Raw genomic sequence first — 57671 nt, forward strand, 5'->3', positions numbered from 1 at the left:
ACCCCCGCCCTCGGCACCATATGCGCCCGTAGCTCAATTGGATAGAGCGTTTGACTACGGATCAAGAGGTTAGGGGTTCGACTCCTCTCGGGCGCGCTTTTATTAACGGGAAGTGGCTCAGCTTGGTAGAGCACCTGGTTTGGGACCAGGGGGTCGCAGGTTCAAATCCTGTCTTCCCGATATTCCAAAAAACATGGGGCCTTAGCTCAGCTGGGAGAGCGCCTGCCTTGCACGCAGGAGGTCAGCGGTTCGATCCCGCTAGGCTCCACTTATATTAATATCATTTATGGCGGTGTAGCTCAGCTGGCTAGAGCGTACGGTTCATACCCGTGAGGTCGGGGGTTCGATCCCCTCCGCCGCTACCATAAAGGACCTTTAGCTCAGCTGGTTAGAGCAGACGGCTCATAACCGTCCGGTCGTAGGTTCGAGTCCTACAAGGTCCACCATTAGACGTATATATCTCGGAGGTATACCCAAGTTCGGCTGAAGGGATCGGTCTTGAAAACCGACAGGCGGCGAGAGTCGCGCGGGGGTTCGAATCCCTCTACCTCCTCCATTTTTTCTAAAGTGAATATTTTATCATCGCGGGGTGGAGCAGCACGGTAGCTCGTCGGGCTCATAACCCGAAGGTCGCAGGTTCAAATCCTGTCCCCGCAACCAAATGGTCCCGTGGTGTAGTGGTTAACATGCCTGCCTGTCACGCAGGAGATCGCCGGTTCGACCCCGGTCGGGACCGCCATTTTTTACATAAAGGCTCGGTAGCTCAGTCGGTAGAGCAGAGGACTGAAAATCCTCGTGTCGGCGGTTCGATTCCGTCCCGAGCCACCATTTTGAAATCACGAGCCGACTTAGCTCAATTGGTAGAGCAACTGACTTGTAATCAGTAGGTTGGGGGTTCAAGTCCTCTAGTCGGCACCACTTTCAAAATGAGCCATTAGCTCAGTTGGTAGAGCATCTGACTTTTAATCAGAGGGTCGAAGGTTCGAGTCCTTCATGGCTCACCATTTACAATTTAATGCGGGTGTAGTTTAGTGGTAAAACAAGAGCCTTCCAAGCTCTGGTCGAGAGTTCGATTCTCTTCACCCGCTTTTCAATTATGGGCCTATAGCTCAGCTGGTTAGAGCGCACGCCTGATAAGCGTGAGGTCGATGGTTCGAGTCCATTTAGGCCCACCATAATTGTTCCGCAGTAGCTCAGTGGTAGAGCTATCGGCTGTTAACCGATCGGTCGTAGGTTCGAGTCCTACCTGCGGAGCCATATTTATAGAGAAGTACCCAAGTGGCTCAAGGGGCTCCCCTGCTAAGGGAGTAGATCGCGAACGCGGTGCGAGGGTTCGAATCCCTTCTTCTCTGCCAGAACTGGCCCGTTGGTCAAGTGGTTAAGACACCGCCCTTTCACGGCGGTAACACGGGTTCGAATCCCGTACGGGTCATACTAAAAGAGATAGCATAATCTGCTATCTCTTTTTTGTTGTATAAAGGTGGACTTTGGATAGTCTGCTTTTTTATGCAATAGAAGAAATATGAAGTATGGGCTGTTGCAGTTGGGTATAGAGAGCCGTAAATACAATCATGTTGTTTATTTACCCCAGCTGTATGGCTGTAGCCTCCTACACTTGGAGAAACCGATGAAAATAAATAATATATAGAAGAAGCTGCTTCTTTCAACAGGTGTGATCTACTGGAGACAGCTTTTTTATGTTGTCAGTATTGTCGAGTTTTGTCGGTAAGTCGATATATTGCAAAAATCGCTGATATAATTTGAGTTACGATCGATAAATTTTAATAATCGCTGATATATTTGGAGTTACGGTCGATATATTCTAAAAATCGCCGATATAATTTCACTTACCGACGAAAAACACAAGAAAATCCCTTTCACAATCTAAAGAAAACGCCTCCATTGAAATGGATTCCACACCTATTCCAATAACTTTACACTCTATGTGAAAAAGTTCACAAATAGGTCATAATTTGTGAAGTAATTCACAATAATACGTGCTACAATATGAATGTAAAGAAGTTAAACAACATTAAATTAGTATTTTAATTAATTACTTAAACAATCATAAAAAAATATATGTGAACAATAGAGAGGGGAAATTACCATGAAAAAAGGTATCAATCGTGTAGTATTAGTAGGAACAGGAGCTGTAGGTTGTAGTTACGCTTACTCAATGATCAACCAAGGTGTAGCTGAAGAATTCGTATTAGTAGATGTTAATGAAGCAAAAGCAGAAGGGGAAGCAATGGACTTAAGCCATGCGGTACCATTCTCTCCATCACCAACAAAAGTTTGGAGCGGTAGCTATGCAGATTGTAAAGATGCAGATTTAGTTGTTATCACTGCTGGGTTACCACAAAAGCCAGGTGAAACTCGTTTAGACTTAGTTGAGAAAAATACAAAGATCTTTAAACAAATCGTTCGCGGCATTATGGATAGCGGATTCGATGGAATCTTCTTAATCGCAACTAATCCAGTTGATATTTTAACTTATGTAACTTGGAAAGAATCTGGTTTACCGAAAGAGCGCGTAATCGGTTCTGGTACTACTTTAGACTCTGCTCGTTTCCGTTACATGTTAGGTGACTACTTAGATGTAGATCCACGTAACGTTCATGCTTACATCGTTGGTGAACACGGTGACACTGAACTTCCAGTATGGAGCCACGCTACTATTGGTGTACAAAAATTAGAAACAATCTTAGCTAACAACGAACAGTACAAACAAGAAGACTTAGACAAAATCTTCGAAAACGTACGTGATGCAGCTTACCATATCATCGAGCGTAAAGGTGCAACTTACTACGGAATCGGTATGTCACTACTTCGTGTAACTAAAGCAATCTTAAACAACGAGAACAGCGTATTAACTGTATCTGCATACCTTGAAGGTCAATACGGCGAGAAAGATGCTTACGTAGGTGTTCCAGCTGTAATTAACCGCGAAGGTGTACGTGAAATCGTAGAACTTGAGCTAAATGAAGAGGAAAAAGTGAAGTTCGCACATTCTGTAAAAGTATTAAAAGAAACAATGGCGCCAGTACTATAATAATTGCTAAATAATTCAGAGGTGGGAAACTGCTTCTTACCTCTGAACTTATATAATTTAATATAAATTCCTTTTCCGGTTTCCCTTGTATATCCCCAATATACCCCTTTTGCTGGATAAGGGTCGTTTATAGAAAAGAGCACTCTATTTTACGTAGAGTGCTCTTTATTATTCCGCTATTTGCCGGGCAGTAAAAACCCACTGATTAAAGTTTCATTTTATTATTTTTTAGGTGTTAATCCTAATTTCTTTAAAATATCTGCCAGTGTACCGCTTTTGGATTTTTCTACAGGTGTTTGTGATTTAGATGCATCTGGACCTTTTTTCAAGAAGTTCCTTTCAACGAAGCGAATATCTTTTTCGTCGACAATACCATCTTTATTAAGGTTTCCGTCTTTTACAGTTACTCCTTTTTTACCATAGTTGCTAGCGATAATTTCAGCATCTTTAATATCGATTACTTTATCAGCATTTACATCGCCGGTAAGGTTTTCGTCAGGTCTTGCATAATAATATTGGCCAAGCAGCTTACCGTCTTTTTCAGTACCAAGTTTCGTTGTTAGGCGGCTTGTTAAATGTCCTGGCACCTCTACATATAAGTTATAGTCGCGTTTATTAACTGGAAGTCCATTTAGTTTGAAGTATCTGTATTTATCTAGTGAGCCTTCAAACTTATGATGGTAAGAATCAGTCGCATATACTTTTACGCCAAGCTTTGTATAATCGAACTTTTCATCTAAATATTCGCGTTCATTTAAGAACGCACCAGGTTTAATATTTCCTTCTACTAGTGAGTTTAAGGACATAACTGAGAATGTTTGATCTTGAAGTACACGCATTCTATTTGGTTCTGATTCACCTTGTTTCCAGTAAACAAAAATTGGTGACTCTAATTGAGCGTTTGCTTCATAAAATTCATCATTTTCTACTTTGAAAGTTACATCAATGAACGGGAAATCACCATCTAATCCAGCAAAGTTTTTGTCATCGATAGCGCCGCCAACTGTAACAGAACCTGCCTCTAATTTCGGTTCATTTACTTTTGCGGTTACTCCTTTTTCGGAAAGTAGCTTTTCAAAAGCAGGATTAAATTTCGCATTTCAATAATATTGTGACAAAAAATATTGAGAAACATTTTTTTATAACAGATTATTTTGTTTTGATTTTGAGTGGAAAATAGCATGAAAAATAGGATAAACATAATAAAATAAAGGTTGAGAAAAAATAATTGGTAAAAATATAGAAGAATAATAAAGCGTTTTCAATTAATATTCGTCAAAATTCGATATTTTACACGGAAATGTGAAGAAAAACTAACATTTTTAAGAAAAAAACGAATGTTTTTTATAAATTAACAAGGATATTGCAGTTTTTCGCAGAAATAGTTAAAGTATAAAAAATTCTGTCATCTAAGTGAGGTGAGCATATTGAGTGTAATAAATTGTGAAGAAGTGAAACGAGATGAGTTTCATACAGAAAAGTACTATGAAAGTTATAACATCTTTGGCGCACATGTTGTGACGGAAGATGAGATTCAAGGGGTACGATTTACAGTCTGGGCTCCTCATGCGAAAGCAATGAGTGTTGTTGGAGATTTTAATGAGTGGGATTATGAGCAACATAAGATGCTACAAGTGACAGAAGAAGGGATTTGGTCCTTATTTATACCGCACATTGAAGAAGGAGAAATATATAAATATGCGATTGAAACGTTGGCTGGTGACGTCATTTTAAAGGCAGATCCGTATGCTATATATGCAGAAGTAAGACCGAATACGGCATCTGTAGTTTTTGATATAAAAGGATATGAATGGAATGATAAAAACTGGAATCGTAAGAAAAAGAAAAAACCGATTTATAAAGAAGCGATGACAGTTTATGAATTACATTTTGGTTCTTGGAAAAAGAAAGAAGATGGAACACTATATTCTTACAGGGAAATGGCAGCAGAACTCATTCCGTATGTGGTGGAACATCAATTTACACATATTGAAATTATGCCGCTTGTTGAGCATCCATATGATCGTTCTTGGGGATATCAAGGAACGGGATATTATGCAGCGACGAGTAGATTTGGTACACCGCATGATTTAATGTATTTTGTCGACGAATGTCATAAATATGGAATCGGTGTCATTTTAGATTGGGTACCGGGGCATTTTTGTAAAGATGCTCACGGTTTATATTTGTTTGATGGCACACCGACCTATGAATATAAAGATAAAGATGTACAAGAAAATCTAGTATGGGGAACTGTCAATTTTGATTTAGGAAAGAGAGAGGTACGTAATTTCTTAATTTCAAATGCGTTATTTTGGATGAGATATTTCCATATTGATGGTTTCAGAGTAGATGCAGTTGCGAACATGTTGTACTGGAATAAAGAAGGACAAGAGCAAAGTAATGAGTACGCTGTGTCATTTTTACGGGAGTTAAATGAAGCGGTATTTGCAGAGGATGAAGATTTTCTTATGACGGCAGAGGATTCAACAGCTTGGCCACTTGTAACAGCACCAACGTATGAAGGTGGGCTTGGATTCAATTACAAATGGAATATGGGCTGGATGAATGACGTGCTGAAATATATGGAGTGTGCGCCAGAGTACAGAAAATATATTCATGAGAAAATGACGTTCTCTTTACTATATGCTTACTCTGAAAACTTCATATTACCCCTTTCTCATGATGAAGTCGTTCATGGGAAAAAGTCGTTATTAAATAAAATGCCAGGTGATTACTGGGATAAGTTTGCTCAGCTTCGTTTATTATATGGATATTTCTTTACTCATCCAGGAAAGAAATTACTTTTCATGGGAGGAGAATTCGGGCAGTTTGATGAGTGGAAAGACCTTGAAGATTTAGATTGGAATTTACATGATTTTGAAATGCATCGTTATATGCATGATTACTTTAAAGAGCTCATAGCATTGTATAAGCGCTCAAAACCACTTTGGCAGCTTGATCATTCGCCTGAAGGTTTTCAGTGGATTGATGCTAATAATAACGAGCAAAGTATTTTCTCGTTTATCCGCCAAGGGGATAAACAAGAAGATGCGTTAGTTATCGTATGTAATTTTACGAAAGCTACATATGAAAACTATAAAGTAGGTGTACCAGATTTCGAGTATTATAACGAGATTTTAAACAGTGATGCACAGCAATATGGAGGTTCGGGACAAGTGAATAAGAAACGTCTTAAGACGATTCTAGAACCGTACCATAATCAAGCAGCACATGTAGAGATTACAATTCCACCATTTGGCGTATCCATATTACGACCAGTGAAGACGAGAAAGGGGAGCAAAAAACAAGATGGCTCAAAAACAAAAGTGCGTAGCAATGTTACTAGCAGGGGGAAAAGGTAGTCGTTTAAGTGCATTAACAAAGAATTTAGCCAAGCCAGCTGTTCCATTTGGTGGTAAATATCGCATTATTGATTTTACGCTAAGTAACTGTGCGAATTCTGGTATTGAAACGGTTGGGATTTTAACGCAATATCAACCACTCGAACTTCATAATTATATCGGAATCGGAAATGCGTGGGATTTAGACCGAGTAAACGGTGGGGTCACAGTCTTACCTCCTTATGCGGAGTCTTCAGGGGTTAAGTGGTATACAGGTACGGCAAGTGCCATTTATCAAAACTTAAACTATTTAAGTCAGTATGAACCGGAGTATGTTCTCATTTTATCAGGCGACCATATTTATAAAATGGATTACAGTAAGATGCTAGATTACCATATTGAGAAAGAATCGGACGTATCCATTTCTGTTATTGAAGTACCTTGGGATGAAGCGAGTCGCTTTGGCATTATGAATACAAATGAAGAAATGGAGATTGTTGAGTTTGAAGAGAAACCGCAATTTCCAAGAAGTAATCTTGCATCAATGGGAATCTATATTTTTAATTGGTCAATTTTGAAAGAGTATTTAGAGATGGATGCAAGAAATCCTGAATCTAGTAACGATTTCGGAAAAGACGTACTTCCGCTTTTATTGGATGAAGGGAAGAAGCTAATGGCGTATCCGTTTGAAGGATATTGGAAAGATGTTGGAACGGTGAAGAGCTTATGGGAAGCGAATATGGATTTGCTTCGCGATGAAACATCACTGAATTTAAACGATCGTAATTGGCGTATTTACTCTGTCAATCCAAACGAACCGCCTCAATATATTGCTGAAAAGGCGAAAGTAGAAGAATCGCTTATTAACGAAGGGTGCGTCATTGAAGGGGACGTGAAGCATTCTGTGTTATTCCAAGGAGTGACGGTGGAAGAAGGAAGTATGGTGATTGATTCTGTCGTTATGCCAGGGGCTAAGATTGGTAAAAATGTTGTGATTGAAAGAGCGATTGTTGGATCAGAAATGGTTATCGAAGATGGAACAATCATTCGTCCAGAAAAGAATGTTGACGATGTAGTATTAATTGCTGAAGGGAAATAGAAAAGGGGGATGAAATGAATGGGAGAAAAAATGTTAGGAATTATTAATGCAACGGGAAGTTTTCCTTCCTTAAAGAAAGTAACAGGGCATCGTTCACTAGCGGCGTTACCGTTTGGGGGCCGTTATCGACTCATTGATTTCATGCTTTCAAATATGGTGAATTCTAGTATTCATAGTGTGGCAGTTTTTACAAGCCATAAAAATCGTTCGTTAATGGACCATGTTGGTTCAGGAAAACAGTGGGATTTAGATAGAAAACGAGACGGACTATTTTTATTCCCGCCAAACTGCCAATGTGACCAAGATGAATTTGGGTCTTTTGCACACTTTAGAAGACATATTGATTATTTTCTAAGAAGCAGAGAAGAGTACGTTGTTATTACGAATAGCCATCTCGTAACAGCATTAAATTTTCAAGCGGTGTTAGAGCGACATATACATACGGCAGCTGATATTACGGAAGTTTGCCATGAAGGGGTTTCGCTTCAAACATATGTGTTAAAGAAACAATTATTGTTAGACTTATTTGAGTCATATAAAGATGTGGAACAATACAGTTTATTTGATGTAGTGAGAGAAAAGCGCGGGAAATCATTACACATTGCTACATATGAACATACTGGATATGTAGCAATTATTGACTCGATTGAAAGTTACTATAAACATAGCTTAGAAATTTTGCAACCTGCTATTTGGAAGCAATTATTTAAGAAAGAAGCACCGATCTTTACGAAAGTAAAAGATGAGCCACCAACTCGTTATCTAAAGGGTGCAGTTGTGAAAAATACAATGATTGCAAACGGTAGTATTATTGAAGGGGAAGTCGAAAACAGTGTTGTTTCCCGTTCAGTTAAAATTGGAAAAGGTTCAATTATTCGTAACAGTATTATTATGCAAAAGAGCCAAATTGGAGATAACTGTATAATAGATGGTGTTATTATTGATAAAGACGTGAAAATTGGTGACGGTGTCGTATTAAAAGGAAACGCCGATGGGCCGTATGTTGTAGAAAAAGGAAGCGTACAAAACAGTACGATTAATAGTTATTCTTAAAAGAATCAGTGGGGGTCTTCCTCCACTGATTAAAGTTTTAATTCAAATGAAAACTCGAAGGGAGGAAGCTGCAAGGGAAGTAATAAAAACTTTTCGCGCAGTGGGACAACAAGTGAATATTTTATTTGCAGTATCAGAATGTGTACCGTTTGTGAAATCGGGAGGATTAGCTGATGTAGCGGGTGCGCTCCCAAAAGAGCTGAAAAAATTAGGAGTGGACGTTCGTATTATACTTCCAAATTATAGCCTCATTCCGCAAAAGTTAAGAGATGGATGTACGTTACATAAAGTAATTAACGTCCCGCTTGGGTGGAGAAATCAATATTGTGGAATTTTAAAAGGTGAGCAAGACGGAATTACGTATTACTTAATAGATAATGAATATTATTTTAAGAGAGATTCTCTGTATGGTCATTATGATGACGGAGAGCGTTTTTCTTATTTCTCAAAAGCGGTGTTAGAGTGTATTTCGCACCTTGATTTTGAAGTAGATGTTCTTCATAGCCACGATTGGCATACGGCTATGGTTAATTTCTTACTTCGTGAAAAGTATCAAGATAACCCGTTATATGAGCGTATTAAAACGGTATATACAATTCACAACTTGCAGTTCCAAGGAGTATTTCCTCCTGAAGTGATGTACGACTTGTTAGAGCTTGGTGATGAATATTTTCATAGTGAGCAGCTAGAGTTTTATGGAAACGTAAACTTTATGAAAGGCGGTATTATCGCTTCGGATCAAATTACAGCAGTTAGCCCGACATATAAAGAAGAAATTCAATATGAGTTTTTCGGTGAGAAGTTAGATGGATTACTGCGAAAATATAATGATAAGCTAAGCGGCATCGTAAATGGTATTGATACGAGCGTATATAATCCAGAAACGGATTCGTATATTACTGCTCAGTACGATGCAGATTCATTATATGAAAAGAGTGAAAATAAACGCGCCTTGCAGCGTTATTTTGGTTTGCCAGAAAAAGAGGATACACCAATTATTTCAATGGTAACGAGATTAACGAAGCAAAAGGGGCTTGATTTAGTACGTACTGTATTCCGTGAAATAATGGAGGAAGATGTACAATGTATTATTTTAGGATCAGGTGATTTGGAATATGAGCAATTCTTTGAGTGGATGGCATACGAGTATCCTGAGAAGGTAAAAGTGTACATCGGATTTAATGAAGAATTAGCTCACCAAGTATATGCGGGAAGTGATTTATTTTTAATGCCATCACTGTTTGAACCGTGTGGACTTGGACAACTTATCGCATTAGCTTACGGTACGATTCCAATTGTAAGAGAAACAGGCGGATTAAACGATACGGTACAATCTTATGATGAAGAAACTGGAGAAGGAAATGGTTTCAGTTTCACGAACTTTAATGCACATGACATGTTGCACACAGTTCTTCGTGCAATTGAATTTTATTACGATAAACCGGTATGGGAGCAGCTTGTAAAGCAAGCGATGACGGAAGATTATAGCTGGGAGAAGTCAGCTCTTGCTTATAAGAAATTGTATAAAAGTCTCATGGAATAACATGTAGGTGGTGAAGGAATGTTTACTCATGTTGAAAGTTTTAAATCAGCTTTTCTAGAAAAGTTAGAGACGATGTATGGTAAAAGTTTCAAAGACTCTACAACACGTGATCAATACAATACGCTTGGGTACATGGTGCGTGAATATATGAATAGTCAATGGATTGCAACGAACGAGAGTTATCGATCCGGAGAGCAAAAGCAAATGTATTACTTGTCTATTGAGTTTTTGCTTGGACGTTTGCTTGGAAGTAACATCTTGAATTTAGGTATTCGAGATGTATGCGAGCAGGGGTTATCTGAACTAGGGATTTCGTTACAAGAGTTAGAAGAAGTGGAAGCAGATGCAGGCCTTGGTAATGGTGGGCTTGGACGCTTAGCAGCCTGTTTTCTCGATTCACTTGCATCTTTAAACTTGCCAGGACACGGCTGTGGAATTCGTTATAAACATGGTTTGTTTGATCAGAAAATTGTTGATGGTTATCAAGTTGAATTTCCAGAACAGTGGCTTCTTCATGAAAACGTATGGGAAGTAAGAAGGCATGATCAAGCTGTAGAAGTAAGTTATTTCGGCAGTGTTGAACCGCTAGAAATTGACGGGCGTTTAGAGTTTAGGCATACAAATGCAGAAGTCATTATGGCCGTGCCATATGATGTGCCGGTAGTTGGCTATGAGACGAGTACTGTAAATACACTTAGACTTTGGAATGCTGAACCAGTTCCTTTCCCGCAAAACTGCAAAGATATTTTGAAATATAAGCGTGAAACAGAGGCTGTATCGGAGTTTTTATATCCAGATGATACGCATGATGAGGGGAAAATACTTCGTTTGAAACAACAGTATTTCCTTGTATCAGCAAGTTTGCAAAATATCGTTCGTATGCATAGAGAAAGATATGGTGATCTTCGTCAATTACATGAGAAAATTGCGATTCATATTAATGATACACATCCAGTTTTGGCGATTCCAGAATTGATGCGTATTTTATTAGATGAAGAAAAACTAGCATGGGAAGAAGCTTGGCACATAACGACGCAAACGATTTCTTATACAAATCATACGACGTTATCAGAAGCGCTTGAGAAGTGGCCAATTCACATTTTTAAACCGTTATTACCGAGAATTTATATGATTATTGAAGAGATTAATGAACGTTTCTGTCATGAGCTTTGGGAACGTTATTCGTATGAATGGCATCGTATTGAAGATATGGCGATTATTGCACATGATCTTGTGAAAATGGCTCATTTGGCAATTGTCGGTAGCCATAGCGTAAACGGTGTAGCAAAAATTCATACGGAAATTTTAAAGCAACGTGAAATGCGATTGTTTTATGAGTTTTATCCAGATAAGTTTAATAATAAAACGAATGGGATCGCTCATAGACGCTGGTTAATGAAGGCGAATCCACAGCTGACAAACCTTATTTCAGAGGCGATTGGAACAGAGTGGAAGAAAGAACCGATTAAGCTTCAAGAGCTACAATTAGTTCAATACGATGCGAGTTTCCAAGAGAAATTTGCAGAGGTAAAACAAGAGCGTAAAGAAATTTTAGCGGCGCGCATTCATAATAAAATGGGGATTACAATTGATCCTAATTCTATTTTTGATGTGCAAGTAAAAAGACTGCATGCTTACAAACGACAATTACTAAACGTTCTTCATATTTTATATTTGTATAACCGTCTGAAAGAGGATGCTAGTTTTACATTTTATCCGCGTACTTTTATTTTTGGAGCGAAAGCATCACCTGGCTATTATTACGCGAAAAAAATTATTAAATTAATAAATGAACTCGCAAGAAAAGTGAATAATGATCCGTACGTAAGCCAATATATGAAAGTTATCTTTCTAGAAAACTATCGAGTTTCTGTAGCGGAAGATATATTCCCAGCGGCCGATGTAAGTGAACAAATTTCAACTGCGAGTAAAGAAGCATCGGGAACAGGGAATATGAAATTTATGATGAATGGTGCGATTACACTCGGAACGCTAGACGGAGCGAATATTGAAATAAAAGACAGGGTCGGTGATGATAACTGTTTCATTTTCGGTTTAACAGCCGAAGAGGTTCTTCATTACTATCAAAATGGTGGATATCGTGCAAGTGATTATTATCACCACAATGGGCACATTAAAAAGGTAGTAGATCAGTTAACGAATGGTTTCTTTGCACAGTCGGGAGCCGAATTTGAAGCAATTTACGATTCTCTCGTTATTCAAAATGATGAATATTTTGTTCTGCGAGATTTTGGTCCATATGCTGAAAGACAAGAAGCTGTCGGTAGGGCTTATGAGAACCGAACGAAGTGGCTAGAAATGTCGATTTTAAATATTGCACAGTCTGGTCATTTTGCGAGCGATCGAACGATTTTGCAGTACAGTAATGAAATTTGGGGTATTGGTAATGCTGTTAAACAGTTTTAAAGAGGTTGCTATATTGGGAGATATATTATCAATTTACCAACAGAAATGGATATTAATAAATAAAACGAGCTTAATAAAATTAAGCTCGTTTTATTTATTTTGCTTAAGAAAGAAATGGAACAGTGGTATATATGATACCTGCCCCATCATACTCTCCTGTCGCAAAGTATGAAAATGTAAAGAAACCTGTAACCGTAAAAATTACAATAAGGAAAAATGCGAAGATAAATTTTAACATGTAAGGTCCCCTCATCCAAAAATAACTTCATAGATTATTATAGTATACGAATATTTTATTTCCAATTGTTTACTGGTTAAAAATGAGAAGTCAGACATGTTTTGTATGTTGTAATGGAATGATTATTTGTAATGGATTTTGTGTTTTTTGTAAATGTCATGTTGTGATGGACGTGTGCATACTCCCAGTCATGATCATTAAAATTTATGTTTCGGGGAGGGAGGAGTGGGACGACATCGAATAAGTTGACGAAACGAAAGCTACTAGCTACTTGTAGTTTATAATAATTTCGAAAAGCGATATCTCCTACTTTTGGAGAAGCGAATGTATAAAGTCCATACTGTGCGAAGGCAGTATTTATACGTGCATCTAATATGTGTAATGTGGCAAGCGCGCCACCTAGACTATGCCCAGTAGCTAGCAGTTTTTTATGTGCTGGCAATGATACGAGCATATCCATAATAGAATCACGACAAGACTCATAAATAGAGAGAAAACCGTTATGGACATTTCCGCCATTTAAAGCATAAGGATAAGGTTTTTGATTGACGAGAGAATCAATAATCCAATCTGGATCTGTTTGAGTGCCTCTGAAGGCAACGATAATTGTATCCTCAGATTCTAATATAAATCCGAACCATTCTGTTGTTTGAATGGCCTTTCCTTGAAACCCTTGTACATATTGAAAACCATCTGGTATTTCGAAAATACCATTTTGTTTATATTGTTCATACGTTAACTCACAACAAGAAGCTAACAGTATGGCAGTTTCTTTATCAAAGGATAAAGGAGTACGCATTAAGGTAGCCCTCCTTAAGAAAAGGTATAGTTTAATATATGCGGTGAGGAACTTGATTCATTCTTTTGGAGGTGGGGAATAGCTTGTATCGCTTACCTAAATCAGTGGAGGAAATTATAATGTAAAAATAAAACAGTGCCTGATAAGGACACTGTTTACTCTTTTTCATCTCAAGGAATCGACTTTTTTAGTTATTCTTAATGAACTGACGCATGCGTTAGTTGCATAAGTAAGAGGTTTGAAAAAATAGCCTGTATATATTTGAATGATGAATAACTTACCTATTTTCTTGTGTTTGTTTGCGTTACATACAGAAAAAATTCGGAAAATAAAACATATTATTTATCTGTTTGTTTTTGCTTCTTTTTCAAATACTCCGTACGCAATTTTTCAAGTTGCTGCTTTTTATCAAATTTGGCAGGCTTCTGTTTTTCATGGAACTTTGCCACAGCTACCTGACTTTTGGAATCCAATTGATATTTTCCCACTTTGTTCACCTACTTTTCTTGTCTCTAAAGAGAATCTACTCAACAAATATAATATACCTTATTTTCCTTAAGTAAACCTTATTACTTTATTTTAACTGCTTTTTCTCGTTTGTAGACGTAAATTAAAACACCCTTTCACTTTATTACTGCAAGCAAGGGTGTTTTAATTTTATTATTTTATTAGTTGATGGCCGTGCCCACATAAGGGCACAGTTTACTCTTTCCCATCTAATAAACGACCAAGGCCACCTAATACACTACCTTCGCCAGTACTTTGCGCTGCTGGGCTTGTAAGGCGTGCTGCTAATCGGCTAAGTGTTAAGGACTGAATCCAAACTGTTCCAGGTCCTTCTAACGTTGCGAAGAATAAACCTTCGCCGCCAAATAGAGCTGTTTTTACTTTTCCAACGAACTCGACATCATAGTTAATGTCTTTTGTCATAGCAACAAGACAACCTGTATCAATGCGAAGTTTCTCACCAGGTTTTAATTCACGTTTATATACAGTTCCACCTGCGTGCATGAAAGCAAGACCGTCACCTTCAAGTTTCTGCATGATGAAACCTTCACCACCGAAGAAACCAGTTCCTATTTTTTTCGTAAATTCAATTCCGATAGAAACACCTTTTGCGGCACAAAGAAAGGCATCTTTTTGACAAACTACTTTTCCTTGATATTCTGTTAAATCTACAGGAATAATTTTACCAGGATAAGGAGCAGCAAATGAGACGTGGCGTTTGCCGTGACCTGTATTTGTAAATACAGTCATAAACATACTTTCGCCTGTAACGAGACGCTTACCAGCGCCCATTAATTTTCCGAATAAACCTCCAGATGGGCCAGAACCATCACCGAAGATTGTTTCCATTTCTATGTAATCTTCCATCATCATCATTGCGCCAGCTTCTGCGATCACGCTTTCTTCTGGATCTAACTCAATTTCAACAAACTGCATATCATCGCCATATAACTTATACTCAATTTCATGTGCTCTCATTTTTTTCACCTCGTATGTAATAGATACTTATATTGTACAGAATTTAATAGGATTAGAATACTTTAGTTTTGTTAATTTTCAAATAAAGTGGAACAAACCAAAACTGATTATCAGCTCCCGCCAATCAAGCTGTCCGCAAATACCGGGCTAAAATATGAATATGGAAATTCAACATTATATTAAAATTATAAAAAAATGGTGGAATGAAAGTGTTCTCATTTGACGTTTTGGATATAGCGTGATATAGTGAAATCACTATTGAGCTACATAATGTGGTACGGAAATAAAGCACGTTGAATTAAAGGCTGTAAGCTTGTTATACATTCATGTCCTTTATATCCACCTTTTCATGTGGATTCATAGTTTCATTTTTATTTAGGAGGTACATGACATGCAAACAGGTAAAGTTAAATGGTTCAACAGCGAAAAAGGTTTCGGTTTCATCGAAGTTGAAGGTGGAGACGATGTATTCGTTCACTTCTCAGCTATCCAAGGTGACGGATTCAAAACTTTAGAAGAAGGTCAAGAAGTTTCTTTCGAAATCGTTGAAGGTAACCGTGGACCACAAGCTGCTAACGTTACAAAAAACTAATTAGCTAGCGATAAAAAGCATTCCGATTTTCGGAATGCTTTTTTTATTCTTTGGAACTCGACTCATTTGAAGATAATTCGCCCTTAAAGGTACGCTCTTCAAAGTCATCAAGCATTTGTTCATATTCTTCATGTTCTTCTGTAGCGAAAACTTGCGGATTTTTTCCATACATATCTGTACCAATAAAGTTTTCGAAATCTTCTACGTAGCCTACGTTTTCTTCACTATTTACGTACATGCCATTATAGTTTTTCGAATCTCGTCTTTCTAAATCAGACGGTGTTTCAGACGTTCCATAATTGGCAACATCTTGCCACGCATCTTCTGCATCGTACTCAACAGAGCGATCCTCATCGTGTTTATGGAAAGAGGGAGACAATACTTCTTCTTCAACTGGTCGTGTATTCATATTTAGCTTATTTGTCGCGTGCTGGATGCATGTTGTAGCAGTCGGCATTGCTTCTAATCTTTCAAATGGAATTTCTTCGCCAGACACTTCGCAAATGCCGTACGTACCCGCTTCTATTTTTTGCAAGGCATGTTTCGTATCCTCTAGCTGTTTATGCCAAAGTTCAATAAGCCCGAAGTCTTTTTCACGTTCATATAGCTCTGTTGCCATATCAGCTGGATGGTTATCATAGCTAGATAATTCTCCAACAGACTCACGTTCAGATGCACGATCTTCATTTTCGTGTGTTTGTATCGTTTGCTCTAGTTCGTGTTTTTGTTTTTCTAAAACGGATTTAAATTGATTTATTTGTTGTGGAGTTAACATAGTCGTCCACCTTCCTACAATTCAGTTTCTTTACATAGTATGAGCGTTGCGAGTAGGAATTATGAGATGAATTTCAGATATGAAAAAGGAGCCGCATAAGCAGCTCCTTTTATAGAAAGTATCCAAGTAATAATCCGATTCCCATGAGGAGACCGAAGATCGTATTTGTTTTTGCTGTTGCAATCATCGCAGGTACCATTTCCATTGGAATGCTTTTGCCGATAAAGCCTTTCGTCGCTTTAAATGCTTTCGGTGCACTTAAAAATACGATAAGCATCCATGGTGATACGATGCCCACGATAATTAAAGCAATTGTCCAAATGTAGGAAACGATGAACATAGAAGCAAGTACACCAACCGCTCGCTCACGTCCAACGAGAATTGCTAACGTTTTACGACCGTTTTCTTTATCGCCATCTAAGTCACGAATATTATTAGCTAGTAAAATGGCACCAATTAAAATGGAGCTTGGAATAGATAGTAAAATGACTTCTGATGTTACAGTTCCAGTTTGAATAAAGAATGAAATTCCAATAATGATAACACCCATAAATAATCCGGCTGTTAACTCTCCAAATGGTGTATAGGCAATGGGAAGTGGGCCACCCGTGTAAAGGTAAGCAACGGCCATACAAACAAGACCGATTGCAGCAAGCCACCAGCTAGAATTCATACAAATATAAACACCTAATAGTATTGCGATGCCGAAAAATCCAAATGCTAAGTTAAGCACTGTTTTTGGCTGAATGCCATCGCGAACGATAGCGCCGCCGATACCAACTGAACCTTCGTGATCGAGTCCTCTTTTATAATCAAAGTATTCATTAAACATGTTTGTTGCTGCCTGAATGAGAAGACAAGCAAGAAGCATTATAAGGAAAAGAGGGAGATGGATTTGATTTATACCTCCGACCTGCATTGCATAGGCTGTTCCGATGAAAACAGGAACGAAAGCTGCTGTTAATGTATGGGGACGTAGTAAACTCCACCAAATGCGCCAGCCTGTTTGCTTGCTTGGTTTTGGCGCCGTAGGAGAGGAATTCGTTTCGACGTTCATTTCCATGTTGAATCCTCCTTTGGTCACATATTGTACACAACTAAGTGTAGAAAAAGCATCATTTAGTGTCAACGTTTATTTTCTAGGAAGAGAAGGTGAATTTCTCAGAAATGCTAAACGTTGACAGGCCTTTCGTTTGAGGTGTATCTTAAAATCAAGCGTAATTATGACTATTTTTCGCCCATAGGGGGGAGACAATTGTGATTCAAACGAAACAAAAAGGCTTGCAAGAAGTTCTTAGTGCAGCCATTAAGCATGCAACTGATGAAAAAATATTGGTTAGTTTTGTAAAACAAATAGACTGGATGGATCCGCTTCTGTTTTATGCAGCAGGAAAAAGGATTGCATTGGAAAATAGATGTTATTTTGCAGATCCAGCTCAGCATGTAATATTTGCTGGAATTGGCTCTGTTTTCACTATAGCAAATTCTTCTCACAAACGCTTTCAAGCGGCTCGTGACGAGTGGGATAAAGTAAAAGAGAAAGCATTTGTACAAAGAGAAAAATATGAATTTGGAACAGGTCCTCTTTTATTTGGTGGATTTTCATTTGACCAAGAAAAAGAGAAAACGGACTTATGGAAAGAATTCGATGATACGACATTTTCACTACCAGCATTTTTATTAACTGTAAAAAATGAAAAAGCATGGTTAACGATGAATACATTCGTTTCAGCAACAGATTGTGCAAAAACTCTTTATAACGAAATTGTTTCTTTAGAAGAGAAAATTTTTGGGGAGAGTAAATGTGCATTAGAAGGATCGAAATTAACAGTTACTTCTAAAGTGGAAGTGGATCCGAAAGGCTGGATGAAAGCCATTGAGAAAGTGCAAGATGAGATGAAGCAGGGTAACGTGCAGAAGGTTGTATTAGCGAGGGAGCTAAAAGTAGAAATGGATCATCATATTGATTCTGCTCTTGTTTTAGAAGCACTTCGCATTGGGCAACCGGATTGTTACGTATTTTCTTTTGATTATAAAGGAGCATGCTTCTTAGGAGCGACGCCAGAGAGGTTAATTCGCAAAGAAGATGAGAAGTTTACTTCGATGTGTCTTGCTGGTTCAACTGGTCATGGTCAATCTATAGAAGAAAGTAAGCGAAATAGTAATGCGCTTCTTCATGATGAAAAGAATTTAGCTGAACACGGTTATGTTGTGAACATGATCAGGTCGGTATTAAATGAGCACTGCGAATACGTTAATATTCCGGAGAGTCCAGGTCTATTAACAACGAAAAACTTAATTCATTTATATACGCCTGTAGAGGCAAAAGGCACTGCGAGTCTTTTAACGATGGTAGAAGAATTACATCCAACACCAGCTCTTGGCGGGACACCTCGTTTGGAAGCGATGAAACTGATTCGTGATGTTGAATTGTTAGACAGAGGATTATATGGTGCACCGATTGGCTGGATAGATGATGAAGGAAATGGTGAATTTGCGGTTGCACTTCGCTGCGGATTATTAAATGGCGAGAAAGCATCCTTATTTGCCGGTTGCGGGATTGTAATTGATTCAGTACCGCAACTTGAATATGAAGAGACAAGTTTGAAGTTTAGACCGATGCTTGGTGCTTTGGAGGAATTAATGAAATGAACAATCATATAGAAGCATTATCATATTATTTAGGCGCGTTCGTGGATGAACTGACGCGTCTAAATGTATGTGATGTTGTCATTAGTCCAGGCTCACGGTCAACGCCGATTGCTCTACTAATGGAACAACACGAAGGAATGAACACATATTTACATGTAGATGAAAGATCTGCAGGATTTTTTGCGCTCGGTATCGCAAAAGCGAAAAAACGTCCGGTTGCATTATTATGTACGTCAGGAACGGCAGCAGCGAACTACTATCCAGCTGTATGTGAAGCTTTCCATTCACGAGTGCCGCTTATCGTCTTAACAGCAGATAGACCGCATGAATTAAGAGATGTCGGTGCACCACAAGCGATGAATCAATTTAATTTATACGGTACGTTTGTGAAGCAATTTACAGAGATGGCACTTCCAGAAGCGAGTGAAGCGATGTACCACTACGCTCGCATGACAACGCAGCGCATGATAGCAAGTGCTTGTTTAGCGCCGCAAGGACCTGTTCATCTTAATTTTCCAGTTCGTGAACCGCTTATCCCGGACTTTTCATTAGAAAGTTTATGGGATAAAGGACGCGGGGAATATACAGGAGTAGTTCAGCAAGGGAACGTGGTGATGCCGAGTGAATATGTAGATTCTCTTGTAGGGCGCCTTTCACATATGGAAAAGGGGCTTATTATTTGTGGAGATGATAGTCATTCAGAAATCGCAACGTTTGCAACGCAACTAGCTGAAAAAACGGGATACCCAATATTAGCAGACCCACTTTCGAATATTCGTAGCGGACACCACGATAAAACGATGGTAATCGACTGTTATGATACATTTTTACGAAATGAATTGTTAAAAGAGACGTGGAAGCCGGACGTTTTAATTCGTTTTGGTGGTATGCCTGTTTCGAAAGCATTAACGCAGTTCATTAAAAAACAAACGAAAGCTGTTCATATCGTTGTTGACGAATCTGGACAATGGAGAGATCCAGCTCTTGTTGCGACAGAAGTTGTACAGGCAAGTGATATTGCATTTTGCAGTACATTAATAGAAAAAATGCCAGTTATGAAAAAGAATGATTGGTCCCAAATGTGGCAACATATAAACGAAAAAACGAAGGAAACGCTTCGTGAAATGGAAACATATGAAACTGCATTTGAAGGAAAAGTCATTACAGATATTGTACGCGTATTACCAGAAGGAGCAACGTTATTTGCGAGTAATAGTATGCCAATTCGTGATACAGATTCATTCTTCTTCACATCAGATAAAAATATTCAAGTGATGGCAAACCGCGGTGTAAATGGGATTGATGGCATCATTTCGACAGCTTTAGGAGCGAGCATGATTTGCGATCCGCTCGTATTAGTCATCGGTGACTTATCATTCTATCACGATTTAAATGGACTATTAGCTGCAAAATTACATGAATTAAATATAACGATTGTCGTTGTAAATAATGATGGTGGGGGTATTTTCTCATTCTTACCACAATATGAGAAAAAGGAACACTTCGAATCGTTATTTGGAACGCCGATTGGGCTTGACTATGAGCATGTTGTTAAAATGTACGGTGGTTCATTTAGCCGGGTAAATGGTTGGGAGCAATTCCGAGAAGAGGTACAAAAAGGAACGACGACAAAAGGTTTACACGTTGTAGAAATTTGTACGAACCGTGATGAAAACTTAACATTGCACCGGAAATTATGGGCAAAAACACAGGACGTAATTACTACATCATTGCAAGGTGAATCAAAATGAAAGTAACGCTGCAAGGTGTATCGTATGAATATGAAGTAGTCGGAAGCGGGGAACCACTTCTACTTCTTCATGGTTTTACGGGAAGCATGGAAACGTGGCGTTCTTTTATCTCTTCATGGAGTGGGCAGTTTCAAGTTATTGTAGTGGATCTTGTTGGACACGGAAAGACCGAGAGTCCTGAAGATGTTGCGCATTATGACATTCGAAATGTGGCATTGCAAATGAAAGAACTATTAGATTACCTTCATATTGAAAAAGCACATATACTTGGCTATTCAATGGGCGGTAGACTGGCGATTACGATGGCGTGTCTATATCCAGAATATGTACGTTCTCTTTTATTAGAAAATTGTACAGCTGGACTCAAAAGTGAAGATGAGCGAAAAGAACGCTGTGAAAAAGATGAGCGACTTGCCGATAAAATTGAGCGAGAAGGCATAGAAAGTTTTGTATCGATGTGGGAAAATATTCCGCTGTTTGAAACGCAAAAACGTTTAGCAAAAAACGTACAAGAAGCGGTGCGAAAAGAACGACTTGCTAACAACCCAAAAGGGCTCGCAAATAGCTTGCGCGGCATGGGAACAGGGGCTCAGCCTTCATGGTGGAATGAGCTAAAAAACTTAAAAATACCTGTTCTTTTAATGAACGGGGAGCATGATGAAAAGTTCTTTTGCATATTAAAAAACATCGAAAAATGCGTCTCTGACGCGAAATTTGTCAAAATTGATGGTGCTGGCCATGCAATTCATGTGGAACAACCGGAAAAGTTTGATACAATAGTAAAGGGATTTCTAAAAACTATGCAGTGATGCTTTTTCATCTAAGAAGGAAGCTACACTTATAGAGGAGATCAGAAATATACAAGGAGGTAGTTGTAATGGCTATTGAATGGGTAAAAGAAGGCAATTACGAAGATATTATTTATTCAACATACAATGGTATCGCAAAGATTTCGATTAATCGCCCTGAAGTACATAACGCATTCCGTCCTAAAACGGTAATGGAGTTAATCGACGCTTTTGCACAAGCTCGTGATGATGCAAATGTTGGCGTTATCATTTTAACAGGTGAAGGTGGACGTGCATTCTGTTCTGGCGGCGACCAAAAAGTTCGTGGTCATGGTGGATATGTAGGTGACGACCAAATCCCACGTCTAAACGTATTAGACTTACAACGTCTAATTCGCGCAATTCCTAAACCAGTTATCGCAATGGTAGCAGGTTATGCAATCGGTGGTGGACACGTACTTCATATCGTATGTGACTTAACAATCGCTGCAGACAATGCTGTATTCGGACAAACAGGTCCTAAAGTAGGAAGCTTTGACGGTGGATACGGAGCTGGTTACTTAGCTCGTATGGTAGGCCACAAGAAAGCTCGCGAAATTTGGTACCTATGCCGTCAATACAGTGCTGGGGAAGCACTTGATATGGGCTTAGTAAATACAGTAGTACCATTAGAACAACTTGAAGCAGAAACAGTACAATGGGCACAAGAGATCTTAGCAAACAGCCCAATGGCACTTCGTTTCCTAAAAGCTGCATTCAACGCAGACACAGACGGTCTAGCTGGTATTCAACAACTAGCTGGAGATGCAACGTTATTGTACTACACAACTGACGAAGCAAAAGAAGGTCGCGACGCGTTCAAAGAAAAACGCAGTCCGGACTTCGGTCAATTCCCTCGTTTCCCTTGATCAAATCAAAAGCGTAGCCGACTGCTTAGCCCCGCTGGCTAAGGTTCTTTCGCACAGAAAGTGTTTTTTACTTTCTTGTGCGGAAGGTTCTTAGACGGAAGGGGCTAGGAGGCGCAGCTAGATGAAACCAAAAGCGGAAGCGGCTCGCTTAGAATATGAGGGGGATGGAGCTTCTGACGTAGAGGCGTTTTTTGCCTCGTAGGAAGAAGTGAAGCCACCGAACATTCTAGCTGCTGTAGCTGGATGAAACCAAAAGCGGAAGCGGCTCGTTTAGAACAAGAGGGTGTTGGAACTCCTGACGTAGAGGCGCTTTTTGCCTCGTAGGAAGGCGTGAAACGACCGACTGTTCTAGCCGCTGTAGCTGGATGTGACAAAGCGGAAACAAAACAACTAAGAGACTTGATGTCATATCAAGTCTCTTTCTTTCATGAAAGGAGAATGTATGATGGAGACGATGCCAAATTGGTTAAAGCAACGTGCATTTTTAACACCAGATCGCACTGCAATTGAAATAGAGGAAGAGAAAGTTACTTTTATGCAGCTGCATGAAAAAGTAGTATCTGTTTGTGAACACCTTACGCATGTAGGAGTGAAGCGTGGGCAAAAGGTGGCTGTTCTGATGAAAAATGGTATGGAGATGATTACAGTTATTCACGCTCTATCTTACGTAGGGGCAGTAGCTGTACTTTTAAATACGCGTCTTTCAAGAGAAGAGCTACTTTGGCAAATGGATGATGCTGAAGTTGTTTGTTTAGTGACGGATCAAGATTTTGAGGGTAAAGATGTTCCTGTATATTCATTCGCTGAAGTAATGAATGGACCGAAGGTGGAAGCCTCTATACAAGAAGAATTTTCTTTAGAAGAAGCGATGACAATTATTTATACGTCGGGGACGACTGGGAAACCGAAAGGTGTTATTTTAACGTACGGCAATCACTGGGCAAGTGCAGTTGGCTCTTCGCTTAACTTAGGGCTTCGTGATGACGATTGTTGGTTAGCTTGTATGCCGATGTTCCATGTTGGCGGGTTATCTCTTTTAATGAAAAATATTATGTACGGCATGCGCATTTTACTCGTTCCGAAATATGATGCTGACTTTATTCATAAAGCACTTCAGACGAGAGGTGTTACGATTATTTCTGTCGTTTCTAAAATGTTAACAGATCTATTAGAAAGACTTGGAGAAGAGACATATCCATCTTCTTTACGATGCATGTTACTGGGCGGAGGACCAGCGCCGAAACCGTTACTCGAAACATGTGTAGATAAAGGAATTCCTGTGTATCAAACGTACGGTATGACAGAAACGTCTTCGCAAATTTGTACGTTGTCCGCGGATTACATGTTAACGAAAGTAGGATCAGCTGGGAAACCACTATTTCAGTGCCAACTACGTATTGAAAAAGATGGCGTAGTAGTGCCGCCGTTAGTAGAAGGCGAGATCGTAGTAAAAGGACCAAATGTAACAGGCGGCTACTTTAACCGGGAAGATGCGACGCGCGAAACAATTCAAAACGGATGGCTTCATACTGGTGACCTCGGTTATTTAGACGAAGAAGGATTTTTATACGTATTAGATCGCCGCAGTGATTTAATTATTTCTGGCGGGGAAAATATATATCCGGCTCAAATTGAAGAAGTGTTACTTTCTCATCCGATGGTAGCGGAAGCTGGTGTTGTCGGTATGACTGACGATAAATGGGGACAAGTACCCGCTGCTTTTGTTGTAAAAAATGGAGAAGTAACAGAAGAAGAAATTCTTCATTTTTGTGAGGAGAAATTAGCGAAATATAAAGTGCCGAAAAAAGCGTGTTTCTTAGAGGAATTGCCACGAAACGCTTCGAAAAAATTGTTAAGACGAGAGTTAAGACAATTAGTGGAGGAGATATAGGTGGAAATAAAAAAAGCGACGCTTCATATAACGGAAATGCCACTCGTCATCCCGTTTGCTGCAAGCTACGGGACGTATGAAAAGCGTGAAAGTATCGTCATTGAATTAGAAGATACGGACGGATACATTGGATTTGGCGAAGTCGTTGCGTTCTCTGAACCGTGGTACACGGAAGAAACAGTGAAGACTGCGCTACATGTACTTCAAGATTTTTTATTACTGGATTTATTAAAGGCGGAGATTTCTCATCCGAATGAAGTACCTGGTTTGTTCCAACATATAAAGAGAAACAGAATGGCAAAGGCGGGAATTGAAGGGGCTGTTTGGGATTTATATGCGAAGCGACAAAAGAAGTCATTAGCGACATTGCTAGGCGGGACTAGACCTGAAATTGAGGTCGGTGTTGTAATTGGTATCAATACAATTCCGGTTATGTTAAAACAAATCGAAAAGTATGCAGAAGAAGGATACGAGCGTTTTAAAGTGAAAATAAAGCCAGAGCATGATTACGAATTATTGAAAGAGATTCGTAAAGAGTTCCCGCACATCCCGTTAATGGCTGATGCAAATTCAGCCTATACATTAGCGGATACGGAGAAATTGAAACGATTAGATGAATTTCAATTGATGATGATTGAACAACCGCTAGCGGATTACGATTTTCTTGATCATGCACAGTTGCAAAAGAAAATTGAAACGCCCATTTGTTTAGACGAAAGCATCCATAGTTTAGAAGACGCGCGCGTTGCGATTACGCTGGGAAGTTGCCGCATTGTAAATATTAAACCAGGGCGAGTGGGCGGATTAACGGAGTCGATTCAAATTCATAATTATTGTATGGAGCATAATATCCCTGTTTGGTGCGGTGGTATGGTAGAGATGGGGATTTCACGAGCGCAAAATGTTGCGCTTGCTTCGTTGCCGAACTTTACGATTCCTGGCGATATATCTGCTTCTAGTAGGCACTGGGAGAGGGATATTATTTCGCCGGAAGTGATGCTTGAGGGCGGAAAGGTGATTGTACCGCAAAGTGTTGAAGCTGAGTATGAAGTAGACCGCGGAAGGTTGGCGGAAATTACGAAGCAGCGAATTGTTTTGGAGCGGTAGGTTGAGTCTTTCAAATAGCGGGCGAATTTCGTCGGTAATTGTCGGTAAGTCGATATAATTGAAAAATCGCTGATATAATTCGAGTTACGGTTGATATAATTGGAAAATCGCCGATATAATTCAAGTTGTGGTCGATATAATTGAAAAATCGCCGATATAAATTTCATTTACTAAGGTTACTCCCGCGAGTAACCTTTTCGTATTGTACAAATTGGATAGACTAGTTTACAATCGAGCGTATAAAGGGGGAGTAATATGAAGCGCATTTCAATTTTAATAGCGGATGATGAGGCAGAAATTGCCGATTTAATTGAGATACATTTAGAAAAAGAAGGTTACCACGTCGTGAAAGCAGCTGATGGAGAAGAGGCAATTCATGTTATTGAAACGCAGCCAATCGACTTAGTGGTTTTAGATATTATGATGCCGAAAATGGATGGTTATGAAGTGACGCGCCAAATTCGTGCGAAGCACCATATGCCAATCATTTTTTTAAGTGCGAAAACATCTGATTTTGATAAGGTGACAGGTTTAGTATTAGGTGCAGATGATTATATGACGAAACCTTTTACACCGATTGAATTAGTCGCACGTGTAAATGCACAATTACGCCGATTTCTTACGTTAAATCAGCCGAAAGTAGCAGAGAATAAATCTGCTTTAGAGGTAGGCGGAGTCATTATTGATCCTGAGCGAAGAACAGTAAATGTGTACGGAGAACAAGTTGAATTAACACCGAAAGAGTTTGATATTTTATATTTATTAGCGAGCCATCCGAAGAAAGTGTACAATGTAGAAAATATTTTTCAGCAAGTATGGGCAGATGATTATTTTGAGGGCGGAAATACAGTTATGGTACATATTCGCACATTGCGGAAAAAGCTTGGGGAAGATAAAAGAAAGAATAAGTTAATAAAAACAGTGTGGGGAGTAGGGTATACTTTCAATGGGTAAAAAGATGAGAAGTTTTCGCTCGAAGATGGTTATGCTATTTGCGTTAAGTATGATATTTGCTGGTGGCGTAACGTATATCATTTATGAAGGATTACGAATTTATTATAAATTAGTCGTTCGTTTTGAGGACCCATTAGCCCAAGTTCGGTCAATGGTAAGACAAATTGGGGATGTTAATTTCTTTTTAATTATTTTCATCCCTCTATCCATTATGTTTTTCTTCTTCCTTACTAGGCCTTATGTAAAATATTTTGATGAGATTTCAAGTGGGATTCATCATTTGGCGAACGGGGATTTTACAAATGAAGTGCGCGTGTCATCAAACGATGAGTTTGGAGATATCGCACGTGAAATAAATGTTGCGAGTGAAAAGTTAAAAGAAGCGGTGGAAAGAGGAGACTTTGCTGAAAGTAGTAAAGATCAGCTCGTTGTAAACTTAGCTCATGATTTAAGAACTCCATTAACATCCGTGTTAGGGTATTTAGATTTAATTCTTAAAGATGAGAATTTAACAAAAGAACAAATTAAACATTTCTCCACAATTGCATATACGAAATCGCAAAGGCTCGAAAGTTTAATTGATGAGTTATTTGAAATTACACGTATGAATTATGGCATGCTAAAGCTGGATAAAAAGCCGATTGATATAAGTGAACTACTTATACAGTTAGATGAGGAATTGTATCCTTTATTAGAGAAACATCATTTACAAGCTAGGTTGAATATTGATCCTCATCTGCCAATTAACGGTGATGGAAAATTGTTAGCTAGAGTATTTGAAAACTTGTTAACAAATGCCGTTCGATACGGATATGATGGGCAATTTGTTGATCTGAATGGGTATATCGATAATGGAGAAGTTGTCGTACAAGTTATGAATTATGGAGACAGCATTCCAGAAGAAGATTTACCGTATCTTTTTGATATGTTTTATACAGGTGATAAATCGAGAACTGAGAACCGTGGCGGGACAGGCCTTGGACTGTTTATTGCGAAAAATATTGTTGAGCAGCATAACGGTACCATTTCTGCTGAAAGTAATGTAGTTAGAACAATGTTTGAAGTGCGATTGCCAAAAGACGAGAACTTAACAATTTAATAAAAATTTAAACTTTACCCCACTTTTTATTTTAATAGTTTTTTCTATTCTATACGTAAGTTACGTTAAGGAGGAACTAGAAATGAAAAAGTGGGTATTTATTTCTTTTTTTATTAGCATGCACAGTATGTGTAGGCTTTTATATATCACCGTTATTTCAAAAGGAAATCGATGTTAAAATTGTCGGAAAAGATGAGCTAGTAAAGGCGGCAAATACCGAGAGGAAAGAGATTACGAAGGAACAAATTTATAAGGGTGATTTATTATTAGTTAATAGGGATTATCCAGTAAAAAAAGATAGTATTAGGTCTGATATTATAAATGTAAATCATAATAGTGAATTAGTAAGAGGCTACGTAATATTTGATAGAAATCTTCGTTTATCAAAGTATGTTGTAAAAAAGTTTTTGAACGTTGTCGATGCGGCTGGAAAAGATGGCGTACAGCATTTCTTAATGAGTAGTGGGTATCGAGATTTTAAAGAACAAAGTAAATTATATAAAGAAATGGGATCTGATTACGCGCTTCCAGCAGGATATAGTGAACATAATTTAGGATTATCACTAGACGTTGGATCAACGCAAAAGAAGATGGAGAAAGCGCCTGAAGGAAAATGGATCGAAGAGAACGTATGGAAGCATGGCTTTGTATTACGTTATCCGAAAAATAAAAGTAACATTACTGGAATTCAATATGAGCCATGGCATATCCGTTATGTTGGCCTACCTCATAGCGCAATTATGCAAAAAAAGAATTTCACACTAGAGGAATATTTAGAGTTTTTAAAAGAGGAAAAAGAGGTTTCAACTGAAGTAGAAGGTAAGAAATATACTGTTTCTTATTATAAAGTTTCTGAGAATACGAAAGTGAACGTTCCAGCAAACAAGCAGTATGAAATTTCCGGGAACAATATGGATGGGGTTATTGTGACGGTTCAGGAATAGAGAAGAAGGCTGTGCCATTTGGGACAGCCTTTTCTTATATAAGAAAGGAATTGACGTTTCTTGTCGGTAAATCGATATTCCTTGTCGAATCGTTGATATATTATAAGTTATGATAGATATAATTGAAAAATCGTTGATATAATTTCCTATACTATTACCATTTTGGAGGAGCATCTTTTTATTCACTTTCAAACATTATAACGTTATATTTACTTCTCTCTTTTTTTGTGTTACGCTAAACGTGTGAAAGACATATAAAATGAAATTTTAATGTAAGCGTATTCTTATGGCTTCTTATAGAAAAGGGTGGAAGTACAATGACAGAACGATTCGTACTACGTAATGTGAAACGTGTGAACGGGGAAGAGATTGACATTGTAATTGAAAATAACAAAATCGCACAGGTGACGAAAGCTGGTGCTGGCGAGGGTGGAAAGGTTCTTGATTACTCTGGTACTTACGTATCGAGTGGCTGGATTGATTTGCACGTTCACGCTTTTCCAGAGTTTGATCCGTATGGCGATGAGGTAGATGAAATTGGCGTTAAGCAAGGGGTAACGACAATTGTTGATGCGGGTAGTTGCGGTGCTGATCGTATTGCAGATTTAGTAAAAAGTAGAGAGCAGGCAAAGACAAATTTATTTGCCTTTTTAAATATTTCTCGCATCGGTTTGAAACGAATTGATGAATTATCCAATATGGAATGGATAGACAAAGAGAAAGCGATAGAAGCAGTAGAAAAGTATAAAGATGTAATCGTTGGGTTAAAGGCGAGAATGAGTAAAAGTGTCGTTTGTGATAGCGGAATTGAACCGCTTCATGTTGCACGCTCTTTATCTCGTGAAACATCATTACCAATTATGGTACATATCGGTTCAGCGCCTCCTCGCATTGAGGAAGTTGTACCTCTTTTAGAAAAAGATGATGTCATTACACATTACTTAAACGGGAAAGAAAATAATTTATTTGATGAAGAAGGCAAACCGTTACCTGTGTTACTAGATGCAGTGAAGCGCGGTGTGCATTTAGATGTTGGGCATGGTAATGCCAGTTTTTCTTTTAAAGTAGCAGAGGCTGCGAAGCGTCACGATATCATCTTTAATACGATTAGTACAGATATTTACCGGAAGAATCGTGTGCATGGTCCGGTGTATAGTATGGCCCATGTTCTTTCGAAATTCCTTTACTTAGGTTATCCGCTAGAAGAAGTAATTGACGCGGTTACGAAAAATGCAGCAGAGTGGCTGAAAAAACCAGAGCTTGGCCGCATTCAAGAAGGCGATATTGCAAACTTAACTTTATTTACGGTGAAAGATGAGAAGGTTACGTTAATTGATTCAGAAGGGAATCAGCGCGTTGCTGAAAGAAGAATTGATACGAAAGGGGTTGTAATTAATGGGTCATTCATTGAATGCTAAGTACGGATTAAAAAGAGTGATTAATGCGAGCGGTAGAATGAGTATTTTAGGTGTATCTGCTCCTACAGATACAGTAATGGATGCGATGAAACATGGTGGACAAAATTATGTGGAAATTGCTGATTTAGTAGATAAAGCAGGAGACCATATTGCGAGAATTCTAGATTCAGAGGCAGCGGTCGTTGTGAATTCAGCATCGAGCGGAATTGCGCTTTCTATCGCTGGTATCGTTACAGAAGGAAATCGCCGTAAAAGTGAAAGACTTCATCAAGAAGTAATCGCGAAAAACGAAGTGATTATGTTAAAAGGTCATAACGTTCAATACGGTGCTCCTGTTGAAACGATGATTTACTTAGGTGGAGGAAAACTCGTTGAAGTTGGCTACGCAAATGAAGGGAAAGCAGAACATATTGAAGATGCGATTGACGAAAATACAGCAGCAATTCTTTATGTGAAATCACATCATGCAGTGCAAAAAAATATGATTTCTGTTGAAGAAGCATGGGAAGTAGCGCAGCGAAATAACGTACCACTTATCGTTGATGCGGCAGCTGAAGAAGACATTCAAAAATATGTGAAGTATTCAGACCTTGCCATTTATAGTGGTTCAAAGGCAATTGAAGGACCTACTTCTGGTATTGTTGCCGGTAAACGAAAATATATCGAATGGCTGAAAGTGCAATTACATTGCATCGGAAGAAGTATGAAAGTCGGGAAAGAGACAACTTTTGGCTTACTTCAAGCGCTTGATGAGTACGGAGTAAAAGAAGATAAGAGCGAGCAAGAAAAAGAATTGCTACAAGTACTTATGCCGCTAAAAGAATTAAATGGTGTAAATGTAACGATCGTTCAAGATGAGGCTGGAAGAGCAATCTTTAGAGCTCGTATTCATATTAACGAGAAAGAGTTAAACAAATCAGCAAGAGATGTTGTGACTGCATTACGCGAAGGGGAAATCGCCATTTATACACGTGATTACGGAGTAAGACAAGGATTCTTTGATATTGATCCACGTCCACTTCAAGGTGATGACATACATGTGATTGAAGAAAAATTGAGAGAAATTGTAGGGGGAAACTAAAATGACAAACATTCAAAAACGTTTTTATAAAGGACGCGTAGCATTAAATGTATTAGCAAACAATATCCAAAATGCGAAAGATATTTTTGAAGCAGCAGAAGGTTATGTAGTAGTGGGAGTGTTATCAAAAGACTATCCAACAGTAGAAGAAGCTGTTACAGCTATGAAAGCATACGGAAAAGAAATTGATGACGCTGTATCAATCGGACTAGGCGCAGGAGATAATCGCCAAGCAGCAGTTGTGGCTGAAATTGCGAAGCATTATCCTGGTAGCCATATTAACCAAGTGTTCCCTTCAGTTGGAGCAACGCGTGCAAATCTCGGCGAAAAAGATAGCTGGATTAATAGTTTAGTATCACCAACAGGAAAAGTAGGTTACGTAAATATTTCTACTGGCCCAATTAGTGCGGCTGGAGAAGAAAAAGCAATCGTTCCAATTAAAACAGCGATCGCACTTGTACGTGATATGGGCGGAAATTCATTGAAATACTTCCCGATGAAAGGGCTAGCTCACCAAGAAGAATATCGCGCAGTTGCGAAAGCTTGTGCAGAAGAAGGATTCGCATTAGAGCCAACAGGTGGAATTGATAAAGAAAACTTTGAAACAATTGTACGTATTGCGCTTGAGGCAAATGTAGAGCAAGTTATCCCGCACGTATACTCTTCTATTATTGATAAAGAAACTGGTAATACGAAAGTAGAAGATGTTCGTGAATTATTAGCAGTCGTGAAAAAGCTAGTTGATCAATATGCGTAAGAAAATTGCAGCGTTCGGCGAAGTAATGATGCGCCTGCAAGTACCTGGATATGAATTGTTGTCGCAAGCTAACACGTTAAATTACTCATTTTCAGGTACAGGTGTGAACGTTGTAGCGGCACTTTCTCACTTAGGGCATGAAGGGCTTCTTATTTCAACTTTACCGGAAAATTCGGTTGGAGATGCAGCTGTATCTTACATTCAAAAGTTAGGGATTCAAACTTCTCTTGTTTCAAGAGGCGGTAAATATGTAGGTATGTATTTTTTAGAAAATGGATTCGGTGCACGTGCAAGCCGCGTTACATATTCGAATCGATTAGAAAGTAGCTTCAATACGGCATGTGAAGAAATGTATCAATTTGAAGAAATCGCAAAGGAAATTGATATCGTTCATTTTTGCGGAATTACACTTGCGATGAATGATACGGTGCGTCATCATATGAAATCTTTAGCGAGAGCAGTTAAAGAAAACGGAGGAACCGTCGTTTTTGATTGTAATTATCGTCCCTCACTTTGGGGAGAAGACGGATATGAACAGGCAAAACCGCATTATGAAGAAATGCTAGGACTTGCTAATATCGTTATGATGAATGAAAAAGATGCGATGTTCGTTCTTGGGATGAAAACAGAAGAGACGGAGCGTGAGGCGCAGCTGCTGGATCTTATTCCAAAGGTAGCTGAAACGTATCATATCGCTACAATCGCTGGTACTCATCGCTCCATCAACAGTGATAATACACATTCGCTTCGCGGGTTTATATGTAAAAATGATTCGTTCACTTTTGCAAAAACACTTACGTTTTCTGTATATGATAGAATAGGTGCTGGAGATGCTTATACGAGCGGAATTATTCATGGCGAGATAAAAGAGTTTGCACCAGAGAAAGCTGTTTCATTTGCGTCAGCAGCTGGAATGCTAGCACATACAATCGTCGGTGATACGCCAATGTCATCAGAGAAAGATATACTTCGGGCGATGACGGCATCAGTAGGTGATGTAGAAAGGTAGTGGGTGTAACAGTGAACGTAACGAGGAAAAAAGGACCATTATATTTACAAATAAAAAATATTATTCGTGATCGAATATTGCATGGCGTATATGCGATTCATACGAATATTCCTTCAGAACCGCAATTAGAAGAAGAGTTCAAAGTTAGTAAGATTACAGTGCGTAATGCCATTAAAGAACTCGCTCAAGAAGGATACTTGGAAAAGAAAAGTGGTAAAGGAACGAAAGTGATTCGTAATACTTCTGCGACAAAACTGTCAAAGGGTAAGAAATTTACAGAAGTATTAGTGGAAGAAGGATATAAAGTACAGAAGAAATTGCTAAAAGCAGAAGTCGTGCATAATGAAGAAGGAACAGTGCCATTTCGATTATTCGGGAAAGAGAGTTTCCGTATCGAACGTTTATATACGTTAAATGATGCACCGTACATTCATTATACGCACTATTTCTCAGCAGGAATGGCAAGTACAGATTTATCGGACTTTGATTTACAATCGCTTTATGATTTAGTTGAAGACCGAGGTATACATTTAGAAAACTTCAGAGATGAATTCGCGGTTGGGCTTGCACCTAATTTCGTTGCAGAAGCGCTAGGTGAAAAAGAGGGAACAGCGTTATTAAAACGTATGCGCTATTCTTATGATGAAGTTGGCGAAGTAATTGAATATAGCGAAGGCTACTACAATACAGAAATGCAGCATTATGTAGTGAATTATGACGTATAAAAAAGAGGGGATGTTCCCTCTTTTTTTATAAAGTAAAACTTTAATTAGTGGAGGAGGGCATCACCCACTAATTATTAGCCCACACCAATCGGGATAAAAGTAAGGAGAATGAGAGATGGATATATACTTATTAATCGTCACGTTACTTGCGATCACAATTGTTATTTTAGGGGTATCATGGTGGAAATGGCATGCATTTATTAGTTTAACAGTTGCGAGTTTGTTTTTAGCTATTATGTCTGGACTGAACTTAACGAAAATAGTGGCTGCCTATGAAACTGGTGTTGGTAGTGTACTAGGTCATTTAGTTGGTATTTTGGCACTTGGAACTATACTCGGGAAAATGATGTCTGATTCAGGAGCAGGCATGCAAGTTGCAGATTTCTTTATTCGATTTTTCGGCGTAAAAAAATTACCTTGGGCTATGTTATTTGCAGGTTTTGTTATAGGGATTCCCGTCTTTTTTGAAGTAGGGATTGTTATTTTATTACCACTTGTAATTTCAATTCGAAAAACAACGAAGCAAAACATATTATTAATTGCTTTACCTGTTATTGCGGGATTATCTATCGTACATGGGCTAGTACCTCCGCATCCAGGTGCCATGACTGCAATCGGTATTTATAACGCGAACTTAGGAAAGGTACTTTTATATTCATTAATTATCGCGTTACCGACGGCTATTATAGCAGGCCCAATATTTGCAAAGTGGGTACATAAGAGGGTTATACCTGAAAATGAACCGGAGCTTGTTCGAGTTACGACAGTATCAACTGATTTGCCAAGTCGTAAAGTTTCATTCTTTATTATTTTATTACCAGTTGTATTGATGATTTTATCAGTAGTTGCACCATATATTTCATTACCGAAAAAATTGACTGAATTTTTCGTATTTACAGGAAGTCCAGTAATCGCCTTACTTATTTCATGTTTCGCAGCATTTTATTTACTTGGTATCAAACAAGGTATTAATAAAAAGATGATTAAAAAATTAACAGATGAAAGTTTATTGCCTGTCGGTTCTATTATTTTAATAATTGGTGCAGGCGGTGGATTTAAACAAATATTAATTGAAAGCGGCGTTGGAACAGCTATTGCACAAATGGCAGAACATATTTCGTTATCACCAATCGTATTAGCTTTCATGGTAGCTGGTTTAATTCGAATTGCAACAGGTTCAGCTACAGTAGCATTAACGACAGCAGCAGGGATTGTTTCACCAGTTATTCAGCACATGTCTGGTGTGAATTTAGAGCTTCTCGTTATTGCAACCGGTGCAGGTTCATTAATGTTTTCTCACGTAAATGATGCAGGGTTCTGGCTTGTAAAAGAGTATTTAGGTTTGACGGTGAAGGAAACATTTAAAACGTGGACGGTGCTGGAAACATTGTTATCATTTATTGCATTTGGTTTTGCTCTTTTGTTGAATATGTTTCTTTAAAGGATACCTGAATAGGTATCTTTTTTTTTGATTAAGCCCAATTCCTAAAACAAGCCCGTTTTTAGGTAAGCCAAGCTTCCTATTCGCCCTGAAAACATAATATAAATGGAATCCCCTCATTTAGAGCAAGGTGAACTTGTTATGAATGATACTAAAGGAGGAATAGGGTAATGAGCGAAAAGTGTGAACACAGACATGATGATTGTAACCGCAGACATGGTTGCGGAGGCGGTTTTGCGCTTCTAATCGTATTGTTTATTTTATTAATTATCATCGGTGCTAGCTGCTTCGGCGGAGGCGGCGGTTGTGGCTATGGTGGTTACGGCGGTTACGCAGGCGGCTACGGTGGATATTGCTGCTAATTATTAAAAACTATTGAAAATAGCCTTGTGCATATTGCACAAGGCTATTTTATTCATATTTTTATATGCTGTGATAATTTATTAATGTACAGAGAACGGATTAAGAAGAAGAAAATGATCTCGATAACCCCGAAAAAGGTGAGTACGATACATGTCTCTTTTAGTAAGGAGAAAGAAAACATGCTTTGTAAAAACTTAACCGCAAATAATGTGTGAACACCAGCAACGATGTAAGGAACGAAAAATAAAATTCCTAATTGAATCGTTGCAGAGCGAAACATTTCTGATTCAGTTAAGCCAAGCTTTGTAATCGTAATATACTTTTGTCTTTCAGTTGTTAAGTCATTATACATACGGAAGTATAAAACACTAGCCGCACCGATAAAGAAAATAAAGCCGAGAAATGCCCAAATAAAGAATTGAGCAACTGCATTTCCTTTACCGTAAATGAGTTCATCCGTAGCCGTGTGTATGAAGAAAGGAACTTGAGCGTTCTCTTCTGTATGCTTTTCGTAGAACTCACGCGCATCGCCACTAATAACACGTAACATATTTTTGGTTGGAACTATTGCATTTTCCCAGTTTTCTACGAAGTAGTTATAGATTACAGTTGTTTCAATATGAGGAATCATATTATCAAATACATAATCTTGTACGACAGCTAAATGTGGGAATGCAAAGGATGGTTCGATTCCCTTATTAATAAACCCTTTAATATGAAATTCTTTTTTATTAGACCCGAGTGTAATCGTATTTTGCTTTGCAAATGGATTAGATACGAGATCGAGAAGTTCTGGTGAGTGCCGAGAAATAATATAAACTTCTGTAGAATCGATTGTTATTTCCGGTCTTTTCAATTGTTTAGCAATTGCGTTATAATCACTCATCTTCATAAGCATAATATCTTCTTTGGAAGCTGTATCTTTTAATACTGTAAACTTATATTTTTTGTAAAGAAAATTATTAGTTGTAAGCTCCGTTTCAATTGTAGAAATATGCTTTTGTTCAAGGGAATTGTCACCTTCTGATGTATACGTGAAGGGAACGGGATATCGCTCTAGTACTGATGCCTTCGTATTGTTATTAGCAGCAAATAACCCGATAATAATCGTAAATGCAAGTGCAGATAGCATAGAAACAATAAAGAGTACATTAATATTACTGCGTGTACGAGAAACTAAATCTGAAATCCATAACATATTTATTTGTTTCAAATAAAACTTTCTGCGCTTCTTTAAAATATAGATGAAAAGAAGGAATGTTTGTGAAAAGAATAAATATGTCCCGACTATTACGAGCGGTAAAATAGATAACATAATAAAAAAGACAGATCCATTTTGCACATTTTTTTCCGTTACGTAGCCTCGCGGATAACCAGCGATATAATAGCATAGCCCTAAACAAATTAAAGCGAATAAAGAGATGAGTATAGATGGTCTTTTTTCAGCTGGCATTTTCTTATTCCCCTTAATGAGGTGGGCTGTTTTTCGAGTACGAATAAACATTGGTGTAAACGTAGAAACGATTAAAAATAAAATGATAAACGTTACGGTTGTAACGATAATCGCTTCTGTTGGCCAATATAAATAGAGACCTTTCGCACTTGTTAATTTCGAAGTGACTAATAAGAAAAAGTTAGAAAATACAAGTCCACCTTGAATGCCGATAAAGATAGACAATATCCCGATTATCATATTTTCAGTAAATAACAATCTTTTTAATTGTCTCTGTGAGATACCAAGAATAGTGAGTATCCCGAATTGCTGCTTCCGAACATTTAAAAATGTTCCAATTGAATATAAGAGAAAGAAGAACGAGAACATAACGATCACAAGCTGTGCTGTACTAGCTAAGTTCATTAGAGGATCACGTTCTTGAAAGCTTTGTATACTCTGTAAGCGCGGATGATACGCGTATACAGTAAATGAAAAGAAAACCATGATAGAAAAAGCACTACTTACAAAGTAGGCGAAATATGCTTTCGAATTACGCGAGACATTTTTAAATGCGAATTGCCAAAATGTCATCCACGTCTTCCTCCTAATAACGCTAGAACATCTAATATTTCTTGATAAAATTTCTCGCGATATAATCCGCGGTGCAGTTCATTGTAAAGCTCGCCATCTTTAATGAAAATAACACGGTTACAATAACTTGCTGCAAACGGATCGTGCGTAACCATTAAAATCGTTGCATCTTCTTCTTTATTTAATTTCGTAAATAACTCCATTACGTCAATTGCCGCTTTTGAATCTAAGTTTCCTGTCGGTTCATCGGCTAGTAGAAGTGAAGGATGATGAATAACAGCACGTGCTACTGCGGTACGCTGTGCTTGTCCCCCAGAAACTTCAAAAATACGCTTGTCCAAAATATGATCAATTCCAAGCTTTTTTGAAATGTTATCAAGCTTTTCATCCATTTCTTTTAATGGAACATTATCTAATGTTAAAGGTAATACGATATTTTCACCGATTGTCAGTGTATCTAGTAAGTTAAAGTTTTGGAAAACAAATCCTAACTCTTGTCTTCGGAAAATAGCTAACTTCTCTCTACGAAATGTGTGCGGTTTTTTTCCGTTAATCACGACATCACCAGAAGTCGGAGAATCGATTGTAGAGATAACGTTTAAAAATGTAGATTTTCCGCTACCAGATGGTCCCATAATGGCAACGAATTCCCCTTTATCCACGTGTAAATTTATATTTTTTAAAGCAGTATGAGGGACTTTCCCCTCATATACTTTTGAGACGTTTTTTATGTGTAATACTTCTTCCATAGTAATCACCTTTCTACTTTTTAAAACTTAATGTGTTGTGATAATTTTTGCATATAAAAGGAACGAATTAAAAGGAAAAATAAAATTTCAACTGTTCCAAAAATCAACAGTACGACTGTAATTTCAGCGAAGAACGAGAGATGTAATATTTCTTGTAGCATCTTTGTCGCAAACATCGTATGGATTGATGCCATAATGTAAGGTACGAAGAAAAGAATCGCAAGCTGAATTGTCGCTGAACGTTTCATTTCAGTCTCAGTTAAGCCGATTTTCGTAATCGTTATATATTTTTCTTGCTCATTTGTTAAATCTGTATACATCCGGAAGTAAAGAACACTGCCAGCACCGATAAAGAAAATAACTCCTAGGAAAGTACCAATTAAGAAGAACGAAGCGACATTTAGTTTTGTCTTATATAGAGAATCGCTCGCTTCACTTGCATGGAAAGGTGGATGCTCTGCTTGAATTGCTACATTATCGTTATGGATTTTTGTTATAAACGATGAACCGATATTATGTGCTTTTTCCCAATCTGTAACTTTGAAGTTATATACACTCATTTGTTTGGAAACTGTGGATAAGGCTTCTACATTTTCATCAGATAGTATGAGTAATTGGTATATTAAGCTGTTTGGGAATGGGCTATAACTTTTATATTCTTTCACTTGTAGTTGTAAATTGTTTTGAGTAAGTGTAAGAGTATTTTTGTTGTCTTTATTATGAAGCGTTCCAATAACCTGATCATCTAAGTCTTTCATAAGAATATAAGATTCATTCTTATTTACCGTGAGTTTTTCCCAATTTAAAGCCTTAGCAAGTACATTATAGTCACTTTGTTTAATGGCATAATAGAGCTGCGTGTTATCTTCAGCCGAAGATACTTCATATATATCCGTTTTAAATTTTGTATAAGTAAAGTGCTCTTCATTAAATTTCTGCTCTAACCAGTTTAAATGTTCATCAGCTAACGTATTTTCAGTATGTGATAAATAAGTAAACGGGAAAGGGTTTTGTCTAATCGCATCAAACTTTGTAAATTTCCCGAATCCATATAAGAATGTAATCATTGTAAAAGCGAGCGTCGATAGCATCGCTACAATAAAGAGCATGTTAATGTTTGTCCGAATACGTGATGCTAGATCGGAAATCCAAAGCATATTAATTCGTTTCATATAAAACTTTCTTCGTGTTTTTAAAATACGAATAAGTAAAAAACTAATTTGTGAAAAGAAAAAGTATGTTCCAGCTGCAATAAGCGATGGGATGACAAATATACTAGAGACGGCATATAAAAGTCCAATTATGTCACCTAGCGACATAAAATACAGCGGATTTGCGGCTAACGCATATCCACATATTAAACAGATCGCACCAAATAGAGAGATGAGCACGGATGCTTTTCTTTCTTTTTGTTGTTTTCCTTCTTTTAAAAGACGTACGGCTTTTCTCGTGCGAATGAGCATCGGTGTAAAAGATGATACGAGAATGAAGAGCCCGAGAAAGATGATGATAGTTAAAACGATAGCACTTGTAGGCGGATATAAATATAAACCAGGTACGTGTGTAATTTTGGCGGTAACTAACAAAAAGAACTGTGAAAAGACAAGTCCAAGTTGAATGCCAAAAAATATAGAAAGAGCACCAATTAACATATTTTCTATAAATATGAGTCGCTTTAATTGTTTTTGAGATATGCCAAGTACTGTTAAAATCCCGAACTGTTTTTTTCGTACTTTTAAAAACGTCCCGATTGAATACAGTAAAAAGAAAAATGAAAAGAACACAATGACAACTTCTGAAATTGTCATTAATATGTTCAGAGAAAAATTCACGTCTGTCATATGCAATTTAGGATGAAATAAATAAACTGCAAATGAGAAAAAGATTGCGATGGAGAACGCACTGCTTACAAAATAGGCGAAATAAGCTCTGGCGTTCCGCGTCACGTTTTTAAATGCAAACTGCCAAAATGTCATTCACCTGAACCTCCTGATAGGGTGAAGATGAGAAGAGCATAAGAAATACTCTTTTCATCAAGTTTGTTTTAAATATTTTGTCCACTCGTGTAATGTGATAATTTTTGCATATAAAGTGAACGAATGAATAAGAAAAATACGATTTCAACGAATCCAAAAATAATAAGAACGGCTGAAACTTCTTTGAACAGAGATAAACCAATTACATCTTGTAGCATTTTTGTTGCGAACATTGTATGAATGGATGCCATAATGTACGGAATGAAAAATAAAATACTAAGTTGAATGGTTGCAGATCGTTTCATCTCTGTATCTGTTACACCGATTTTAGAAATCGTTATATATTTCTCTTGTTCGTTCGTCAAATCCGTATACATTCTAAAGTAAAGAACGCTACCAGCTCCAATGAAGAAAATAACTCCTAAAAATGTCCCAATTAGGAAAAATGCAGCACTGCCTGATGTTATTTTGTATAACGATCCTGCTGATTCAAAGGAACGAATAAGAGGTCCTTCATACTGGGATTTATTTCGATCTTTTTGCACTTTTTCTATAAAATTATCAGCAATTTCATATGTCTGTTCCCAGTTTTGAATTTTGTAATTGTATGCTGATATATGTTTTACGGTGTTAGGTAAGTTATTTACGATAATATCAGGCAACACTATCGTTTGATATGAAAAGTCAGATGGGATTGCGTTTACATGCTCATAGCCTTTTACTCGTAATTTCGTATTTGTACTAGAGAGTGTAATGTAATCTCTTTTGTAGCTTTGCTCAAATTCGTTGAATATGGTGATATAAGATGTCCCTGTTAGCACATATGCTTCGTTATCATCCATAAATAGTTGTTTCATTCGTAAAGAATCTGCAAGTTTGTTATAGTCACTTTGCTTAATTGCGTATACGTCATTATAAATAGCTATATCTTTATCTTCTTTTAGTGGTGTTTCATATATATCAGCTTCTATTTTTTGATAAGGGAAATGCTCTTTTTGTAATTGTTGCTCAAGCCAATTTAAATGCTCTGTAACAAAAGGGTTCGCATCATAAGAAAAATAAGAAATTGGAAAAGGAGAAGTTCTATTAACTTCTAGCTTAATAAATTTCCCGAATCCATATAGAAACGTAATCATTGTGAAAGCAATTGTAGATAGCATTGCTACAATAAAAAGCATATTAATATTCGTTCGAATACGGCTCGCTAAATCCGAAATCCAAAGCATATTAATCCGTTTCATATAAAACTTCCTTCTTTTCTTTAAAATATAAATCAGTAAGAAACTAATTTGTGAAAAGAAGAAATATGTTCCGATTGTAACAAGCATTGGGATAACGAAAATACTTGAAACCATATATATAACACCGATTTGCGGGCTTACTGATACGAAATATTTAGGATTTCCAGCTAACGCATAACCACCAAATAAACAAATCGCACCAAATAATGAAACAAGTATGGATGGTTTTCTTTCTTTTTGTTTTCCACCATTTGTTTTTAAAAGGTGTACCGCTTTTTTGGTACGAATAAGCATTGGTGTGAATGCAGATACAATGATAAAAAGACTAAGGAAAACAATGGTTGTTAAAATAAACGCGTTAGTAGGACCGTATAAATATATTCCTGGAACATGCGTAAGTTTGGATGTTACTAATAAGAAAAATTGAGAAAAAACAACTCCAAACTGCATGCCGAAAAAGATAGATAAAATCCCGATTAACATATTCTCCATAAAAACAAGACGATGTAATTGTTTTCTCGATATTCCTAAAATGGTCAAAACACCAAATTGTTTTTTTCTAACTTTTAAAAAAGTACCAATGGAATATAGTAAAAAGAAGAAAGAGAAAAATACAATTACTACTTCTGAAAATATCATTAATCCTGAAATTTCAGAAGTCATGTCAAAGTTTTGTAATTTCGGATGGAATAAGTAAACAGCAAACGAAAAGAACACAGCAATGGAAAAGGAGCTACTTACAAAGTAAGCAAAATAAGCTCTTGAGTTGCGCGTGACGTTTTTAAATGCAAATTGCCAAAATGTCATAGATTATACCTCCGGCTAGAAGATATAGAAGTAGTTGTATTGCAAAAAATGTATGAGAGTGAGTTCTCATACATTTTGCTTGCATATGTTACGATCATGCTTCGGTCACCTTCTCCGTATGTTCTGCTTGATTATTTGCAGCGTTGTGGAAGATGATTTTAATCGTCGTTCCTTTACCAACTTCAGAATCTAGTTTGACAGAGTGACCTAAATAATCACAAATTTTACTTACAATATAAAGTCCCATACCAGTAGATTCTCCGAATGCGCGACCGTTTTTCCCAGTGTAAAATGGTTCAAATACTCTTCGAATATCTTCTTGCGGAATACCAACACCTTCATCGCGAACTTCTAAAATAATATCTTTTCCGTTTCGGTAAGCAGATAAGAAAACTTTCTTTCCGCGCTCACCAGAGTAACGAACAGCATTTGTCATTAACTGATAGATGATAAATTTTAGCCATTTTGCATCAGAAGCAACCTTTAAATCAGAATGAACTTCTAAAACAGGAAAGACACCATTACGAATGAATAGTTCTTTTAATCCGTTAATATTTTTTGTTACCGTATCTTTTAATGAAATCGTCTCAACATGGAAATCTTCATGGAAGTTATTTAACCTAGCCATGTATAAAGCCATATCAAGCCCTTGGTTTAGACGCTCTAATTCTTTTTTAAACTTTGGAATTAAATGCTCGTCTTCCATTTCTAGCACCATAAGCTGCATAACAGAAACAGGTGTCTTCATTTGATGTACCCAGTGGTTAATGAATAATTGATGTTCTTGTTGTTTTACTTCATACGATTGTAGTTCTTTTTGGAAGAGGCGGTACTGCGTACGCACGAGTTCATTGACACCGTGAGGCATCGGAGCAGTTGCTCTTTCAATAAACGCATCTTCCATTTTTTCTGGTTGCTCGCTTAATCTATGGTACATTCTACGATTGCGAACGTAACGGTAAGCGAGGAAACAAATAAATAAATATAAACTTAAAACGACGAAATAAAATTTATTGTTTTGAAATCCATCTACTGCATCATAAAGAACGAAAATGATACCGAAGTTTAAAACGTACAGTAGGAAAAATGCAAAATGATCACGTAAAAATAGCTTCATGCTTATTCACTCCAAGTTGCGTTAAAGCGATATCCAAGTCCACGTACTGTTTCAATAGAGTTCTCAATACCAAGCTCATTAAACTTTTTACGAAGACGCGTAATGTTTACGTTTAATGTATTTTCTTCAACGAAGCTTTCGTCATCCCAAAGCGCAGCTAATAAATCTTCACGGCTTGCTGTACGAGGGAATTTAGATAATAACATTTCAGCTAAAATAGCTTCTTTTTTCGTTAAAAGAACTTGTTCAGATCCGAAGTGAATTTCAGGACGTTCTGGGAATAGTTTTAAACCTTCTACTTCAACGATACGTTCAGAAATATTTGGTGCATAATCACCGTAAATACGGCGTAATTGTCCTTTAATTTTCGCCATTACAACGTCGTAGTGGAATGGTTTTGTAATGTAATCATCCGCACCGCTTTCAATTGCCATAATTTGTTCCATCTCACCAGCACGCGCTGAAATGAAAATAATTGGACAAGTAGATTCATGACGAATTTGACGGCACCAGTAGAAACCATCGAATTTCGGTAAGTTTACATCAAGTAAAACAAGATGTGGTTTCACAGCGTTAAACGATTCCATAATATCATCGAAATTCTCTGCAACAACAGCTTCATAACCGTACTTCTGAATGTGAGATTGCAGTAATGATGAAATATTTGGATCGTCTTCAACGATTAAAATTTTATACATATGTATATTCCTCCTCAGAAAAACAATTGTAGCTATAGTGTATCATGTGTTTCAAGTCTTTTCATTATGTTGAAAGATAAGCTAGTAAACAGTATAGGTTAAAAGTGAGAAAAGTAAAAAGGGCACTGGATACAATTGACAAATAACAGTAATCGGTTTAACATTTAGATAAATATCTAAATGTCTAATTATCGAAAGGAAGAAAGACATTGAATCAAGCATTCAAAGCATTAGCAGATCCAACAAGGCGAAAAATTTTAGACTTATTAAAAGAAGGTGATTTAACCGCTGGTGAAATCGCTGAACATTTCAATATGACAAAACCAAGTATTTCACACCATTTAAGCGCACTTAAAAATGCTGAACTTATTCAAGATGAAAAGAAAGGGCAATTTGTTGTGTACTCTTTAAACACAACTGTCTTTCAAGATTTATTAACTTGGGTGTTTACATTTACGAATAAGGGGGAAGAGGGGAAATGAAAAAACATCTTTTTGCAATCTTATTAATTGTTATAACTTGTTTAGCTTGGGCGTTTGCTTGGCCACATTTGCCGGATACAATTGCAACGCATTGGAGCGGAGGTAAGGTAGATGGATATTCTTCTAAATTGTATGGAATGATTTCTATGGTCGGAATTATGATTGCATTATATATATTTCTAAATGTGATACCAAAGATTGATCCAAGAAAAGCAAATTACGAGAAATTTTCTAAAGCCTTTATGATGATGAATAATGGTGTACTATTGCTACTATTTGTAGGAAATATAGACATTATTACAAGTGGATTAGGATATAACTTATTCATTAATCGGGTGCCTGAATTATTAGTTGGTATTTTATTTATAGTCATCGGTAACTATTTACCACAATGTAAACCAAATTACTTTGTAGGTATAAAAACACCGTGGACATTAAGTAACGAGGAAGTATGGAGAAAGACACACCGTTTTAGCGGAAAGGTGTTTGTTATATTAGGAATTATTATGATTCTAAGTGTTTTTGTACCAGTAACGTGGAAATCTTTCGTAATGGTTGGAATTATTACCGGTGCAGTAGGATTAACAATGGGATATTCATATATTGCTTATAAAAAAGAAATAGGGGCCTAATAAAAAATTATGGGGGAGAGAGGATGAAAAGACACGTATTACCATGGAGTTTAATTATTGGTATTGCAATCGGATGGTATATTGTATGGCCATATTTACCAGAACAAATTCCACGCCATTATAATGCAGCAGGAGTAGTAGATGGATATTTTTCTAAAGTAGAAGCAAGTTCTGTTTCAATAGGAAGCATGATGTTGCTGTATTTGATATGGCTAGCTCTTGGGTATATTGACGTAACGAAAGATAAGTATAAACAGCATGCTAAAGTCCTTTCCGCAATCCGTTATGCTATTCTTTTGATAGGATTCGGCTGTAACTTATTTGCGCTATTAGCAGCGTCTAATTATATTGCATCGGGCTCAATTGTATTTAATTTTGGACTTGGAACATTGTTTCTTGTACTAGGTAATTACATGCAACAAACGAAGCCAAACGGGTTAGTAGGCATTCGAATGGACTGGACATTAGAAAATCCTGTAGTTTGGAGGAAAACACATAGATTTGCTTCGAGGGTATTTGTAATAGGTTCACTTTGTATATATGCCGGGGCTTTGCTTCCAGATCCATTTAATATTTTTATAGGGATTGGAATCATATTAATATGCATTATCGTATCAACAATAAAGTCATATAGTATTTATAAAGAAGAGTTGAAAATGTAAATGTAAATAAAGCTGCTTTTCCTTTTAGGGAAGAGCAGCTTTGTTTTTTATCACTTCTTCAAAACCGGTATCCAAATTTCACTTTTAAAGTTTGGAGAAGATATATCTTTCTGTTCATTCCACAATATCTCCGGTCCTTCCGCTAGTTCATAGTTCGAAGAAGGGAACCATTCAGAATAAATACGTCCCCATACATTTTGTAATGCATCAGGAAATGGTCCGACAGCTTCGAATATAGCCCATGTTGAAGCAGCAACTTCAAGTTGCGCGAATTGCTCTGGGCAATCTTTCGTTGTGGCTACTCCAATGTAGTGATCGAGTTCCCCCTTTTCCTCCATTCTTCCTTCAGAAAAGTTAGTAGAAGCACTAATGATTCCAGTAGGTTCAATGTTTGAAAGGGACTTTAATGTTTGAATAGAATCTGGGTTTAAACTTTTCCACATAGAAGCAATTTCTTCATTTACACCGTTAAAAACGATTGGTACTCGTTTTGTAATACCTATAATTCGAAATGGCTCTTTTTCTTCAATTCGATAGTTCATTTCATTTCCTCCTTGAATGGATAATTGGAAGGTCATTGGTGAATAAGCCTTCAAAGAATGGCTACTATTTCGTGCCTCTGAAGGTGTTATACCGTGCAAGTTTTGAAATGCACGGGCGAATGAATCTGGTGAGTTGTAGCCATATTTTATAGCGACATCAATGACTTTTGCATCGCTATTTTTTAGTTCAAAGGCAGCGAGAGTAAGACGTCTACAGCGAATATAATCAGATAGTGATATACCTGCTAAAAACGAAAACATTCTTTTAAAGTGATACTCAGAACAGAGAGCTAGCCTCGCAACTTCTTTAAAATCAATTTCATTCGTAAGGTTATCTTCAATATAGCGCATTGCAGTATTCATATTTTTAAGTGAATCCATATTATGACCTCCTCTGTACATAGAATAGCAGGAACGAAATAGCTCCATCCGACATTTCGTGCACAACTTTGTAGGGGACATTTTTAACCTTACAAAATTGTAATGTTCCTGTAAGGAGAATGAATGGATGGTATGATATCCCAATGTTATAGTAACAAAGTACTTTTGTTCAGTAGGTTAAATTTTTATATCTTTACTTATGCGTCTTACATAACTGTCATGTTTGTGTAAGAAACATCGATAGTGGCAAGAGTAGAGAGTGTATATAGTTGAAAATAGAGAATAGAAGAAATGAGGGATGTCGAGATGAAAACAGTGTTAGAAGCAAAAAATATTGAAAAAGTGTACGACACGGGTGGGAATAAATTTGCAGCGTTAAAAGGTATTAACTTACAAGTAAAAGAAGGTGAGTTCGTTGGAATTATGGGACCTTCTGGTTCTGGTAAGACGACTTTACTAAATGTTCTTTCTACAATTGATAATGCGACGAACGGTGAAATTTTAATTGATGGAAAAGATATTGTAAAGATGAATGATGATAAGTTAGCGTTATTCCGCCGTGATCATTTAGGTTTCATTTTCCAAGATTATAACTTATTAGATACGTTAACGGTGAAAGAGAATATCGCTTTACCACTTGCGTTATCAAAGGTGAAAGCGAGTGAGATTGATCGCCGCGTTCTTGAAATCTCAAAGAAATTCGGTATTGATCATATTTTAAGTCAGTTCCCATATCAAGTATCTGGTGGGCAGAAGCAGCGCTGTGCAGCATCGCGTGCAATTGTTACGAATCCAAGTATGATTTTCGGAGACGAGCCAACTGGAGCACTTGATTCTAAATCTGCAACAGATTTACTTGAAAGTATGAAGTCGTTAAATGAATATGATAACTCAACAATTTTAATGGTAACGCACGATGCATTTGCAGCAAGTTATTGTAAACGAGTTATTTTCATTAAAGATGGTGAGCTATATAAAGAATTACACCGCGGTGAATCGACGCGTAAACAGTTCTTCCAAAAAATTGTTGACGTAATGTCTTCTATTTCTGGAGGTATGGCTGATGACCTTATCTAGCATTGCCCTCCGCAACATACAGCGGAACTTTAAAGACTACTTTGTATATTTTGCATCTATGATTTTTAGTATCGTTATTTATTTTACATTTAAAGCACTGCAATATAATTCACAAATGGAAAAAGCAGCAGAAGCTTCAAAAAAAATTAGCGGAGCGTTCCAAGTTTCAAGTGTGATGCTTATCATTTTCGTAGCAGTGTTCATTATATATTCGAACGGATTCTTTACACGTAAACGTAAAAAAGAAGTTGGCTTATATTCGTTATTAGGTATTCGTAAAAGACAAATTGGTAAAATGCTCTTTTATGAAAATATGTTAATGGGATTAATGTCATTAGTAATTGGGATTGCGATCGGTAGTGTCCTTTCAAAATTATTCCTTGAGTTATTAGTAAATATGATGGGATTAAATTTAAACGTTCATTTTGAAGTACCGATGGCTGCCATTATTGATACAGCAATTATTTTCTTTGTGATTATTTTATATACATCACTTCAAGGATATCGTTTAATTTATCGCTTTAAGTTAATTGAACTTTTCCGTGCAGAACGTGAAGGAGAAGCAATGCCAAAAGGATCTGTCATTATGGCATTAATTTCAGTTTTCTTAATCGGTTCAGGTTATTTTTTAGCATTAATGTACATGAAAGCAGTTATGTATGCAGACTTTATGGTCGTTGCATTATATATTTTATTAGCGACAGTAGCAGGGACTTATTTACTGTTCATGTTCTTCACAGTATTTGTATTGAAACGTGCAAGAAATAATAAGTCAGCATTTTATAATGGTATGAATATGGTAACGACATCACAGTTACTATATCGTATTAAAGGAAATGCGAAATCACTTGCGACAATCGCTATTTTAAGTGCGGTAACATTAACAGCGGTTGGTACGTCAGTTACGATGTATTACAACACATTTACGCAATCAAAAGTTGCTGCGCCGTATAGTTATTCCTATGAGAAAAAAGATGCAGCATTAGATAAAAAAGTAAATGAAATACTTGCTGGAGAGAAGAATAATCACCCAGTCACATATGAATCAGAAGTTGAAATGATTCCTGTGAAGGGAACATTTAAAGGTGAAAGAGCTGATCAAGTTCTGAACACACACTATAATGTTACGAATCAGTACCAGCTTATTTCTCAATCAAGCTTTAATACACTTGTGAAACATTTAGATGTAGAGCCTGTAAATTTAAGTGCGAATGAAGCTTTCGTATATGATAGCCTATATATTGAGAAACTTGATTTTGGTCCTCTTTATACAGGAAATACAGCTGTATTCCCTGTTGGAAACGAGTCAAAAGAATTAAAAATTAAAGGTGTAAATAATAGAAGCCTTACAAATTTAAATGAACTATTTGTAATCGTTCCTGATAAAACATATGAGCAAGTGAAACAAGTAAACGAAACGCGTACTGTAAAAAATATTGATGTAAAAGGTGAGCGAAATAGTAAAGAGTTAACAGCAAAATTAGCAAGCATTATGCCAGCTGGAGAATCAGAAGTTTTAAAACCATTTAACGATTTCTATACAGGATTCCAAATGGGGCTTGAAACAACAGGCTTAATGATGTTTATTGGGTTATTCTTAGGATTAGTATTCCTATTAGCAACAGGCTCAATCATTTACTTTAAACAATTAACAGAAGCAAGTGCTGACCGTGATCGCTACGTTGTTCTTCATAAAATTGGTGTAACGAAGCAAGAGATGAAGAGAGCTATCGCAAAACAAGTGAGCTTTATCTTTGCTATTCCATTAATTATTGGTATTTTACACAGTTTATTTGCACTAAAAGGTTTGTCAAATATATTACCATTTGAAATTATGATTCCGCTTCTCATTAGTATTGGAGTATACGGCGCGATTTATATTGGATATTACTTCTTAACGGTTCGTTCTTATTATAAGATCGTGAGTGCGAAGTAATAAGGGACAGCTATCGCTAGAGACGATAGCTGTTTTTTTATTCTTCATAAAATCTTAAGAAATCTCCTTAATTTTTGTTAAGAAATAATAGTTATACTTAGAAACAAGTTAGAAACTATTGAACGAATGAGGAGAGGTTTATATGCAACTCATAACATTCTTACATGAATTTATTAAACATCCGAAACATACTGGTGCAATTGCGCCAAGTTCAAAAATATTAGCAAAGAAAATGGTAGATGTAATTGATTTTAATAAAGCGAAATGCATTGTAGAGTTAGGTCCTGGTACAGGAGTCTTTACGAAAGAAATTATGAAGAGAAAGAAGAAGGAAACAATATTTCTTCTTATTGAAATTAATGAAGTGTTTTGCAAGGAGCTAAAGAGAAAATTTAAAGATGAGCAGAACGTCATTGTTGTACACGGTTCAGCCGAAAATATAAAAAAGTATATAGAAGATCTCAATATAGAATGCGTGGATTACGTTTTATCGGGATTACCTTTTACCTCTTTACCAGAAGAAGTTTCAAAGCGTATTTTAAACAATGTAATGGAAGGGATACATGAGAATGGTGAATTTATTACATTTCAATATTCACTTGTGAAAAAAGGATTTATACAGCACTTCTTTCCTGAAATTACGCTAGAGAAAGTGTGGCTCAATTTCCCACCAGCGTACATCTTTAGCTGTAAAAAAGAGCTAAGGAGAGCATATGCATAATGGAATTACATGAATTATTATCTTATATTGAACAATACGGTTATTGGGCATTATTTTTCTGTTTATGGTTAGGTATTATCGGTATGCCAATTCCAGACGAAATGATCGTAATGAGTGGTGGCTTTGTGTCTTCACTAGGGATATTAAGTGTCATTCCTGCATTTTTATTAACATATTTAGGTGTTGTATCTGGGCTTTCTTTAGGTTATATATTAGGGAAAATATTTGGTACGAAAGTACTTGATAAGCTAATGAAAAAGAAAAAGGCGAAATATCTTTTGAAATCTCAACAAATGGTAGAGAAGTATGGTCATTATGCGTTAGTCACAAGTTACTTTATACCAGTTGTAAGACATATCGTACCGTATTTAGTTGGAATGAATAACATGTCATTTAAGACGTATGCTTTGTATTCTTATACGACAGGATTTGTTTGGACACTCGTTTACTTTGTGCTCGGTGCTTTATTTGGAAAACATATTGAAAGTATTGTAGCGATCGCGATAGAATATGGCGTGTATTTTGGCGTGATTGTTTTTATAGTTACAGGTATTCTTTATTTATATAGACAAAAAAGAATCACACTGATGAGTAAATAGAAGTAAAGAAAGTTTCTTCCAGTATGAAGGACAAGATAGGATTATAAGTATAAAATTATCTTTATTTAATGGTAAAATACAGGTAAGTAGTTAAGGAAGGAAGAGCGTTGTGCTACTCATTTTTAGCCTTATCTTAATTGGAATTATGTGCAGTATGAAAATAGTATCCTTACACATGATAGAACGACAAAAGGTAGAGGAACGATATGTATATTGTCCAAAATGTGATACGAAAATTAGAAGAGGAAATTCAGCTCCTTTTTGTTCAAAATGTAATTTAATATTTTAAAAATAAAAAGTCCGAAATCACTTTATATAGTTTCGGACTTTTTATTTTTAAGTAAACATTAATCCACCTAGTTCTCTTTCGTTTGTTTATTAGCTAAAATGGATTATGAATAACAATAGTATGTAAACGAAAATAAATATAAATGTACACATGGAGTGTTATATTTGGAGATTTTAATCATAGTAGGATGCCTAAACTGTATGGATGTTAACCTTTTTAGAGAAAGATATCCCAGCTAATTTAGTTTGGAAGATTGAAAGAATAGATTGAAAATAGATGAGAAGTGGAGTGCATATGATGGAGACACAAATCGTTATTGGAGTACCTGGTTTATGGAAAGATAGAACAGAATTAATACAAGAAGTTGTGAGTAAAAGTAACTATATATTAGCGGGAAATGTTATGCACCATAAGGAGAAAGAGATTGGCTTTGAAATTGATATATATGAACAAGACCCTTCTTTGAGAGAGGCTTTCTTCTATGCAGGTGGTGAGCGTTTTGATGAAGAATTGCTTCAGGAGTTGGAGAAGCATACTTATACAGTGTATGTTATTGCAAAAGTTGACGATACAGAGAGATTACAAGAAGTAATTGATGTAGGAATGGAACTTTTAAATGCAGGTGGACTTGCTTTAAAAGTTGAAACAGCAGGTATGGCTTATTCGAAAGAAGAATGGCAAGAGCTTGCAGAGGATAAGGAAATATTCCCGATGTATTCGCACCTTGTAACTTTAGTTGGAGATGAAGAGGACGGCTACTATTCATGTGGAATGCAAGCATTTAATCTACCAGACGTTGTTTTAGACGGAGGGATAGATCCGGAAGTAGCTGTAGATTTATTAAATGATTTTAACCTACATAATATATTGGAAAAACCTAATTTGAAAGATGGAGATACAATTAGTTTCACAGAAGATGCTCCAGTGTATCTTTTATCTCATTATATGGATAATCGTTATGAACAAGAGGATCCATTTTATAATCCGTGTGGGGTATGGAAGTTAGAGAGTGCTTCGGCAAAGAAATCTATCTTTCAAAAATTGGGGAGTGTGCTAAAAGGATGGAAAAATACATAAAAGAACAGAGGAGTATATGTGATAAATATAAAGCGGAGTATGTAGAATCTCCGAATGACTTGAAATTAGGAATAGCGCAAAATGTGAAAGATGGTATCGCTCCGATTAATGGGTTACGAATGCCTATAGAAAACGGAACGACAGGTTGGTACATTTGGGCTGGTGAAGAAATGGGGACAGAAGAAGATTTCTTTCTTCCTTTACACGTTCAACATATTGATGAATGGGCACCTGAAATAAAGAAGTATTTAGGGTTACCACCTGGTTGGAGATTTTTAATTGCTGGAGATTACGAGGACGTGTGGTATGATCCGAATTTGTTTGATGAAGATTTAGAAGAGGATGCAGATGAATGGGAAGAAAACATGCTACAAGAGTATGGATGGTACATGCATAGCATATTAGCAGAAGATATTGATGGCATCCATGCTAATTATCATACGCATGGTCTAAGAGATAACTTTAATCATCAAGATTTACAAATAGCATTAAATATGGATCCTGAAGCCGCGCATAGTGTTTTTTGTACCATAATAGAAGAAATAAAGAGCGGAAAAAAGTTTGAACAAGGGATTGAGTATACGAATATTATTGAAGGATATCCCATTATTATGAAGTCTTTCGTAGAGATGGCTCGAGAAGTTTTGAGGGTTTTATTACCTGATGAAAGAGGGATTCTTCCTACGAGGCCAGAGTGTGATGAATGTTATAAGACTCAATTGGATGATATTGAGGAGAGTTGATAAAAAAGAGCTTGAAACTATTCAAGCTCTTTTTTTATCACTATTTATGTCCTAAAATATGCTCAATCTCATGCAAACTTAATTTACTTGCCTTAGCAATCGTTTCAAGTGGTATACCAAGATCATACATATTTTTAATCATTTGAATTTTCCCCTGCTGAACTCCTTCTTTTCGACCTTGTTCAATGCCCTGTTCAATGCCCTGTTCAATGCCTTTTTCAATGCCCTGTTCAATACCTTTTTCAATGCCTTTTTTAATTCCTTGTTTCATCCCTTGTTCCATTCCTCTTTTTATTCCTTCTGTCTCTGCATGGGCGAATTTTGCTGCTTCATCCATTAAAACTTTCTCCCTTGCGTCATAGGCTTGTCGGAAAGATGAATCTTGACTCATACGTTCCCATTTATTTATCGCTTTTTGTAAAATAGGGTCTTGGTTCATAGCAATATCCTCCAATAGTTTAGTTAAGTGCTCATCCTCATTTGCTGAAAGCAATAAAAGCCAACGAACAAATGGATCTTTCCACGGATTTACTTTTTCTTCATGCCATTGTTCAGTTAACTTTGGAATTTCTATAATGTGGATTTCAATGTCGTCACTCAGGAGTTTTTGTTGTTGTGTATTCCATAATATGCTTGTTGTTTGGAAGGCTGGGTGTTCCGAAAACATTACGAAGTTTAGTAAGTTTATGGTGATGGTTTTGTGAAGTGCACTGTAGGGCATCCCTTTTTGTAGTTGAGATGTGTATAGTCTTCCCCAATAATATAAACTGCGTTTAACCATATCGTGATTATTATTGAGTTGTATTTCTACATTGACTTTTGTTCCTGTGTCTAATGTTGCTGAAATGTCTAAAATAGATAACTTATCCTCTTCATATTCCCTGTGTAAATGTGGATCTTCTAGTTGTAGAGAAGCAATGGACGACTCTAAAGACTCTTGTAACATAGCATTTAAAAATGCAATTAGAATATCTTCGCTACCATTCGTACCAAACAATTGTTTAAATGCAAAATCAATGCGTAAATTAACTAACTGTTGGTTGAACAAAGTTTGTCCTCTCCCTTATATGAAGGTGCTTCTTTCCTTCATTGTACATAAAAAGAACTAGAGTATGCAAACAAGCCATTCTTCTATTTTTTAGTAGTTTTATTAGAATGTCACAGGTAAGTATGGTTATGTTATACTCTAGTGAAATTAAAAAAATATTTTTGTTTATATCGGGGTGAAGATGATACATATGCAAAAAGATATTTTAAAACTATTAGATAAAAAGCAAAGTAACTATGAATTTCCTGCCTTTGATAATGAATATATGGATATTTCACAAGTGAAATTCTCTCTTTTCTTTAAAGATGCTAAGGATTGGCTAATGGTGTTTCAAATTGTGGGTGTAGGTTCATTAGGTGTATGTAATGATATTCAAGTATATGGCGATAGAATTACTCATTCAATGGGTGATGATTGCATTTTACAATTAAATAATGGCGATTATGAGTTGTTTGATGATGAAGGTGAATTTATACCGAATATTTATAACGGCAGTTTGAAAATTCGCGAGCATCATTTTGAATATGAATTTACAGAAGAGGATTATATAAATAATGGAATAGAAGTACAAACGACAGAGCATTATCCAACATACTTTATGCGTATGCTTGCTACTAATGAGGAAGCTCAAAAATTATTGTGGTGGGATAAAGGAGAAATTTTAGAAGAGTTCGGTTTAGAAGGCGACTGGGAAGTAGCGTATGAAACGGAAGAATGGAAACATGTTGAAGACGAAAAAGTAAGTGAAAATGAATTCTTCCAATCAGTAGCCGCTGCAATAGAGAAGAAAGATCCAAGTGTTATTGTGAATGAAAATGCTAATACGCATTGGAGAAATTGGGTAGAGTTTGATTGTGACTGAAAAGGATAGGAGAAAGAATGACAAATGAAAAGAAGAAGAAAATCCGGAGAAAAAGTACAAATGCATCGTTTTGCACTACCTCTATGCTACGGAAGTGAAGCACCATATTATTATTACGAGGTAGCGCCCCATGAAAGAGAGGAACGCTTCCATTTAACATCAGATCTTTGTGTAATGGATGGTGAACATTATTTTATTAGAGGATGTTTAGAGATTCCTATAATTGATTACCACGAAAATTTTATTTGGACTGTGTGGGTATCGCTTAGTAAAGAAAGTTATGATGAAGTATTAGAAGAGTGGGATGAAAGAGGCAGGGAAAATAGTGATCCTTATTTTGGATGGTTATCTGTAGAGATACCAGTTTATCCAGAAACATTAAATTTAAAAACAAATGTACATATAAGAGAAGTTGGAATGGCACCGTATGTTGAATTAGAGCCAACCGACCATCCTTTAGCAATTGAACAAAGAAATGGAATTACTTTAGACAGAGTTAAAGAAATAGAGGAAATGATTCAACGACATAACTAGATTAGAAGAGAAAAAACGAGTGCTAGCACTCGTTTTTGCTTTACACAACCGCAGGATTATAAATCATTGTAAAGTGTCCTGGTAATAATTCAATGTGACAAGGTGTATGAAGCGAACTTTCTCCATCTGTATCTACTTCTTTTTCTTCCTCTGTTTCGATATGAATGGATCTCGCTTTTACGTGGAAGATGTCATTTTCATTTGAGTCTTCAAATAGTTTCTTTCCGATGTAATCTTTAAATGCTTGAATACCTGTTGATTTGACTACGAAAATATCAAGTGTTCCGTCATCACATTTTACGTTTGGAATAAAGGATGGAATACCACCAAGATATTCACCGTTTCCAACCATAACTAGGACAGCTTCGTCTTCATATACTTGTCCATCGTAAGTGATTTTTACTGGGAATGTTTCAGCATTTTTGACAGTTCGAATTGTGCTTAAATAGTAACCGATTTTACCAAGCTTTGCTTTTTCTTCTGCATCTATATTGTTTGATACTTCAGATACGAGGCCAATTCCCCAGAAGTTTAAGAAATGTTGTCCATTTGCTTTTGCAACGTCAATTGGTTTTATGTGTTCTTTTGTAATAAGTTTTGCTGCTTCTGCAATGTTTTGCGGAACACCAAGTGTGCGAGAGAAGTCGTTGCAAGTTCCGCCTGGAATGATTGCAAGTGTAGGTCTATTTTCGAGAGGTGCTAGGCCATTTGTGCATTCAAATACTGTTCCATCACCACCAAAGACGATAATTAAATCTACTTTACTAGCAAACTCTTGGCAATATTTTGTTGCATCACCTTGTTTTTTCGTGTGAAGGATATGTAGATCAGGAAAAGCTGCGGCAAGAGGTGGTACGATTTTCGTTAAATTTGTATGTAAGTCACCTTGACCAGCTTTCGGATTTACGATGAGGAGTACTTTTTCAAATTTTGTCTTTGTCATATTTCATCTCTCCCTGTAGTTTGTAAATGGAAAGAAAGGAGCTGTTCCCATGTATTTTAGAACAGCTTCTCCCTATTAATTGGGTGCTAAGATTGTCAGTTATTGTCGGTAAATCGATATATTAAAAAAATCGCCGATATAATTTGAGTTACGGTCGATATATTTTGAAAATCGCCGATATACATTTTATGTACTATCGATTTTTTAAGTTATACGATTATTTCGTTACAACTGAAGCAATGAATGGTAAGTTACGATATTTTTCCGCACAGTCGATACCGTATCCAACGATGAATTCGTCTGGAATTTGGAAGCCAACATATTCAGCTGTTAAGTCTACTTTACGACGTTCTGGCTTATCAAGTAATGTACAGAACTTGAGTGCTTTTGGTTTATGCATAAAGAAGTGGTCTTTTAGGAAATGAAGTGTTAAACCAGAATCGATAATATCTTCTACAACAATTACGTTTTTCCCAGTAATGTTTACGTCGATATCTTTTAGTAGTTTCACTTTTCCTGTTGTTTCTGTTTGATTTCCGTAGCTAGATGCAGAAATAAAGTCAATTGTTACATCATTTTTGATGTGACGAATTAAATCAGCAGCAAATACGAATGAACCTTTTAATACTGCGATAACTACGATTTCTTCTCCTTCAAAGTCACGTTCGATTTGAAGTGCTAATTCTTTAACTTTTGCTTGTAATTGTTCTTCAGAAATTAAAGTGTCTTTTATTTCAATATTCATTGTAATCCTCCTACAGTGTAAAACTTATGAACATTTCGACTGTAAAGGATAGAATAGAAAAAGTCAAAGGAGATAGTAATTTTTTACAAAGATAACGACAAAATCATCTGATGATATGATATACTAAGTATATTAAGAAAACGCTTCCATAAAGGGTGAATATGATGAAGAAGAAACAGTACACAAGTGTAACATTTATAAAAGCATTACTTTTAACAATTGTTCTTGGCCTGTTGGCTTACGTAATTGATGTACCTGCGATTCGTATTTCATTAATTGGAATGACTTTAGTGTTAGGAGCAATTTCGCACGGTATGATGTCGCAGCTAAAAGAAGCTGGACTTGATGATATGAGAGATCATATAGATAAAAAGTAAGAAACCTTCATTATATAGAGTGAAGGTTTTTTTGTTTCTTACAAAAATGTAAGGTAGTTGTAAGGCAAATCGATAGTTGCATAAGAGCATTTTGGATAAACTATGGGTGTAA

At 36.9% G+C, this 57671-nt stretch carries 52 protein-coding genes, 16 tRNA genes and 1 pseudogene; 53 read left to right on the forward strand and 16 right to left on the reverse strand.

Features of this window, described 5'->3' with window-relative positions; all coding sequences use genetic code 11:
* Nucleotides 1-22 precede the first annotated feature (22 nt).
* From HMPREF1014_RS00005 to HMPREF1014_RS00085, 17 genes are all read left to right on the forward strand, one after another.
* Nucleotides 23-96: transfer RNA gene (locus HMPREF1014_RS00005), tRNA-Arg, on the forward strand.
* Nucleotides 97-106: 10 nt separating this feature from the next.
* A tRNA-Pro gene (locus HMPREF1014_RS00010) sits at nt 107-180 on the forward strand.
* A gap of 15 nt (nt 181-195) precedes the next feature.
* Nucleotides 196-268, forward strand: a tRNA-Ala gene (locus HMPREF1014_RS00015).
* Between the two features lie 20 nt (nt 269-288).
* Nucleotides 289-365, forward strand: a tRNA-Met gene (locus HMPREF1014_RS00020).
* 4 nt (nt 366-369) lie between these two features.
* A tRNA-Ile gene (locus HMPREF1014_RS00025) sits at nt 370-446 on the forward strand.
* A 17-nt stretch (nt 447-463) separates the two neighbouring features.
* Nucleotides 464-556: transfer RNA gene (locus HMPREF1014_RS00030), tRNA-Ser, on the forward strand.
* 27 nt (nt 557-583) lie between these two features.
* Nucleotides 584-660, forward strand: a tRNA-Met gene (locus tag HMPREF1014_RS00035).
* A gap of 3 nt (nt 661-663) precedes the next feature.
* A tRNA-Asp gene (locus HMPREF1014_RS00040) sits at nt 664-739 on the forward strand.
* A 13-nt stretch (nt 740-752) separates the two neighbouring features.
* Nucleotides 753-828 (forward strand) — tRNA-Phe (locus HMPREF1014_RS00045).
* A 14-nt stretch (nt 829-842) separates the two neighbouring features.
* Nucleotides 843-918 (forward strand) — tRNA-Thr (locus tag HMPREF1014_RS00050).
* Nucleotides 919-928: 10 nt separating this feature from the next.
* Nucleotides 929-1004: transfer RNA gene (locus HMPREF1014_RS00055), tRNA-Lys, on the forward strand.
* Nucleotides 1005-1017: 13 nt separating this feature from the next.
* Nucleotides 1018-1088: transfer RNA gene (locus HMPREF1014_RS00060), tRNA-Gly, on the forward strand.
* Between the two features lie 10 nt (nt 1089-1098).
* Nucleotides 1099-1175 (forward strand) — tRNA-Ile (locus HMPREF1014_RS00065).
* Between the two features lie 7 nt (nt 1176-1182).
* Nucleotides 1183-1257 (forward strand) — tRNA-Asn (locus tag HMPREF1014_RS00070).
* A 7-nt stretch (nt 1258-1264) separates the two neighbouring features.
* Nucleotides 1265-1355, forward strand: a tRNA-Ser gene (locus tag HMPREF1014_RS00075).
* A gap of 5 nt (nt 1356-1360) precedes the next feature.
* Nucleotides 1361-1432 (forward strand) — tRNA-Glu (locus tag HMPREF1014_RS00080).
* Nucleotides 1433-2107: 675 nt separating this feature from the next.
* Entirely contained in the window at nt 2108-3052 is a 945-nt protein-coding gene (locus tag HMPREF1014_RS00085) for an L-lactate dehydrogenase (protein ID WP_000715340.1), read from the forward strand.
* Nucleotides 3053-3273: 221 nt separating this feature from the next.
* Here the strand turns inward: HMPREF1014_RS00085 and HMPREF1014_RS31150 are convergent.
* Nucleotides 3274-4152: pseudogene (locus tag HMPREF1014_RS31150) on the reverse strand (S8 family serine peptidase); the annotation flags it as partial.
* A 327-nt stretch (nt 4153-4479) separates the two neighbouring features.
* Between HMPREF1014_RS31150 and glgB the strand changes: the two are divergent.
* The 5 genes from glgB (at nt 4480) to glgP (ending at nt 12518) form a co-directional block, all read left to right on the forward strand.
* On the forward strand, nt 4480-6417 hold the full coding sequence (gene glgB / locus HMPREF1014_RS00100; RefSeq protein WP_000111394.1) for a 1,4-alpha-glucan branching protein GlgB: 1938 nt from the start codon (nt 4480-4482) through the stop codon (nt 6415-6417).
* Nucleotides 6365-7495, forward strand: a complete 1131-nt coding sequence (gene glgC, locus HMPREF1014_RS00105) for a glucose-1-phosphate adenylyltransferase (RefSeq protein ID WP_000057604.1) — start codon at nt 6365-6367, stop codon at nt 7493-7495. The genes glgB and glgC overlap by 53 nt, the downstream gene beginning before the upstream one ends.
* A gap of 18 nt (nt 7496-7513) precedes the next feature.
* Nucleotides 7514-8548, forward strand: coding sequence for a glucose-1-phosphate adenylyltransferase subunit GlgD (gene glgD / locus HMPREF1014_RS00110; RefSeq protein ID WP_000504164.1), 1035 nt, complete (start codon nt 7514-7516; stop codon nt 8546-8548).
* Nucleotides 8549-8660: 112 nt separating this feature from the next.
* Complete coding sequence (gene glgA / locus HMPREF1014_RS00115; protein WP_029960689.1) at nt 8661-10091, forward strand: glycogen synthase GlgA; 1431 nt, start codon at nt 8661-8663, stop codon at nt 10089-10091.
* Nucleotides 10092-10109: 18 nt separating this feature from the next.
* The gene (glgP, locus tag HMPREF1014_RS00120) at nt 10110-12518 is read left to right on the forward strand and encodes a glycogen phosphorylase (protein WP_000494068.1); all 2409 of its coding nucleotides are present in this window, start codon (nt 10110-10112) and stop codon (nt 12516-12518) included.
* A gap of 103 nt (nt 12519-12621) precedes the next feature.
* On the opposite strand, the gene HMPREF1014_RS31945 is transcribed toward glgP, so the two are convergent.
* Nucleotides 12622-12756, reverse strand: coding sequence for a hypothetical protein (locus tag HMPREF1014_RS31945; RefSeq protein WP_000911065.1), 135 nt, complete (start codon nt 12754-12756; stop codon nt 12622-12624).
* A 76-nt stretch (nt 12757-12832) separates the two neighbouring features.
* Complete coding sequence (locus HMPREF1014_RS00130) at nt 12833-13555, reverse strand: lipase family protein (protein ID WP_001260134.1); 723 nt, start codon at nt 13553-13555, stop codon at nt 12833-12835.
* Between the two features lie 268 nt (nt 13556-13823).
* Here HMPREF1014_RS00130 and HMPREF1014_RS31835 point away from each other — a divergent pair, with 268 nt between their 5' ends.
* A complete protein-coding gene (locus tag HMPREF1014_RS31835) occupies nt 13824-14114 on the forward strand; it encodes a hypothetical protein (RefSeq protein ID WP_189644835.1) in 291 nt (96 codons plus the stop codon).
* Between the two features lie 143 nt (nt 14115-14257).
* Here HMPREF1014_RS31835 and HMPREF1014_RS00140 read toward each other — a convergent pair whose 3' ends face one another.
* Nucleotides 14258-15040, reverse strand: a complete 783-nt coding sequence (locus HMPREF1014_RS00140; protein ID WP_001201257.1) for a TIGR00266 family protein — start codon at nt 15038-15040, stop codon at nt 14258-14260.
* Between the two features lie 391 nt (nt 15041-15431).
* On the opposite strand from HMPREF1014_RS00140, the gene cspD reads away from it, so the two are divergent.
* Complete coding sequence (cspD, locus tag HMPREF1014_RS00145) at nt 15432-15632, forward strand: cold-shock protein CspD (protein ID WP_001193054.1); 201 nt, start codon at nt 15432-15434, stop codon at nt 15630-15632.
* Nucleotides 15633-15675: 43 nt separating this feature from the next.
* On the opposite strand, the gene HMPREF1014_RS00150 is transcribed toward cspD, so the two are convergent.
* Both HMPREF1014_RS00150 and HMPREF1014_RS00155 read right to left on the reverse strand, forming a co-directional pair.
* Entirely contained in the window at nt 15676-16407 is a 732-nt protein-coding gene (locus HMPREF1014_RS00150; RefSeq protein WP_000957366.1) for a yteA family sporulation protein, read from the reverse strand.
* A gap of 109 nt (nt 16408-16516) precedes the next feature.
* Nucleotides 16517-17470: a 1,4-dihydroxy-2-naphthoate polyprenyltransferase gene (locus HMPREF1014_RS00155; protein WP_000425740.1), complete on the reverse strand. Its 954-nt coding sequence runs from the start codon at nt 17468-17470 to the stop codon at nt 16517-16519.
* A gap of 194 nt (nt 17471-17664) precedes the next feature.
* On the opposite strand from HMPREF1014_RS00155, the gene HMPREF1014_RS00160 reads away from it, so the two are divergent.
* The 16 genes from HMPREF1014_RS00160 to HMPREF1014_RS00245 all read left to right on the forward strand — a co-directional run bounded on the left by HMPREF1014_RS00160 (nt 17665) and on the right by HMPREF1014_RS00245 (nt 35294).
* Complete coding sequence (locus HMPREF1014_RS00160) at nt 17665-19059, forward strand: isochorismate synthase (protein ID WP_000616754.1); 1395 nt, start codon at nt 17665-17667, stop codon at nt 19057-19059.
* Nucleotides 19056-20810: a 2-succinyl-5-enolpyruvyl-6-hydroxy-3-cyclohexene-1-carboxylic-acid synthase gene (gene menD, locus HMPREF1014_RS00165; protein ID WP_001059221.1), complete on the forward strand. Its 1755-nt coding sequence runs from the start codon at nt 19056-19058 to the stop codon at nt 20808-20810. The genes HMPREF1014_RS00160 and menD overlap by 4 nt, the downstream gene beginning before the upstream one ends.
* Nucleotides 20807-21619 carry a 2-succinyl-6-hydroxy-2,4-cyclohexadiene-1-carboxylate synthase gene (gene menH, locus HMPREF1014_RS00170; protein ID WP_000869217.1) on the forward strand — a complete coding sequence of 271 codons (813 nt, stop codon included), beginning with the start codon at nt 20807-20809 and terminating at the stop codon, nt 21617-21619. The genes menD and menH overlap by 4 nt, the downstream gene beginning before the upstream one ends.
* A 68-nt stretch (nt 21620-21687) precedes the next feature.
* The gene (menB, locus tag HMPREF1014_RS00175) at nt 21688-22506 is read left to right on the forward strand and encodes a 1,4-dihydroxy-2-naphthoyl-CoA synthase (RefSeq protein WP_000963884.1); all 819 of its coding nucleotides are present in this window, start codon (nt 21688-21690) and stop codon (nt 22504-22506) included.
* 445 nt (nt 22507-22951) lie between these two features.
* Entirely contained in the window at nt 22952-24397 is a 1446-nt protein-coding gene (locus HMPREF1014_RS00190) for an o-succinylbenzoate--CoA ligase (RefSeq protein WP_000449552.1), read from the forward strand.
* Nucleotides 24398-25504, forward strand: a complete 1107-nt coding sequence (gene menC / locus HMPREF1014_RS00195; RefSeq protein WP_000403286.1) for an o-succinylbenzoate synthase — start codon at nt 24398-24400, stop codon at nt 25502-25504.
* 255 nt (nt 25505-25759) lie between these two features.
* Nucleotides 25760-26458: a response regulator transcription factor gene (locus HMPREF1014_RS00200; protein ID WP_000822497.1), complete on the forward strand. Its 699-nt coding sequence runs from the start codon at nt 25760-25762 to the stop codon at nt 26456-26458.
* The gene (locus HMPREF1014_RS00205; protein ID WP_000516809.1) at nt 26451-27557 is read left to right on the forward strand and encodes a HAMP domain-containing sensor histidine kinase; all 1107 of its coding nucleotides are present in this window, start codon (nt 26451-26453) and stop codon (nt 27555-27557) included. Before HMPREF1014_RS00200 ends, HMPREF1014_RS00205 begins: the two co-directional genes overlap by 8 nt.
* A gap of 143 nt (nt 27558-27700) precedes the next feature.
* Complete coding sequence (locus HMPREF1014_RS00210) at nt 27701-28501, forward strand: M15 family metallopeptidase (RefSeq protein WP_496204229.1); 801 nt, start codon at nt 27701-27703, stop codon at nt 28499-28501.
* Nucleotides 28502-28818: 317 nt separating this feature from the next.
* Nucleotides 28819-29919 (forward strand): amidohydrolase/deacetylase family metallohydrolase, encoded by a 1101-nt coding sequence (locus HMPREF1014_RS00215; protein ID WP_000139937.1) that lies wholly within the window; start codon nt 28819-28821, stop codon nt 29917-29919.
* Nucleotides 29897-31000 carry a DgaE family pyridoxal phosphate-dependent ammonia lyase gene (locus HMPREF1014_RS00220; RefSeq protein WP_000510096.1) on the forward strand — a complete coding sequence of 368 codons (1104 nt, stop codon included), beginning with the start codon at nt 29897-29899 and terminating at the stop codon, nt 30998-31000. Before HMPREF1014_RS00215 ends, HMPREF1014_RS00220 begins: the two co-directional genes overlap by 23 nt.
* Before the next feature lies 1 nt (nt 31001).
* Nucleotides 31002-31757, forward strand: coding sequence for a 2-dehydro-3-deoxy-phosphogluconate aldolase (gene dagF / locus HMPREF1014_RS00225; RefSeq protein ID WP_000181933.1), 756 nt, complete (start codon nt 31002-31004; stop codon nt 31755-31757).
* Nucleotides 31750-32766 carry a sugar kinase gene (locus HMPREF1014_RS00230; RefSeq protein ID WP_001227515.1) on the forward strand — a complete coding sequence of 339 codons (1017 nt, stop codon included), beginning with the start codon at nt 31750-31752 and terminating at the stop codon, nt 32764-32766. The genes dagF and HMPREF1014_RS00230 overlap by 8 nt, the downstream gene beginning before the upstream one ends.
* A complete protein-coding gene (locus HMPREF1014_RS00235; protein WP_000539288.1) occupies nt 32766-33491 on the forward strand; it encodes a GntR family transcriptional regulator in 726 nt (241 codons plus the stop codon). The genes HMPREF1014_RS00230 and HMPREF1014_RS00235 overlap by 1 nt, the downstream gene beginning before the upstream one ends.
* Before the next feature lie 115 nt (nt 33492-33606).
* Nucleotides 33607-34932, forward strand: a complete 1326-nt coding sequence (gntP, locus tag HMPREF1014_RS00240; RefSeq protein WP_000356189.1) for a gluconate permease GntP — start codon at nt 33607-33609, stop codon at nt 34930-34932.
* Nucleotides 34933-35102: 170 nt separating this feature from the next.
* Nucleotides 35103-35294, forward strand: a complete 192-nt coding sequence (locus tag HMPREF1014_RS00245) for a YjcZ family sporulation protein (RefSeq protein ID WP_001290392.1) — start codon at nt 35103-35105, stop codon at nt 35292-35294.
* A gap of 53 nt (nt 35295-35347) precedes the next feature.
* Here HMPREF1014_RS00245 and HMPREF1014_RS00250 read toward each other — a convergent pair whose 3' ends face one another.
* The 6 genes from HMPREF1014_RS00250 to HMPREF1014_RS00275 form a co-directional block, all read right to left on the reverse strand.
* Nucleotides 35348-37321, reverse strand: coding sequence for an FtsX-like permease family protein (locus tag HMPREF1014_RS00250; protein ID WP_000144927.1), 1974 nt, complete (start codon nt 37319-37321; stop codon nt 35348-35350).
* Entirely contained in the window at nt 37318-38070 is a 753-nt protein-coding gene (locus HMPREF1014_RS00255) for an ABC transporter ATP-binding protein (protein WP_000393250.1), read from the reverse strand. Before HMPREF1014_RS00255 ends, HMPREF1014_RS00250 begins: the two co-directional genes overlap by 4 nt.
* A gap of 20 nt (nt 38071-38090) precedes the next feature.
* Nucleotides 38091-40046, reverse strand: coding sequence for an FtsX-like permease family protein (locus tag HMPREF1014_RS00260; protein WP_000144968.1), 1956 nt, complete (start codon nt 40044-40046; stop codon nt 38091-38093).
* 68 nt (nt 40047-40114) lie between these two features.
* A complete protein-coding gene (locus HMPREF1014_RS00265; RefSeq protein WP_000145058.1) occupies nt 40115-42094 on the reverse strand; it encodes an FtsX-like permease family protein in 1980 nt (659 codons plus the stop codon).
* 94 nt (nt 42095-42188) lie between these two features.
* Nucleotides 42189-43211, reverse strand: coding sequence for a sensor histidine kinase (locus HMPREF1014_RS00270; RefSeq protein ID WP_000765341.1), 1023 nt, complete (start codon nt 43209-43211; stop codon nt 42189-42191).
* Nucleotides 43212-43213: 2 nt separating this feature from the next.
* On the reverse strand, nt 43214-43909 hold the full coding sequence (locus tag HMPREF1014_RS00275) for a response regulator transcription factor (RefSeq protein WP_000276738.1): 696 nt from the start codon (nt 43907-43909) through the stop codon (nt 43214-43216).
* Nucleotides 43910-44118: 209 nt separating this feature from the next.
* Between HMPREF1014_RS00275 and HMPREF1014_RS00280 the strand changes: the two genes are divergently transcribed.
* The 3 genes from HMPREF1014_RS00280 to HMPREF1014_RS00290 are packed head-to-tail and all read left to right on the forward strand — an operon-like array spanning nt 44119 to nt 45685.
* Nucleotides 44119-44391, forward strand: coding sequence for an autorepressor SdpR family transcription factor (locus HMPREF1014_RS00280; RefSeq protein WP_001070531.1), 273 nt, complete (start codon nt 44119-44121; stop codon nt 44389-44391).
* Entirely contained in the window at nt 44388-45023 is a 636-nt protein-coding gene (locus HMPREF1014_RS00285) for an SdpI family protein (RefSeq protein ID WP_000716353.1), read from the forward strand. Before HMPREF1014_RS00280 ends, HMPREF1014_RS00285 begins: the two co-directional genes overlap by 4 nt.
* A gap of 23 nt (nt 45024-45046) precedes the next feature.
* Nucleotides 45047-45685: an SdpI family protein gene (locus HMPREF1014_RS00290; RefSeq protein ID WP_000820675.1), complete on the forward strand. Its 639-nt coding sequence runs from the start codon at nt 45047-45049 to the stop codon at nt 45683-45685.
* A 50-nt stretch (nt 45686-45735) separates the two neighbouring features.
* Here the strand turns inward: HMPREF1014_RS00290 and HMPREF1014_RS00295 are convergent, their stop codons facing one another.
* Nucleotides 45736-46608 (reverse strand): AraC family transcriptional regulator, encoded by an 873-nt coding sequence (locus tag HMPREF1014_RS00295; RefSeq protein ID WP_000377727.1) that lies wholly within the window; start codon nt 46606-46608, stop codon nt 45736-45738.
* A gap of 306 nt (nt 46609-46914) precedes the next feature.
* Between HMPREF1014_RS00295 and HMPREF1014_RS00300 the strand changes: the two genes are divergently transcribed.
* The 7 genes from HMPREF1014_RS00300 (at nt 46915) to HMPREF1014_RS00330 (ending at nt 53050) form a co-directional block, all read left to right on the forward strand.
* On the forward strand, nt 46915-47685 hold the full coding sequence (locus HMPREF1014_RS00300) for an ABC transporter ATP-binding protein (RefSeq protein ID WP_000859655.1): 771 nt from the start codon (nt 46915-46917) through the stop codon (nt 47683-47685).
* Nucleotides 47672-49621, forward strand: a complete 1950-nt coding sequence (locus HMPREF1014_RS00305; RefSeq protein WP_000176153.1) for an ABC transporter permease — start codon at nt 47672-47674, stop codon at nt 49619-49621. Before HMPREF1014_RS00300 ends, HMPREF1014_RS00305 begins: the two co-directional genes overlap by 14 nt.
* Nucleotides 49622-49763: 142 nt before the next feature.
* The gene (locus tag HMPREF1014_RS00310) at nt 49764-50342 is read left to right on the forward strand and encodes a class I SAM-dependent methyltransferase (RefSeq protein WP_001176052.1); all 579 of its coding nucleotides are present in this window, start codon (nt 49764-49766) and stop codon (nt 50340-50342) included.
* Nucleotides 50342-50941 carry a DedA family protein gene (locus HMPREF1014_RS00315; protein WP_000418924.1) on the forward strand — a complete coding sequence of 200 codons (600 nt, stop codon included), beginning with the start codon at nt 50342-50344 and terminating at the stop codon, nt 50939-50941. The genes HMPREF1014_RS00310 and HMPREF1014_RS00315 overlap by 1 nt, the downstream gene beginning before the upstream one ends.
* A gap of 109 nt (nt 50942-51050) precedes the next feature.
* Nucleotides 51051-51230 (forward strand): hypothetical protein, encoded by a 180-nt coding sequence (locus HMPREF1014_RS00320; RefSeq protein ID WP_001986677.1) that lies wholly within the window; start codon nt 51051-51053, stop codon nt 51228-51230.
* 297 nt (nt 51231-51527) lie between these two features.
* Complete coding sequence (locus HMPREF1014_RS00325) at nt 51528-52307, forward strand: DUF4261 domain-containing protein (RefSeq protein ID WP_000449849.1); 780 nt, start codon at nt 51528-51530, stop codon at nt 52305-52307.
* A complete protein-coding gene (locus HMPREF1014_RS00330) occupies nt 52292-53050 on the forward strand; it encodes a DUF4262 domain-containing protein (RefSeq protein ID WP_000417359.1) in 759 nt (252 codons plus the stop codon). The genes HMPREF1014_RS00325 and HMPREF1014_RS00330 overlap by 16 nt, the downstream gene beginning before the upstream one ends.
* A gap of 40 nt (nt 53051-53090) precedes the next feature.
* Here HMPREF1014_RS00330 and HMPREF1014_RS00335 read toward each other — a convergent pair whose 3' ends face one another.
* Entirely contained in the window at nt 53091-54098 is a 1008-nt protein-coding gene (locus HMPREF1014_RS00335; protein ID WP_000483129.1) for an Rpn family recombination-promoting nuclease/putative transposase, read from the reverse strand.
* A 190-nt stretch (nt 54099-54288) separates the two neighbouring features.
* Between HMPREF1014_RS00335 and HMPREF1014_RS00340 the strand changes: the two genes are divergently transcribed.
* Complete coding sequence (locus HMPREF1014_RS00340) at nt 54289-54960, forward strand: DUF7003 family protein (protein WP_001168095.1); 672 nt, start codon at nt 54289-54291, stop codon at nt 54958-54960.
* Nucleotides 54961-54984: 24 nt separating this feature from the next.
* Nucleotides 54985-55494, forward strand: a complete 510-nt coding sequence (locus tag HMPREF1014_RS00345) for a DUF2199 domain-containing protein (protein ID WP_000830210.1) — start codon at nt 54985-54987, stop codon at nt 55492-55494.
* A 40-nt stretch (nt 55495-55534) separates the two neighbouring features.
* On the opposite strand, the gene HMPREF1014_RS00350 is transcribed toward HMPREF1014_RS00345, so the two are convergent.
* Together HMPREF1014_RS00350 and hpt are read right to left on the reverse strand one after the other, a co-directional pair.
* Nucleotides 55535-56437, reverse strand: a complete 903-nt coding sequence (locus HMPREF1014_RS00350) for a diacylglycerol/lipid kinase family protein (protein WP_000167891.1) — start codon at nt 56435-56437, stop codon at nt 55535-55537.
* Nucleotides 56438-56654: 217 nt separating this feature from the next.
* Complete coding sequence (hpt, locus tag HMPREF1014_RS00355; protein WP_001019296.1) at nt 56655-57182, reverse strand: hypoxanthine phosphoribosyltransferase; 528 nt, start codon at nt 57180-57182, stop codon at nt 56655-56657.
* Nucleotides 57183-57343: 161 nt separating this feature from the next.
* On the opposite strand from hpt, the gene HMPREF1014_RS00360 reads away from it, so the two are divergent.
* Entirely contained in the window at nt 57344-57559 is a 216-nt protein-coding gene (locus HMPREF1014_RS00360) for a hypothetical protein (protein WP_002001286.1), read from the forward strand.
* Nucleotides 57560-57671 lie beyond the last annotated feature (112 nt).

This window comes from Bacillus sp. 7_6_55CFAA_CT2, assembly GCF_000238655.1.
Classification (GTDB): domain Bacteria; phylum Bacillota; class Bacilli; order Bacillales; family Bacillaceae_G; genus Bacillus_A; species Bacillus_A cereus.

Excerpts from the sequence above, each read along its gene's own strand:
- HMPREF1014_RS00085 (WP_000715340.1), top strand. The coding sequence starts at position 2,108 with ATGAAAAAAGGTATCAATCGTGTAGTATTAGTAGGAACAGGAGCTGTA.
- glgC (WP_000057604.1), top strand. The coding sequence starts at position 6,365 with ATGGCTCAAAAACAAAAGTGCGTAGCAATGTTACTAGCAGGGGGAAAA.
- glgD (WP_000504164.1), top strand. The coding sequence starts at position 7,514 with ATGGGAGAAAAAATGTTAGGAATTATTAATGCAACGGGAAGTTTTCCT.
- glgP (WP_000494068.1), top strand. The coding sequence starts at position 10,110 with ATGTTTACTCATGTTGAAAGTTTTAAATCAGCTTTTCTAGAAAAGTTA.
- HMPREF1014_RS31945 (WP_000911065.1), bottom strand. The coding sequence starts at position 12,756 with ATGTTAAAATTTATCTTCGCATTTTTCCTTATTGTAATTTTTACGGTT.
- HMPREF1014_RS00130 (WP_001260134.1), bottom strand. The coding sequence starts at position 13,555 with ATGCGTACTCCTTTATCCTTTGATAAAGAAACTGCCATACTGTTAGCT.
- HMPREF1014_RS31835 (WP_189644835.1), top strand. The coding sequence starts at position 13,824 with ATGAATAACTTACCTATTTTCTTGTGTTTGTTTGCGTTACATACAGAA.
- HMPREF1014_RS00140 (WP_001201257.1), bottom strand. The coding sequence starts at position 15,040 with ATGAGAGCACATGAAATTGAGTATAAGTTATATGGCGATGATATGCAG.
- cspD (WP_001193054.1), top strand. The coding sequence starts at position 15,432 with ATGCAAACAGGTAAAGTTAAATGGTTCAACAGCGAAAAAGGTTTCGGT.
- HMPREF1014_RS00150 (WP_000957366.1), bottom strand. The coding sequence starts at position 16,407 with ATGTTAACTCCACAACAAATAAATCAATTTAAATCCGTTTTAGAAAAA.
- HMPREF1014_RS00155 (WP_000425740.1), bottom strand. The coding sequence starts at position 17,470 with ATGGAAATGAACGTCGAAACGAATTCCTCTCCTACGGCGCCAAAACCA.
- menD (WP_001059221.1), top strand. The coding sequence starts at position 19,056 with ATGAACAATCATATAGAAGCATTATCATATTATTTAGGCGCGTTCGTG.
- menH (WP_000869217.1), top strand. The coding sequence starts at position 20,807 with ATGAAAGTAACGCTGCAAGGTGTATCGTATGAATATGAAGTAGTCGGA.
- menB (WP_000963884.1), top strand. The coding sequence starts at position 21,688 with ATGGCTATTGAATGGGTAAAAGAAGGCAATTACGAAGATATTATTTAT.
- HMPREF1014_RS00190 (WP_000449552.1), top strand. The coding sequence starts at position 22,952 with ATGGAGACGATGCCAAATTGGTTAAAGCAACGTGCATTTTTAACACCA.
- HMPREF1014_RS00200 (WP_000822497.1), top strand. The coding sequence starts at position 25,760 with ATGAAGCGCATTTCAATTTTAATAGCGGATGATGAGGCAGAAATTGCC.
- HMPREF1014_RS00205 (WP_000516809.1), top strand. The coding sequence starts at position 26,451 with ATGGGTAAAAAGATGAGAAGTTTTCGCTCGAAGATGGTTATGCTATTT.
- HMPREF1014_RS00215 (WP_000139937.1), top strand. The coding sequence starts at position 28,819 with ATGACAGAACGATTCGTACTACGTAATGTGAAACGTGTGAACGGGGAA.
- HMPREF1014_RS00220 (WP_000510096.1), top strand. The coding sequence starts at position 29,897 with ATGGGTCATTCATTGAATGCTAAGTACGGATTAAAAAGAGTGATTAAT.
- dagF (WP_000181933.1), top strand. The coding sequence starts at position 31,002 with ATGACAAACATTCAAAAACGTTTTTATAAAGGACGCGTAGCATTAAAT.
- HMPREF1014_RS00230 (WP_001227515.1), top strand. The coding sequence starts at position 31,750 with ATGCGTAAGAAAATTGCAGCGTTCGGCGAAGTAATGATGCGCCTGCAA.
- gntP (WP_000356189.1), top strand. The coding sequence starts at position 33,607 with ATGGATATATACTTATTAATCGTCACGTTACTTGCGATCACAATTGTT.
- HMPREF1014_RS00245 (WP_001290392.1), top strand. The coding sequence starts at position 35,103 with ATGAGCGAAAAGTGTGAACACAGACATGATGATTGTAACCGCAGACAT.
- HMPREF1014_RS00250 (WP_000144927.1), bottom strand. The coding sequence starts at position 37,321 with ATGACATTTTGGCAATTCGCATTTAAAAATGTCTCGCGTAATTCGAAA.
- HMPREF1014_RS00255 (WP_000393250.1), bottom strand. The coding sequence starts at position 38,070 with ATGGAAGAAGTATTACACATAAAAAACGTCTCAAAAGTATATGAGGGG.
- HMPREF1014_RS00260 (WP_000144968.1), bottom strand. The coding sequence starts at position 40,046 with ATGACATTTTGGCAGTTTGCATTTAAAAACGTGACGCGGAACGCCAGA.
- HMPREF1014_RS00265 (WP_000145058.1), bottom strand. The coding sequence starts at position 42,094 with ATGACATTTTGGCAATTTGCATTTAAAAACGTCACGCGCAACTCAAGA.
- HMPREF1014_RS00270 (WP_000765341.1), bottom strand. The coding sequence starts at position 43,211 with ATGAAGCTATTTTTACGTGATCATTTTGCATTTTTCCTACTGTACGTT.
- HMPREF1014_RS00275 (WP_000276738.1), bottom strand. The coding sequence starts at position 43,909 with ATGTATAAAATTTTAATCGTTGAAGACGATCCAAATATTTCATCATTA.
- HMPREF1014_RS00285 (WP_000716353.1), top strand. The coding sequence starts at position 44,388 with ATGAAAAAACATCTTTTTGCAATCTTATTAATTGTTATAACTTGTTTA.
- HMPREF1014_RS00290 (WP_000820675.1), top strand. The coding sequence starts at position 45,047 with ATGAAAAGACACGTATTACCATGGAGTTTAATTATTGGTATTGCAATC.
- HMPREF1014_RS00295 (WP_000377727.1), bottom strand. The coding sequence starts at position 46,608 with ATGGATTCACTTAAAAATATGAATACTGCAATGCGCTATATTGAAGAT.
- HMPREF1014_RS00300 (WP_000859655.1), top strand. The coding sequence starts at position 46,915 with ATGAAAACAGTGTTAGAAGCAAAAAATATTGAAAAAGTGTACGACACG.
- HMPREF1014_RS00305 (WP_000176153.1), top strand. The coding sequence starts at position 47,672 with ATGACCTTATCTAGCATTGCCCTCCGCAACATACAGCGGAACTTTAAA.
- HMPREF1014_RS00310 (WP_001176052.1), top strand. The coding sequence starts at position 49,764 with ATGCAACTCATAACATTCTTACATGAATTTATTAAACATCCGAAACAT.
- HMPREF1014_RS00315 (WP_000418924.1), top strand. The coding sequence starts at position 50,342 with ATGGAATTACATGAATTATTATCTTATATTGAACAATACGGTTATTGG.
- HMPREF1014_RS00325 (WP_000449849.1), top strand. The coding sequence starts at position 51,528 with ATGGAGACACAAATCGTTATTGGAGTACCTGGTTTATGGAAAGATAGA.
- HMPREF1014_RS00330 (WP_000417359.1), top strand. The coding sequence starts at position 52,292 with ATGGAAAAATACATAAAAGAACAGAGGAGTATATGTGATAAATATAAA.
- HMPREF1014_RS00340 (WP_001168095.1), top strand. The coding sequence starts at position 54,289 with ATGCAAAAAGATATTTTAAAACTATTAGATAAAAAGCAAAGTAACTAT.
- HMPREF1014_RS00345 (WP_000830210.1), top strand. The coding sequence starts at position 54,985 with ATGAAAAGAAGAAGAAAATCCGGAGAAAAAGTACAAATGCATCGTTTT.
- HMPREF1014_RS00350 (WP_000167891.1), bottom strand. The coding sequence starts at position 56,437 with ATGACAAAGACAAAATTTGAAAAAGTACTCCTCATCGTAAATCCGAAA.
- hpt (WP_001019296.1), bottom strand. The coding sequence starts at position 57,182 with ATGAATATTGAAATAAAAGACACTTTAATTTCTGAAGAACAATTACAA.
- HMPREF1014_RS00360 (WP_002001286.1), top strand. The coding sequence starts at position 57,344 with ATGATGAAGAAGAAACAGTACACAAGTGTAACATTTATAAAAGCATTA.